This window comes from Streptomyces oceani (assembly GCF_001751245.1).
Lineage (GTDB): Bacteria > Actinomycetota > Actinomycetes > Streptomycetales > Streptomycetaceae > Streptomyces > Streptomyces oceani.
The window spans coordinates 1-57,671 of the sequence record NZ_LJGU01000095.1 but is presented as its reverse complement, the minus strand read 5'-3'; the positions used below and the strand labels follow the sequence as shown (position 1 = coordinate 57,671).

The following is a 57,671-nucleotide window of genomic DNA, read 5'->3' as shown; positions in this document are numbered from 1 at the left end:
GGTGGAGGGAAGGAGGGCGGTCACGGGCCTCCCGGCGGCCTGCAGGTCTCCGAGGACGGCTACACCCTCGCGCTGGAGACCGAGCGGCTGGAGGCCGGGAAGAAGGAGGAGCTGCGCTTCGAGGTACTGGACGAGGCGGGGAAGCCCGTCACGGAGTACAAGCGCGAGCACGGCAAGGACCTGCACCTGATCGTCGCCTCTCGCGGGCTCACCGAATACCGTCACCTGCACCCGTCGCTGGCCGAGGGCGGCACCTGGAGCACCGACGTCGAACTGCCCGAGGCGGGCGACTACCGGGTCTTCACGGATTTCATCCCCGGCGACGAGGCTGAGGGCCTCACTCTGGGCGCCGACCTCGCGGTGGGCGGTGACTACGACCCCCCGACCCTGCCCGAGGAGTCGAAGACCGCCACCGTGGGTGATTACGAGGTCACGCTCGACGGCGATCTGACCACTGGCCAGGGCACCGACATGCGCTTCACCGTGGAGAAGAACGGCAAGCCGGTTACCGACCTCGATCCGTACCTCGGCGCCTACGGACACCTGGTCGCCCTGCGCGCCGGTGACATGGGCTATCTCCACGTCCACCCCAACGGCACGCCTGGCGACGGCGAGACCAAGCCCGGCCCGGGGATCTCCTTCATGGCGACGGCGCCCACGGCTGGCGACTATCGGTTGTTCCTCGACTTCAAGCACGAGGGTGAGGTCCGGAACGTGTCCTTCACCGTGCCTGTGGCGGCTTCCGACGACGGTTCGGGGAAGGAGCAGGCACCCAGTGGGGGCGAGGAGGAGAAGTCCGGCGGCCATCAACACTGAGCGCGCCGACACGTACCGCGTGCGACCCGGGCGTCAAGCGCTCCGGTGCGCACTGTGCGCCACCTTTCACGCAGCAGGCACTGTGCCCCGGCGGTTCTCTTCCCGCCGGGGCACAGTGCCTGCTGTCGGTGTGTGATCAGTGCCCGGAAGCGGGTCGTGCGGCGCACGCGCAGCCGGCCGAGGAGCTCGCGTTCCTACTGAGATGCTCGGCGCCAGCCTGGAGCAGAGCTACGGCCGTCAGGCGGACGATCGGATGGTTCAGTGCGTGCTTGACGGTTTGGATGGTCGGCGTCATGGCGCCCCTCCGTTCGGCAGATGACAAGACTCCAATATACCGGTGGGGGGTATAATAGTCGACGGCTCAGCTCGATCGACGTGGGGAGTCGCGGGTGGGCTTCTGGGTATGGGCCGTGCGGCGGCCGGGGCGTGGGTGGGGGGTGGCTCCACTTCATCGGCTCCAGTGGACGCCTGCGGTGCGGCCGGGTGCTCTCATCGCCGCGACCCTTGTTCCCGGGATGGCGCGGCGTCTCCGCGCCTGCTTCCGCATATGCCCCTAGGGGGTACTTGTCCTTTCGTTTTCAGTGTGGGTACCATCGATGTGTCATATACCCCGGGGGGGTAAGGAGACATGATGGCGCAGCAACACATCAAAGCGGCTGAGGGCGTGTGGAGCGGGCAGGACCCGTTGCCGGAGTGGCGTTTGCGGGGTGAGTGGTTCGACGTGTGCAGTTGCTCCACTCCGTGCCCCTGCACGTTCGCGCAGGCGCCGACGCACGGGGACTGCATGTTCACCCTCGTGTGGCAGATCCACGAGGGGCACCTGGGCGACGTAAGGCTGGACGGTCTGGGCGTGGTCGCGCTCGGCGAGTTCGCCGGGAACATGTGGGTCGGTGATCCGGACGCGACGATGACGGTGATGTTCTACATCGACGCGAAGGGCGATCAACGCCAGCGTGACGCGCTGGAAGCGATCTTCCGCGGCAACATGGGCGGCTGGCCGGGCAAGTTCGGTGCGCTGATCAGCGAGGTCCGTGAAGTCCGGTACGCGCCGGTGCACTTCGAGGCTCCCGCGGACCTCTCCTACTGGCGGGCCGAAGTGCCGGGCCGGGTCGAGGTCGGGGCCACCGCCTTGACCGGTCCCACCGCAGATCCCGACCGCCGCGTACAGACCGTCAACCCGCCCGGTTCCGAGGTCGGCCCCGGACAGGTGGCCACCTGGGGCGTGGTGAGCGCTGATCACGCGGAGGGCTTCGACTTCTCGCACCCCTACCGTGGAGGCGGCAGCAAGCACATCCCGTTCGACTGGCGTCCCTGACCTGGAGCCCTCGACGCACGCGCCCGGTGGATCCCTGGCGCGTGCGTCGAGAGGCGGCAGCGGCGGACGAGGCCGTGTCTCGACGGCGAGCTTCGAAGGGGCACCATCGATGGGGCACCTTCGAACCGCCGGCAACCACCCGGCACTTCTCCGGTACTCTCAGCCGGGTCGAGAGAAGCGGAGTCACTCGTACGCGCTCACCTTGACTCTCCGGCCGTCAGCTTGCATTCGCGAACGCATTCCGGTGGGTGTGGAACACGCCCGACCAGGACAGCTCAAAGACCGGATACGACCCTCCTTCCCGGTAGTGCCTGAATCGGCAGCCGTGGGACGTGGCGAGGAGATCCACGGTGTCCACGTGCTTCCTGACCCGGGTCGTCATGGCCCCAGCCGTGAGGCGCAGCCAGTCGTGAGCGAGCTGTCCGAACTCGGAGCCCGGGACCCTCACACTCCGCCGTCTGTGACCGCGTAGCGGGAAGGGAGCGGTTGGGCTGTCTCCCGCTGATTGCCGGTTGACCGGTCAGCTCCTTCGGTGCTTGATCGTCAAGCGGCCGTAGCCCATGTTTCCGGTGATCCGGATGCGTGGACCGTTCGACCCGCCGTGTCGTGAGGGCCGGTGGACCGGCTGCTTCCAACGGGCCTGCAGCCCCTCGTAGTCGACCGTCGCGTCGGCCGGCAGGATGACGCGTGCCCAGCCGTACTCCAGATTGAGCTCCACGTCGAGGACCGGGTGGTCGATGTACGCGCGGGAGTAGTCCAGCTTGACCTTGGCCATCCGTGAGGCGACCTTGAAGGTCCGCGGGGCATGCCACCGCCCGCGCCGCTTGACCTGGCCACCGATGGGGTTCACCTCGACCGTACGTCCGTCCTCCTTCGACGGCAGCGAGGCCAGGGCCGAGGACAGCTCTCCGTGTGTGGTCGCTGTGAGGGCCAGGTGCAGCCGTGTGTCCATCTCTTCCTGGACAAGATGGCCTTCGGCGAACGCGTCCTGGAGGCGTTCGACGGCCGTATTGCGGTCCATGTCTGTGACGCGCGGCGGTACGTTCTCCGGCACGGAGGGCATGTTCATCACCATAGCGGTCGGCCAAGACCTGGGACCTCCCGGCGTTCGACTGGTTGCGCCACGGGAGCGTGCACTCGACGGAGGGGAACCGTCGGAAGTGCTCCCGGGCGCGCAGGGCAAGGTTCGCAGAGAGCGGGGCCGCCCTTGTCTTCTGCCCCTTCGGCAGACAGAAGTACGGCCGGGCCTTCGCGTCCCAGCGAAGCTGCCGTTGGATGTGCACGACGCTGGCCTCGAAGTCGAAGTCCTCCTCGGCGAGCCCGATGGCTTCGCCTTGACGGAGCCCGGCCCCGAGCCCGACGTCGACCGCCAGGTGATACCGCTCTTGGAGGCCGGCTCGTACGGCGTCGACGGTCGCGCGGCGCCACGCTTTGGCCTTCTTCCGAGTACGCCTCGGAGCCTTCACCGACTTGAACTGTTTGCACGGGCTCTTGAGGATGCGCTTGTCGTCGACGGCCGCGTTGAAGATGGTCGTGAGGTGAATCCAGATCACCTCGGCCGTGGAGGCTTCGACCCGAGAGAGGAGCTGCCCCTTGAAAGTCCGGAGCGCCGAGGCGTCGATGTCACACAGCGGGAGAGGGCCGAGGAGCGGAATGATGTGATTCCAGATCCTGCTGCGCATCGGGGTGGCCGTGGACGGCTCGTCGGAACAGCTGGGCCACCAGTGCTCTTCGATGTAGTCAGCGAGGAGGATCGCACCGTCGCGTGGGTCGATGAACTCACCGCGCTTGGTGTCCGTCTGGGCGGATGCGAGCCACTGCTTCGCGTCCTCGGCCGTCGCGAACGAGCGGTCCTGGATCCCAGGGATACCTTTGACACGGTAGCGCGGCCCTTTCCCGTACTGGGATGTGCGCTCGCGCTTGCCGGTCTCCTCGTTCGGCCGCTTCTTGAGCCATCGGTCTTCTATGTAGCCAGGCAAAGGTCTCGCTGCTCCCCGGTAGGCACACGCGGAAGGTCCGCCGGTCGGTCGGTGTGAACCTGTTCCGAGGCGGGTCCTTATCCCGTGTTCGCAGATGAATTTCGAGATGTTGCGAGCACTATGGGAGCGGCTACGCGTTGGGTGCGCGCACGCGCCGCTGCGGCCTCTTGACCAGCGGATTCAGGGCAGGATTCGACCGTGAATCCGCCATTTCCTGCGCCGCGACCCAGTCGTCCAGGGCCGAGATGCGGTACATCACTCGTCCGCCCATCCGGAAGCTCGGCGGGCCTTGGCGGCGGTGTCGCCAAACATAGAGCGTATTGGGGGATATGTCCAGGTATTCGGCAGCCACTGGGAGAGTCAAAGCCGCTGGAAGACAGCACGGGACTTCTGTGATGGGGGAACGACTGCCGGACGGGGAACGGCTGTGTGGGAAGGGTTCGCGGCCGCTCGACAGTCGGCGACCGAACCGAAAACCGACGAAGGGGACGGCGCGGAGATTCCGCGCCGCACACCGTGACGGCATCGAAGCATGCAGGGAACGAGCCGCACAGCAGGAGCAGATGGAAGGAGGATGCGTCACGGTGTCGGAGAAATTCAACGCGCCCTGTCTCTTCGGCGTCTGGCCCTCGCACAGTGGAGGCGAATGACCCGCTTGGGTTCGTCCTGGAATCCGAGCCCGTGCGCGATCTTGTTGGTCTGGAAACCGTTGGGCCGCTTTCTGAGTCGGGGCCCGCGTACGAACCAACAGTGATTGACTTCCCCTCGGGCACACGTTTCCGAACCCGTCACCTGAGGTCGAGAAGCATGGCAGAGGCACCCGCATCCACCGTCCACATCTGCCCGGACGGCCTCAGCCATGAGCGATACGGCGGTAGCGGCTGACGGCGAGGGGCATGAACACCGCGATGACCGCGAGCGCACACAACAGCGCGTACACGGTGGCGTGCTGAACCGGCCAGGATTCCGGCGGCGCCACGGTGGCGGGAGCCTGATTCCCGAAGAGGGAGCGCGCGGCGGTCGCTGTGGCGGAGACGGGGTTCCATTCGGCAACGACGCGGAGCGGGCCCGGCATGGAGTTGATGGACACGAAGGCTCCGGAGACGAACGTAACCGGAAACAGCCAGATGAGGCCGGCGCTCTGGGCGACTTCCACGCTGCGAGCGAGCAGACCGATGGTTGCCCCGACCCAGGACATGGCGAAGGCGAAGAGGAGCACCAGGAGGTAACCAGCGGCAGCTTCGGTGAAGGTGCCTTCCACGCGCCAACCGATCAGCAGGCCGCACAGGGAGGTGACGGTGAGAGTAACAGCGTTCATCGTCAGATCGGACAGGGTGCGCCCGAGGATGACGGATCCACGCGGCATGGGCAGGGCGCGGAAGCGGTCAACCATGCCCCGATCCATGTCGCCGGCGAGCCCTATCGCGGTGAAGGAGGCATTGAAGGTGACGGCCTGGGCGAAGATGCCACCGATCAGGAAGGTGCGGTACTCGTCTCCCCCCAGACTACCGCCGAACACGTATGCGAGAAGTAGAACGAACATCAGTGGCTGAACCAGGGCCGTGATGACGGCACCCGGCGTGCGACGGAGGTTGACGAGGTTGCGCCAGGCGATGATCAGTCCGTCGCGGACGGTGCGGACGGATCCCGAGGCCGGGTCCGGAGCGAAACTCAGGGCCGCCATGCGTGGGCTCCTTTCCTGCGGCGTCCCCGTGCTCGGACCAGCTGGCCGTTCCCCGGCTGAACGCTCCGCTCCGAGCCGTCTTCCGGCGCTGCGACGGCGGGTGGTGGTGCCGATTCCGCGGCGGGCCGCTGGGAGTTGCCGGTCAGGGCCAGGAAGACGTCGTCGAGGGTGGGTGGGGCGAGGGCGACGTCGCGCACCTCGATCCGGACCGCCGCGAGGGCTTCCAGGGCTTGGCGAAGTGCACCAGCTCCCCGATCGGTGACGACCGTGACGGTCCCGGTTCGCGAATCGATGTCCGGCTGGTGGTGACCGAGGTCGGTCAGGGCTTCGGCTACGGAGGCGCGGGCGGCCTGGTCGATGGGGGTGATGGTGATGCGTTCACCGCCCACGGCGGCCTTCAGCTCGGATGCGGTACCGTGCGCGATAACCGTGCCGTGGTCGATCACCGCGATGGAGTCCGCCAAGTGGTCGGCCTCCTCCAGGTACTGCGTGGTCAGCAACACGGTGGTGCCGTCCGCCACCAATTCCTCGACCGCGCGCCAGGTGTCGGCCCTGCCACGAGGATCGAGACCGGTGGTGGGCTCGTCCAGGAAGACGACGGTGGGGCGCGAGACCAGGGCTCCGGCAAGATCGAGGCGGCGGCGCATACCGCCGGAGAATCCTCCACTGGTCCGGTCCGCGGCCTCGGTGAGAGCGAAGCGCTCCAAGAGCTCGGTGGCGTGCCGGCGGGCCGTCTTGCGGCTCATCCCGTACAAGCGGGAGACCAGGTAGAGGTTCTCGCGCGCGGTCAACCGCTCGTCGGCGGCCGCGTACTGACCTGACAAACCGATGCGGGCGCGGACCGCCGCGGGTTCGTCGTGGACATCACGTCCGGCCACCGTGGCACGGCCTTCGTCCGCGCGCAGCAGGGTGCTGAGGATACGTACGGTGGTCGTCTTGCCGGCGCCGTTGGGTCCGAGGAGACCTAGCACGCTTCCAGTGGGGACACGCAGGTCGATCCCGCGAAGCGCGTACCGGTCGCCGAACCTGCGGGTCAGTCCCTCGGCAACGATGGCCTCGCCGTCCGCCATACGCGGGGCGGCCGGGTCCTGGTTCTTCCTGGGTCGGGAGGTGTGGCCGTCCCCGCACGGGGCCGGAGGGGCCGGCGGGGGCAGTGGCTCGTGTCGTGGTGCCGTGAGATGTGTGGCGGCGCCGTTCACTGGGAGGCCAGCGCGCTCAGCGGCGTGAGGTCGGTCCAGTGGACGTCCACGTAACTGATGCACTCCTCACGTGTCGCCGGGCCGTACACCGCGTGCCAGCCCGCCGGGATGTCCGCGAACTCGGGCCACAGTGAGTGCTGGCCCTCCTCATTGACCAGGACACGGTGCTGAACGGCAGGGTTGTCGAAGGGGTTGGTCATCGCTTGGTTCACTCTTCTCTTCGATTTGACGGTCGGTGCTTTGAATGGGGCGTGCGGTGTCACGCGTCCCGGAACTCCCTGGCGAGAACAGGGCCGATCAGAGCCCGGGGTTCGGGTCGCATCATCTGGGCGTGCGCACAGCGGATCTCGTGCACCCGCAGCTGCCCGTGGACATAGGGGGCCCACATGGCCGGGACCAAGTCAGTGGCGGGATCTTCCTCCGTGGCACGGAAGAAGAGGACGTCACCCTGGAAGGTGCGCGGGGTGTAGGAACGCATGAGGCGAGCCTGGGCGGCGAAGTTGCCGACCATCGTCTCGATTGTGTCGGGTTCCAGGCCGCCAAGTGGACTTCCCGCGTCGCGCAGGGAGTCCCGGACGGCTTCCGTGTCGAGCGGGACTTCGAGCGGATACGTGGACAGGTCGATCCCGAGGTTGCTCAGCAGCGAGCGGAATACGGTGTCGTGTTCGGCTTCTTCCAGGCCGTCGGCAGGGGGCACGGGAAAGGCGTCCAGCACGGCCAGCAGTGCGACTTCCTGGCCTGCTTCCTGGAGTTGGACAGCCACTTCCTGGACGACATTACCGCCGAATGACCAGCCCAGCAGATGGTACGGGCCTTGGGGCTGCACAGTACGCAGCTGAGCAACGTACCCGGCAGCCATGGCCTCGATACTCTCCGGAAAGGGACGTTCTCCGTCCAGATTGGGTGTCTGTAGGCCGTAGACCGGTCGGTCCTCCAGATGCTGGAGAAGCCCGGCATAGGACCAGGCCAGGCCCCCGGCGGGATGGACGCAGAACAGCGGAGTACGGCTGCCACGGGTACGCAGTGGCAGGAGAGTAGCGAGGTCACCGCTCGGTTCACCGCTGCCCTCGGCGGCTTCCTGAGCTTCCATGACCCCGGCCAGGGCCGCGGGAGTGGGTGCTTCGAAGAGGGCTCGTATGCCGAGGTCGACGCCGGTGGACGCCCGAACCCGCGCCAGGAGGCGTGCCGCTATCAGGGAGTGACCACCGAGTCCGAAGAAGTCGTCGTCGGCCCACAGGTGTTGGACCCCGAGCACCTCCGCGAACAGCGCGCACAACAAGTCCTCGCGCGGGCTGCCGGGTGGGCGCCCGTACTGCCGAACCGTGTGCTCGGCTGCCGGGTCCGGCAGTGCCGCGTGGTCGAGCTTGCCGCTGGAGGTGAGGGGCAGTTCGGTGACAGCGACGAAAGCGGCAGGCACCATGTAGCCAGGCAGGGCCGCCGACACGGCGGCGCGGAGACCGTCGCGGTCCGGCGTGTCAAGCGCCTGTTCCTCGGCAGGGACCAAGTAGGCGACCAGTTGCTCACTGCCGTGCACAGTGTCAGCGTCGCCCACGGTGCGGAGCGTAACGGCGGCCCTAGCGATCCCTGGTTGCCGCTCCAGTACGGAGACGATCTCACCGGGTTCCACTCGGAAGCCACGGACCTTCAGCTGTCCGTCGACCCGACCGTGGAACTCCAGGTGGTCGGCGCCCGTCCAGCGGGCGAGATCACCGGTACGGTACATGCGCTCGCCGGCTGGCCCGAACGGGTCGGGCAGGAACCGGGCTGCTGTCTCCGCGGGCCGGTGCAGATATCCGCGCGCGACACTCGCTCCCGCCAGGTAGAGCTCGCCGGTGACGCCGGGAGGCGCTGGGCGCAGGAAGCGGTCCAGCACGTAGGCGCGAGTTCCCGCCACGGGTTTACCGAGGACGGGTTCGGAAGTGAGGTGCAGCGGGGCGCACAGCGTGTCGACGGTGGCCTCGGTCGGGCCGTAGAGGTTCCACACCGTGAGTCCCGGTATCTCCCGGAGCCGCTGCCACAGCCGGTGCGGCACCGCCTCCCCGCCAAGGGCCAGTACGAGAGGCCGAGGCCGGGTGCCGGCGGTGCACAGTCCGGCGTCCAGAAGTGCCGCTGCGTGAGTCGGGGTGGTCTCCAGGACATCGATGCGCTTCTCGCGGACCAGCGAAACCAGAGCGGCCGGATCGCGTCGGGTGTCGGAGTCAACGACCAGCAGTTCGTTTCCCTCCAGCATCCACAGAACCGGGTCCCAGGAGGCGTCGAAGGCGACCGATGCGGTCAACGCGACCCGCAGTCGGCGCCCGTTCGCCATGGTCCGGGCAGGCAGGAACAGTTGCCGCCGCTGGTGCTCCCACAACCGCATCAGTGAGGCGTGTTCGACCACGACACCCTTGGGGCGGCCGGTAGAGCCCGAGGTGTGCAGAACGTACGCCACGTCCCGGGGCCGCGGGGCGACCTCGGCCGCTGGCTCTCCGGAGCAAGCCGTGAGAGCTGCCTTTACCCGCGGCGAGTCGAGCAGGATCTCCTCCCAGGGGCCGTCGGGTATCAGCTCCCGAGTCTGCGCTGTCGCCAGCACCACGGCGGGGCGTGCGTCCTGAAGGACGGTGCACACACTCGCGGCCGGACGCGAGTCGTCGATCGGTGCGTAGGCAGCGCCAGCGGACAGAGTACCCAGCAGCGCCGTGAGCGAGGTGACCGAACGCGGCAGCAGAACGGCAACCGTGTCTCCCCGTCCCACCCCTTTCGCCGAGAGAAGTCGAGCCAACTGGGCACACTCTCGACTGAGTTCGGCGAAGGACAGTGCCTCCTCCCCGCACCGCACCGCGATGTCGCTGCTGCGAGCGGTGGAGACGGTGTCGTGGAAGCCGGCGATCACGGTGGGATGGGTGGGAACGGCCGGACCGCCCCGCCCTCGGGCCAGCAGACGACTCCGCTCGTCCGCGCCGAGCGGTTCGAGGGCGGACAATGGAGAGTTCGGATCGGTCACGGCCAGCCGGAGCAGGGTGACAAAGGATTCCGCCAGCCGCTGTGCTGTTCCCTGATCGAACAGATCGCGGCTGAACTCCAGGATGCCGGTCAGGGAACCGTCCGGGGCTTGCTCGGAGAAGCTGAACGAGAGGTCGAACTTCGCCCCCGCCGTGTCGACGCTCTCCACCGCTGCGTGCAGGCCCGGCAGGTCGAGTTCGGGGCGGCCGGCGTTGTTCAGGGACAGCATGACCTGGAAGAGCGGGTGCCGGGAGAGGGACCGAGCGGGTGCCAGGTGCTCGACGAGCGACTCGAACGGCAGATCCTGGTGCGCGTACGCCGACAGATCCGTCTGCCGAGTTCGCTCCAGCAGTGCGCGGAAGTGCGGATCACCTCCGGTGTTCACCCGCAGCACCAAGGTGTTGACGAAGAACCCGACCAGTCCGCCGAGTGCCTCGTCGGTACGGCCGGCGACGGGGCTGCCGACGAGGACGTCCTCACCGGAGCCGAACCGGTCGAGCAGTGCGGCCAGGACAGCGTGGAGCGCCATGAACGTGCTGGCGTTCTCGCCCTTGGCGAACGCCGCCAGTCGCTGTCCGTCCTCCGCTGCCAGCGGGATGGGGACGCTGCCACCGGTGCCCGACGCGGAATCGGGGCGGGGCCGGTCCGCTGGAAGGGCCGTCTCGACCGGAATGCCCGCCAGTTCCCTTTCCCAGAAGGCGATTTGCCGGGCGTGGACGCTCTCCGGGTCCTGCGGATCTCCGAGCAGGTCCCGCTGCCAGAGCGCGTAGTCGACGTACTGCACCGGCAGCGGAGACCAGTCCGGTGCCCGATCGTCGGTGCGCGCCGCGTACGCTGCCGCCAGGTCCTGGGCGAGCGGACCCATGGACCAGCCGTCAGCCGCGATGTGGTGCACGACCAGCAGCAGAACGTATCCTTCCGCGCCGAGGTCCAGCAGTTCGGCCCGCACCGGCAATTCGTGCGCCAGGTCAAAGCCACGCTGTGCCGAACTGTGCAGCAGTTCCGCAGCCTGGTCGGGGGCGCAGTCCACGACGGTCAGCGACGGCTGGGCATCGCCGTAAGCGAGGACCTCCTGAGTGGGACTCCCCGACTCCCGGTCCGGGTCCCGGAACACGGTGCGCAGACTCTCGTGCCGGGTGAGGACATCGCTCAGCGCGTGCCGCAGTGCCCCTACGTCCAGTCGCCCCTGCAACCGGACGGCCATGGGCAGGTTGTACGAGGCGTCATCGGGACGCATTTGGTTGAGGAACCACAGCCGGCGCTGCGCGAAGGACAGCGGAGGCCGTGCGGGTCGGTCGACCCGCGCCCGCAGGGTGGGGCGGCTGCGCGCGGCGCTGTCGAGATGCTGGGCGAGCCTGGCGGGTGTGGGGTCCTCGAACAGGGCACGCACGGGGAGTTCGGCCCCGAACGCGGTCCGGATGCGGTTGACCAGCTTGGTGGCCAGGAGCGAGTGGCCGCCCAGGATGAAGAAGTCCGCGTCCCGGCCAACGGAGGGGACGCGCAGGCATTCGGCGTAGAGCGCACAGAGGATCTCCTCCTGCGGTGTGCGCGGCGGCTCCCCTGAGGCGGGCTCGGCCAGCTGCGCTTCGGGAAGGCTCGCGAAGTCCGTTTTGCCGTGCGCGGTGAGCGGGATTCGAGATACGAGAGAAAGGTGGCTGGGCGTCATGTAGCCGGGCAACCGCGAGGCGACGAACGCGTGCAGTTGCTCGCTCGACGGGGCCGCATCCGTCTGTGGGACGGCCCAGGCCACGAGCCGGCCGCCACCAGGCTCGGTCTGCACCGTCACCGCGGCGCTGTGGATTCCCGGATGTGCGGTCAGTGCCGCTTCGACCTCGCCGGTCTCGACGCGGAAACCCCGCACCTTGACCTGGGTGTCGGTGCGCCCGACGAACGACAGTGTGCCGTCGGCGAGTCGGCGCACCAAGTCGCCCGTGCGGTACATCCGGCTTCCCGGAGCCCCGAAGGGGTCGGCGAGGAACCGCTCGGCGGTCATGCCGGTCGCAGCGTCGTACCCGCGGGCGACCCCTACGCCGGCCACGTACAGTTCACCGGTGACGCCGGGTGGTGTGGGACCAAGTTGCGGGTCGAGGACCCGAGCCCGCATGCCGGCGACGGCATGGCCGATGTTGGGGGGCTGGTCGGCCGTCACCGGGGCGGTGACGCTGTCCACCGTCGTCTCGGTCGGACCGTAGAGATTCCAGAACGCCACGCCGGGGATGGCGGCAAGCTCGCGCCACAGAGCATCGTTCACTGGTTCCCCGCCCAGAGCCACCACCCTGGGCCAGGGGCGGTCGGGCGCGAACAGGCCGCAGGCACGGAGCTGTTCGATGAACGACGGGGTGGTTTCGATGACGTCGATGCGGTGCTCGTGCAGGAAGGTCACCAGCGCTTCGGGATCCCGGCGGGTCTCGTCGTCTGCCAGGTGCAGTTCGTGTCCGGCGACCATCCACAGCAGTGGATCCCACGAGGCATCGAAGGTGGCCGCTGCGGTCAGGGCCACTCGCAGTGCACGCCCGTTGTTGCCGTGCTCCGCGGGCTCGATCAGCTGACGACCATGGTTCCGCAGGAGGTTGGCAAGCGACCGGTGTTCGATGACAACGCCCTTGGGAACGCCGGTCGAACCGGAGGTGTACAGCACGTAGGCCGGATCGGTGCCGTACGGACCTTCGTTGGGCGGCTCGGGTGTCACGCGGGCCACCTCGACAGGCTGGTCGTCAAGGAAGAGCGCGGAGGTGCGGGAAGCCGGAAGCGACGGAGCGTATCCGCGCTCGGTCAGTAGCACCGAGGGCTGCGCGGATTCGAGGATCCGCGCGTTGCGCTCCGCGGGGTGGGACGGGTCCAGGGGCACGTACACGGCGCCCGCGCGCAGCACGCCGAAAATCGCGCTGATCTGCCGAGGCGAACGGGGCAACGCCACGGCCACCCGCTCGCCGCGGCGCACCCCGGCAACCGCCAAGCGCCGGGCCACCGCGTCGACCCGCGTCGCGAGACCCCCGAAAGTCACGGACCCGTCGGCGGTGACCAGAGCGGTACGGGACGGAGTGACTGCGGCCTGGGTCGCCAGGATGTCGCAGACACTCTGCATGGGCTCCTGTTCGGCCGGCTCAGGGGCTTCCCCTCGGATATGGGTGTCAAGGGCTGACCGGCGCTCGTCGTCGGTAAGCATCGTCAGAGCGCTGAGCGGCCGGTCGGGGTGCGCAAGCGCGGACCGCAGGAGACGGACGAACTGACCGGTGAACCGGCGCACGGTGGCCCCGTCGAACAGGTCGCTGCTGTACTCGACCGCGCCGGTCAGCCCGGCCGGACGGCCGGAAGTGTCGTGTTCCTCCGTCAGGTCCCAGGTCATGTCGAACTTGGCAGTCTGCCGATCCGATTCCACAACGGTCGCCCGAAGTCCGGGCAAGGCGAGCGCGGGAGCGGGAGTGTTGTTCAGAGCGAGCATCACCTGGAAGAGCGGATGCCGGGAGAGGGACCGCTGGGGTGCCAGACTCTCCACGAGCTGTTCGAACGGCAGGTCCTGGTGCGCATAGGCGGCCAGATCCGCTTCCCGTACCCTGCGCAGCAGTTCACGGAAGTCCGGGTTGCCGCTCGCATCCACGCGTAGCACCAGCGTGTTGACGAAGAAGCCCACCACGTCGTGGTACTCCTCCTCGTCGCGGCCGGCCACCGGCGTTCCGACGACGATGTCGTCACCACCTCCGAGTCGCTGCAGCAGTGCCGTCAGCGCGGCGTGCACCACCATGAACGGGCTGGTGCCCACCTCCCGGGCAAGCGCTACGAGGGACCGGTGCTCCCTCGCGTCCAGGTGCAGGGGTATCCGGTGGCCGGCGAAAGTGGCACGGGCAGGACGTACCCGGTCGTACGGCAGGGGCAGCTCCGGTGGCATTTCCGCCAGTTCCTGCTTCCAATGGCCCAGCTGGAGCGCGGCCGGCGATCCGGCGGACTCCTTCGCGCCGAGTCGCTCACGCTGCCGCAGCGCGTAGTCCGCGTACTGGGCCGGCAACGGCTGCCACTCGGGGCGTCGGCCAGCGCCACGCGCCGTGTAGGCCTCGGAAAGGTCGCGTACCAGAGGCCCCATCGACCACCCGTCCGCCACGACGTGGTGCAGCGTCAGCATCAGCAGATGCGAGTGCGTTTCACCCGAGGTCCTGTCGAACGCTCTCGCGTCCGGTACGAGAAGCGCTCGTACCGGCGGGCGCTGGGCAAGGTCGAACTCGGGAACAGAGAAGTCGTCCGGTGCCGGGTCCGGCTGCTCCGGAACCGTCTCCAAGGCGATACCGCAGGTTGCCGCGGGCAGTACGACCTGGTGAGGTCCTTGATCATCCTCCCGGTAGACGGTGCGCAGACTCTCGTGCCGGGCGAGCAGATCACTGAAAGCTGACCGCAGAGCCTGTGTGTCCAGGGGGCCGTCGAGTCGGACGACGACGGGGATGTGGTACGGCTCGCCCCCTTGTCCCATGCTTTCCAGCAACCACAACCGGTGTTGCTCAGCGGACAGCGGCAACCTACCCGGTCGTGCGCCCACGGCGGCACCGTCCGTGTCACCCCGCACAGTGGGTCTCTGCGCGTCCAGCACCGCCGCGAGCCCTTCTGCGGTCGGTGCCTGGAAGAGCGCACGCACTGGCAACCGGACTCCGGTCGTTTCAGACAGTCGGGTCAACAGCCGGGTCGCCAGGAGCGAGTGGCCGCCGAGTGAGAAGAAGTCGGCGTCGCGTCCGACCTCGTCCAGTTCCAGGATGTCCGCCATGGCTGCGCACACCGCCGCCTCCGCGTTGGTGTGCGGCTTCGCGCGTGGTCCGGCAGCGGAGACGCGCGCCTCGGGCAGGGCGGAAGTGTCCAGCTTTCCGTTGGGTGTCAGCGGCAGACGGTCCGTTGTGGCATAGGCCGCGGGGACCATGTGCACGGGAAGGACCGCCGACAGTGCCTCTCGGACGACGCCTTGGTCCCGCCGCAGGGCCGCGCCCTCGTCGTCGTTCGCCGGTACGAGATAGGCGGCCAGCGATTCGTCCCGGTACCCCCCGCTACGGACCACGACGGCAGCCTGGACAATCCCGGGCAGAGCCACGAGTGCAGACTCGATCTCACCGGTCTCCACCCGATGCCCTCGGACCTTGACCTGATCGTCACTGCGGCCGAAGAACTCCAACGAGCCGTTCTCGCGCCACTGCACCAAGTCCCCGGTGCGGTACATCCGCTCACCAGGCTCCCCGAAAGGGTCCGGGAGGAATCGGTCGGCGGTCAGTCCGTGCTGCCCGGTATAGCCACGGGCCACACCCTCACCCGCCAGGTACAGCTCCCCCACCACGCCGCACGGAAGCAGGTGCAGGGCGGCGTCCAGCACGTAGGCGCGAGCCCCTCGAACCGGACGGCCAATGACCGGTTTGTCGCCGGCCACCCTGGCGGTAACCGCGTCCACGGCTGTCTCCGTCGGTCCGTAGAAGTTGTAGGCGAGGATGTCCCGCTCGTCCGAGAGACGCTTCCACAACTCGTCGTTGACCGGCTCACCGCCCAGTGCGATGACCTTGGGTCGGTGAACCGTGGCCCCCTCACCAATAGGGGAGTTGTCTGTCAACCCAGCGGCGAGTAGTTGTCGCAGGAAGCTGGGGGTGGTCTCGATGACGTCGATCCGCCGCGAGTGCAGGAACTCGACCAGGGCCTGCGGGTCCCTCCGCGTCGTGTCATCGACCACGTGCAGCTCGTGTCCGCCCAGCATCCACAGCAGTGGATCCCACGCGGCGTCGAAGGATGTCGCCGCTGTCAGGGCCACACGCAGTCGATGCCCCTCGGTCAGCATCGCGCTGGCGTGCGACTCCTTACGATGGTGTACCAGTAGATTGCTGAGTGACCGGTGTTCGACGAGCACGCCCTTGGGACGCCCCGTAGATCCGGAGGTGTAGAGGAGGTAGGCGGCGTCGTCGGTGGCAGGCCCCACGTGCGCGCCTTCGCCGGCACCAGGGTCGGTGGTCGCGACGTGGCGAACCGCGGTCCCAGCGGGTGCCATGCAGGCCACCGGACCGTCCAGCTCGCACAGCAAGATCACGGGAGCCGCGTCATCCAGCAGGTACGCGATCCGCTCAGCCGGGTAGGCGATGTCGATCGGCATATAGACCGCGCCCGAACGCAGCACTGCCAACAGTGCCACGACGGTGTCCACGGACCGGGGCAGCGCGACAGCGACCGTCGCTCCGTTGGTGGCGCCGTCGGCGCGCAGGTTGGTTGCCGCGGTATCGACCGCCCGGTCCAGCTCCGCGAACGACAGGCTCCGTAGGCTGTCGCAGACTGCGGTTGCTTCGGGGGTCTCCCGTGCCAGGCGGAACAGTTCCGCCGACAGAGTCGACGGCGCGCCGTCTGACGGATCGCCGCTTCCGGGGCTCTGCGCACCGCTTCCCAGGGACAGCATGCGCCGGGACTCGTCCGGACTGGTGAGCCTCAAGCCACTGACCGGAACGGTCGGGTCCTCGGCCATCGACTCGGTCAGTCGCAGGATCCGCTGCAGGTGGCCCGCTGCGGCAGCGTCATCGTACAGCTCGGCGTTGGCGAGTAGGTCGACGCGCGCTCCCGTACCTCCGGCAGTCGGATGAACAGCGAGAGTCAAGTCCTCCACCGGACCGATGGACAGGTTGTGCAGAGTCCCGGACGCCGGACCGAACCTCAAGTACTCGTCGAAGGCCAACACGTTGACCGAAGGTCCCGTCAGCGGGTCTCCAGGCAACAGTCCTCGCAAGCGACGCAACCGCTCGGCCGGAAACCGTTGATGCCGCAGCACACCCCGCATGCTCCCTGTGACCCGGTGTAGCAAGTCATTGGTTGAATCCGCCACGGAGAGCCGGATTCGGAGCGGCAGCACCTGCGACATCATGCCGGGCGTTTCGCGGGCCGTAGGCCCTTTGCGCCCGGTCACGGGCATACCCAGCAGCAAATCCTCGGCCGCCCGCAGCCGGTGCGCGTACACGGCCGTACCGGCGACGAACAACGCGGGCCACGCGACCCGGGCCCGCCGGGCCCCATCGCGCAGCCGTTGCCAGTGCGTCCCCGACATCTGGGATGTGTGCCGTAGTACTCCGGCCGACAGTCCGCCAGTGTCCTCGGTGAGGCGCGTCGCGGGTGGAGCTCCCGCAAGCTGGTCACGCCAGTACTCCTCGTCGGCGGCGCTCTCCGGCGACACGGCGTAGCGCGCCGCCTCTTCGGTCAATGGGGCCAGCGGCTGCGGGCGGGATGGTGCGACGGAACCGGTGGCGAGCAGGCTGTACGTCTCGGCGATCCGGTTGAGGAGCAGCGCGGCGCCGTAGCCGTCCAACACCAAGTGGTGCGTCCGCAAGTAGAGCAGGTGGCGGAGCGGGGAGAGCCGGAAGAGAGCCATCGAGGTCACCGGCCCACGGCCGGGGTCGACAGGCGTGGCCAGGTCTTCCCGCATAATGGTGAGCGCCGTCGTGAACGCTTCGGCCTGCCCGGACAGGTCGGTGACGCACACCTCGACGGAGAGCCGGGGATGCACGAACTGACGTCCTGTGGAGACCTCACCCTCGGCCCCGGCCTCGGAGACCGTGGTCCGTATGGCCTCGGCATCCGCAGTGACCTGTAGGACTGCCTGTTGCAGCAGCTCCGGATCGAACTCTCCGCCTATGTCGAGATATTCGGCGATATTATAGGCGGAGCTCACCGGGTCGAGGTGGTGTGCGAACCACAGCGCCTCTTGCGCCGACGTCAAGGGCAACTGTGCGGCGTCTGCCTCACGCATGTATCTGGCCTCGTGAGAATGCGGTGAGTCCCAACAACTGCGACACCTCTCCGTGTTGTGTACCGGATGTGCCCGCGTCGTCAACACGCCCTCACACCCTTCCGTCACCGTCTATTCGGGACAGACGAGGCGGTGTATTGGCGTGTGAGGCAAGAACCGATTTGTTACCAGTGCGTAAGCGGCTTGCCTCTGCGGACTCACTCCGCTCACCCGCTGTGGAGCTGCCACTGGCCGCCGGTTCACCGTCCGTCATGCACGGACCCATCCGCATCGGTTCGGGTACCGAATCCCGCAAGGTCAGGAACATTGAAGACGTACTCAACGCGAGGGAGATCACAGATGCACCGTGCAGCGTTCGCGAGGTCATTCCGCGGCATAGCCGTGGTCGGCAGCGTGACAGTGATGTGCTTGGCCGGTGGTGCGGCCGGTGCATCAGCTGTTGAAAGGCCGGACAGCGAGAAGCCGGCTTCCCCCTCGGTGTGGGACGCGGGCACGCCGCGCGACTCTCACGCGAACAGTGGCTACCGCGGCACTCAGGGGTTCAACCTGTGCCTGCTCTCGCACTGTGCGACTGGGCCCGGTGGCCACAGCGACGGTGGCGTTCGCCAGGTCCAAGGCGGCAACCTGTGCCTGCTCGCACGCTGCGAGGTGAGTGCCTGACAGGGTGCCCGGGCGCCCAGGTCGCTGTGAGTGGGTCAGCTTCCTGGGTGTGCGGTGATGACGAGGTTGGAGCGGTAGGTCTGTGCTTCGGGGTCCCAGTCGGCACAGGTGATCAGGGTGAGCCGGGGTGCGCTGGTGGGGCCGTAGACCTTTTCGGAGGGGAAGCGGTCCGCGGGCCACACCTTTATGCGCTCGACGGTGAAGTGGGCGGTGCGCCCGTCTCGGCGGTCGACGCTCAGGGAGTCACCGGGGCGGAGGGCACCCAGTCCGTAGAACGCGGCGGGCCCGCTCCTCGAATCGACGTGCCCGACCACGACGGCGTTGCCCGTAGCGCCCGGAGTGGGCGAGCCGTGGTACCAGGCGGCGTGATCGGGGTCGTCGGGCATGTCGACGGAACCGTTGGGGGCGGTGGCGACGGTCTCTACCCTGGTCTTTAGGTGGATCTTCGGAACACTGATGCTGACGGGTCTCGACTTCGGCAGAGCCGAGGACTGCGGTTGGAGTGACTGCTGGGGATGACTCGCTGGACTTCGGGCTGAGTCGGGGGGAGCGGGTGGTGGCTCTTGGCCGGGGGCGAGGGCCAGTGCCAACATCGCTGTCCCTGTGGTGGCGCCAGAAACGCGGCATGTGCGGGGGCCTTCAGCTCTGACGGCTGGTGCGCCGACGCAGGTACATCGCGACGGCGGCGACGGACAGAAGTCCTCCGGCTCCCGCGAGCGTCGTCGTGGACGGGTTGTTGCTCTGGGTGCTGCCCTCACCACCGGCGACGGCTCCCTTGGCGCCCATCTTCAGCGAACCGCACAGGGCCGGGTTGGTCGCCTCCGAGGGCAGGTTGGGGTCGAGATCACTGGGGCCCAGGACGTTGTCGTACTCTCCGTTGCCGTTGACGTCGACACCGTGCACGACGACGACGCCGGTTCCCTCACGCAGGCTCTTCGCGGCGGCGTCACTCACCTCGATGCTGCGCTCGTAGGTGAAGTCGGGCCCTGTGGGGAAGCGGTCCACGGCCAGCGCGGAGTCAGGGCTGGTGTCGCCGGAGGTGGTGAGCGAGGTACCGATGTCGCCGTAGAACGGCTGGCCGTCCGTGGTGTTGATGCTCTTGATGTCGTTACGCTTCTTCGCCGCCGAAGCCGGCGGGCACACGCCCTTGGCCGCGATGTGGAAGTGCTGCGCGTGTGGTGCGTCCTTCAGCAGACCGTTGGCCTTCACCTTGACGCTGGCGGTGTTCCCCTTGAGTGACACGTGCGCGGTACCCGTACCAGTCATCTTGCTGAACGGCACCGGTTCCAGGTTCGCGTTCAGCTGCGCGTCTTCACCGCCTTCAGTTGGCATACCGTCGGCCGACGCGATCGGCGCCAACGTCATCAGAGGAGCGATAACGGTTACCGCGGCCAGCGATATCGCCGAGGTCTTGTTCACGGTCTCTCCTACGGGCAAGAAAGGGGACGGAGTGCGCCCGGCTCGGTGAAAGAGGGCGCTCAGCGCTGTTGATCGGGCGGTCAGCCTGCTCCCCGCGCATGCGGGGATGGACCCACCGTCAGGCTCGGCCGGTTGTCGAAGGGTGGCTGCTCCCCGCGCATGCGGGGATGGACCCAAGACGAATGAGGCGGGAGAGTCCCGGGGAGTAACTGTTCAAGAGGGCTGACCGGAACGACTGTTTGTGCATCTCTGACAAGGCTGGCAACTGACTCCCGCGTGGGGCGCAGTCTGGGCTACACGGGCGATTCTCTGCTCATAGGGGAGCGCAAGGGGAGCGCGGACGCCTTTGGACGGTGCAACACGGAGTATGAAAGCGGGACCGCGGTATGTGTTCTGATCTGCGAAAACGGCACCATGGAGCATCGCTCAACATGGTGGGGCATGAACGCTAGCGTCCTCGTAATGCGTAGGTTGGTCTGGCTGAGAGGAAACGGGCAGGAACCCGGTGCAGGGTTCGGCGGACGACCGGTACCGAGAGGGAACGGAGGCCGGGCGGTACCTTACTGGCGGCTCAGAGGTCAGTTCGGCGGGGACATCCCAGGGACTTTTCAGGGACTTTCAGCTCTGTCACAGGGACTTCCCGGGGACATTCCGCCGTGCAGACGGGGAAGCCTGTGACAGAGCTGAAAGACGTGAATCACCTGGTCAGAGGTTCTGCGCTCAGCACTCGATGACGTTGACCGCGAGGCCGCCGCGGGCGGTCTCCTTGTACTTCACCTTCATGTCCGCGCCGGTGTCCTTCATCGTCTTGATGGCCTTGTCCAGCGAGACATGGTGCCGGCCGTCGCCGCGCAGCGACATACGTGCCGCGGTGACCGCCTTGACGGAGGCCATGCCGTTCCGCTCGATGCACGGGATCTGTACCAGGCCGCCGATGGGGTCACAGGTCAGTCCGAGATTGTGCTCGATGCCGATCTCCGCGGCGTTCTCCACCTTCTCCGGCGAACCGCCCAGCACCTCGGTCAGCCCGCCCGCCGCCATCGAGCAGGCGGACCCCACCTCGCCCTGGCAGCCGACCTCGGCGCCGGAGATGGAGGCGTTCTCCTTGAAGAGCATGCCGATCGCCCCGGCGGCGAGCAGGAAGCGTACGACGCCGTCCTCGTCGGCGCCCGGCACGAAGTTGACGTAGTAGTGCAGCACGGCCGGGATGATGCCCGCCGCCCCGTTCGTCGGTGCGGTCACCACGCGGCCGCCGGCGGCGTTCTCCTCGTTCACGGCCATGGCGTACAGCGTGATCCACTCCATGGCGTGCGCCTCGAAGTCCCGCTCGGCCCGCAACTGCCGTGCCGAAGCGGCGGCTCGGCGCCGCACCTTGAGGCCGCCGGGCAGGTTGCCCTCCTGGGTGAGGCCACGGGCGACGCATTCCCGCATCACCCGCCAGATCTCCAGCAGTTCCGTGCGGATCTGTTCCTCGGTACGCCAGGACTTCTCGTTCTCCAGCATCAGTCCGGAGATGGACAGCCCTGTCTCCCGGGTGAGGCGCAGGAGTTCGTCACCGGTACGGAACGGATGGGGCAGTGAGGTGTCGTCCAGCTTGATGCGATCCTCGCCCACCGCGTCCTCGTCGACGACGAAACCGCCGCCCACGGAGTAGTAGGTCTTCTCCAGCAGCGGGCTGCCGGCGGCGTCGTAGGCGAAGAGCGTCATGCCGTTCGCGTGGTACGGCAGCGAACGGCGCCGGTGTAGGACCAGCTCCCGGGAGGCGTCGAAGTCGATCTCCTGGCTGTCCCCTATATCGGCGGCCAGCAGCCGCAGCCGCTTGGTCTCCCGGATGCGCTGGACCCACGTGTCCGCCTCCACGATGTCCACGGTCGCCGGGCCGTGCCCCTCCAGTCCGAGGAGTACGGCCTTCGGGGTGCCATGGCCGTGTCCGGTGGCGCCGAGCGAGCCGTACAACTCGGCCCGTACGGCGGTGGTGTGGGCGAGCACGCCCTCGTTCTTGAGGCGCCGCGCGAACATGCGGGCAGCTCGCATGGGCCCCACCGTGTGCGAACTGGAGGGGCCGATCCCGATGGTGAAGAGGTCGAAGACGGAGAGGGCCATGCTGGCTCCCTGGGCAGGGGGGGAGGGGCGCCCCGGGTGGGGCGCCCCGGTGGACGTTACTTTGAGAGGTCCGGGTACAGCGGGTGCTTCGCGACCAGCGCCGCGACCCGGGCGGCCAGGCCCTTCGAGACGGTCTCGTCGAAGTCCGGCTTCAGGGCCTCCGCGATGATGTCGGCGACCTCCGTGAAGTCCTCGGCGGTGAAACCCCGGGTGGCCAGCGCCGGGGTGCCGATCCGCAGCCCGGAAGTGACCATCGGCGGTCGTGGGTCGTTCGGCACGGCGTTCCGGTTGACCGTGATACCGACCTCGTGCAGCCGGTCCTCGGCCTGCTGCCCGTCGAGTTGACTGTGCCGCAGGTCAACCAGGACGAGGTGTACGTCCGTACCGCCGGAGAGCACCGAGACGCCGGCGTCCACCGCGTCCGGCTGGGTGAGCCGCTCGGCGAGGAGCCGCGCGCCCTCCTTCGTACGCCGCTGACGCTCCTGGAACTCGTCACTCGCCGCGATCTTGAACGACACGGCCTTGGCCGCGATCACATGCTCCAGGGGCCCGCCCTGCTGGCCCGGGAAGACCGCGGAGTTGATCTTCTTGGCGTGCTCCTTGGTGGACAGGATGACCCCGCCTCGCGGGCCGCCGAGGGTCTTGTGCGTGGTGGTGGTGACCACGTCCGCGTACGGCACCGGGTTGGGGTGGAGTCCCGCCGCCACCAGGCCGGCGAAGTGCGCCATGTCGACCATGAGCAGCGCGCCCACCTCGTCCGCGACCTGCCGGAAGGCGGCGAAGTCCAACTGCCGCGGGTACGCCGACCAACCGGCGATGATCATCCGCGGGCGGTGTTCCCTGGCCAGCCGCGCGACCTCGTCCATGTCGACGAGGCTGGTCTGCTCGTCGACGCGGTAGGCGACGACGTTGTACAGCTTGCCGGAGAAGTTGAGTTTCATGCCGTGGGTGAGGTGCCCGCCGTGCGCGAGATCCAGACCCATGATCGTGTCACCCGGGCTGAGCAGCGCGAACATCGCGGCGGCGTTGGCGGAGGCACCGGAGTGCGGCTGTACGTTGGCCGCCTCGGCGCCGAACAGCGCCTTGATCCGGTCCCGCGCGATGCGCTCGACGACGTCGACGTGCTCGCAGCCGCCGTAGTAGCGACGGCCCGGGTATCCCTCGGCGTACTTGTTGGTCAGCACCGAGCCCTGGGCCTCGAGCGCGGCGACCGGCGCGAAGTTCTCCGAGGCGATCATCTCGAGGGTGGACTGCTGACGGTGGAGTTCGGCGTCGACGGCGGCGGCGACGTCCGGGTCAACCTCGTGCAGGGAGCTGTTGAGAAGTGTCATGGCACATCTTCCTGTGAGGAGGGATTCCGCCGAGGGTGGTTCCGCGGCGCGGACTGGATTACGCGGTCGGGCGCCCGTTCGGCTGCGCTGGCGAACGGAACACGCTGGCCACGGGCCTAGCTACCCGAGGCGAAGGCGGCGTACTCGTCGGCGGTCAGCAAGCCGGCCGGCTCGCCTTCCAGGCGTACCCTGAACAGCCAGCCGCCCTCGAAGGGAGCGGAGTTCACCAGCGACGGGTCGTTCACCACGTCCTCGTTGATCTCGGTGATCTCACCCGTCACGGGCGAGTAGAGGTCACTGACCGACTTCGTGGACTCCAGCTCGCCACAGGTGTCGTCGGCGGTGACCTGGTCTCCCACCTCGGGGAGCTGCACGAAGACGACATCGCCGAGCGCGTCGGCGGCGTGCGCCGTGATGCCGACCGTCGAGACGCCGTCCTCGGCGGCTGACAGCCACTCGTGCTCCTTGCTGTAACGCAGGTTTTCCGGGTTGCTCATGGTGCGATTCTCCTGGATGGGTGCCGGGTGTGAACGGGCGGGAGTGCGGTCGGTGCGTCGGTTTGGGGCCGGGACTACCTCTGGCGCTTGTAGAACGGCAGCGCGACGACCTCGTACGGCTCGTGGTTGCCACGGATGTCCACCGCCACGCCCTCGGTGCCGGGTGCGGCGTACGCGGCGTCCACGTAGGCCATGGCGACGGGCTTGCCGAGGGTGGGTGTCGGGGCGCCGGAGGTGACCTCCCCGATCACCGTGCCGTCGGCGGCGGCGACCACGGGATAGCCGGCACGCGGCACCCGGCGACCGGTGGCGATCAGCCCGACCAGCGTGCGTCCGGGCGTCGCCTCCGCCCGCGCGGCGGCGGCCTCCAGCGCGTCCCGGCCGACGAACCGGCCGTCGTTCGTCGTCTTCTCGAACTTGACGAGGCGCCCCAATCCGGCGTCGAACGGGGTGGTCGCGGTGCTCAGCTCATGCCCGTACAACGGCATCCCGGCTTCCAGCCGCAACGTGTCCCGGCAGCTCAGTCCGCAGGGCACGAGGCCGACGGACTCGCCCGCGGCGGTCACCGCCTGCCATACGGCGGGCGCGTCCTCGGGGGCGACGAAGAGCTCGAAGCCGTCCTCGCCGGTGTAGCCCGTGCGGGCGATGAGTGTCCGTACGCCGGCCACCGTGCCGGGTAGACCTGCGTAGTAGCGCAGCCCGTCCAACTCCGCGTCCGTCAGCGACTTGAGGATGCCGGCCGCCTCCGGCCCCTGCACGGCGAGCAGGGCGTACGTCTCCCGGTCGTCCCGTACGGCCGCGTCGAAGCCGCTCTGCCGCTCTGTGAGGGCGTCCAGTACCACCTGGGCGTTGGCGGCGTTGGCCACGACCAGATAGTCCGGATAGCCCTCGGAGCCCAGTCGGTAGACGATCAGGTCGTCCAGGATGCCGCCCCGCTCGTCACAGATCATGGTGTAGCGGGCGCGACCCGGCTTGAGCGTGGAGAGGTTGCCGACGAGCGCGTAGTCCAGCAGTGCGCCGGCCTGCCGTCCGGTGACCGAGATCTCGCCCATGTGGGAGAGGTCGAAGAGGCCGGCGCGGTCGCGTACGGCCTGGTGCTCCTCGCGCTCGCTGCCGTAGCGCAGCGGCATGTCCCAGCCCGCGAAGTCGGTGAGCGTGGCACCCAGCGCGCGATGTGTCGCGTCGAGCGCGGTGGTGCGTGGCTGGTGGCTGGACGTGCTCGTCATGTCAGGCTCCCGGGACTGGTGACACGGATGTCCTCCCCATCTGTCATCGGAACCTGAGAGGTTCGCCACAAGCCCGGATACCCGGACGGGTGGCTTGCACCTTCGGTGGGGCCGCGCTCGCGGCCCGCTTTTCAGATCTGCCTCGTCCGCACGGTATCGGGGCCTGAGAGATTCAAGGGAGGATCTTGCTCCTTCGGCGCCCCGGCGGCGTGCACCCGGGGACTCTCCCGCGCGGATTCAAGCGGCCAGTATGTAGTTGGCGCCCCCATCATGGCACGGCGCACCCGGTGCTGTGCAGGTCGCGTCCACGCACCCGGCCGTCAACGGGGCTTTATCGGCTGGCAATCGCCTTGTCCGGCATTACCTTTTCTTGACACTCTCATGCGAAAGCCGCCCCGCTTCCGGGGCGTTACACAGGGAGGTTCGGTGGAAAGCCCGCGCACTGTTCACCCGTCCTCGCCCGCCAGCCTGCGAGGACTACCCAGCTGCGTGGCGCTGCCACTCGCCGTACGGGATCTGCGGGGCACGGCGCTGACGCGTTCGCTGCGTTTCCCGACGGGAGACCGGGTGGTGGTCTCCGGTCTGCCCGGCAGCGGCAAGTCCACCCTGATCCGTCGTGGTGCGGATGCGCCGGCGACGGTACGCCGCGTCGACTCGCAGGACATGCGGGAGCACTGGGCGGGACGGTTGCCGCGGTGGTTGCCGTACGCCCTCTACCGGCCCCTGGTCCGCGTCGCACACTACGCCGCGCTCGCCGCCGCGCTCGCCTCGCCGCTGAGCGTGGTCGTGCACGACTGCGGGACGCAGGGCTGGGTCCGCCGCTGGCTGGCCGCCGACGCCCGACGGCGCGGGCGGGGGCTGCACCTGGTGCTGCTGGACGTACCACCGGACCGTGCCCGGGAGGGGCAGGCCGTCCGGGGGAGACGTGTCTCGCGGTACGCCTTCGCCCGGCACCGCCGTGCCGTACGCCGACTGGTGCGGGAGGCGGAGACGGGACGTCTGCCCGCGGGGTGCGCGTCCGTGGTGCTGCTGGACCGGCGAGCCGCCGAGGCGGTGCGGCGGCTGGTGTTCGAGGAGCGCGGATAACGCGTACGGCGGTCCGGCCGGTCGGACAACCGCCCGCGGAAGTGGGGGAGTCGGCCTCCGTGGCCGACTCCCCGAAGGAAAGGTCAGCCCGGGGTCAGCCCTTCGGACCGTCCCCGGGCTGATGGGGAAGGTCTGGCAGCCCGCGCATGTCCGCGGGCGGCAGCGTGTCGCCGAGCATCACCGAGGTCATGAGGTTCACCGTCGCGGTGACGGTGGCCCTCAACTCGGAGTTGACCTTGGCGGGCTCACCGGAAGTGGACGCCGTCAGCAGCGCGTCCACCTGGTGACGCAGCTGTTCCACCGCCCTGAGCGTCGTCTCGCCCGGCGCCGCGGCTGCTTCGGCGGCCGGTTCTCCGGCGGAGCCGGTCTCCGCGTCCTGCGGGAGGTCCTGCTCGCCGGCCCGGTTGGCCTGTTGGCGGATCTTCGTGAGCGCCCGCTCCACGGCGCCGGCGTGCTTCTGCGCCGCCTCCGGTGAGAGGTTGCCGTCGGTGGTACGGAGCACGTCCTGGATGAGTTCGCTGACCGGCCGGATCGCTCCGCTGGTGTTGCTCAGGACGCGGTTCTGTTCGGCGACCTTCTCGGCCCCGGGGAGCGCGGGTGCCGGGGCCTGCACGGACTGGACGGACTGGACGGTGGACTCGTGGTCGACGGCGAACGCCGTGGCCGCGCCGACACCGCCCAGAGCGAGGCTCGCGGCGACGGCGAGAGAGGTCGTCTTGGGAAGACGCATGGGGACGGATCCTTCTATGAGGCTTTTGGGACACTGTCACCTTTCGAGACGCCGCCGCCCTGTGCAACCGCTCGGTCGCAGTCAGTGGCTGATCGGGTGAGGGTGGGTGGCACGTCGCCCCCGCCGCCGCCCGCTTCCGCGCGCTCTCCGACCCCGTGCCCGACCGGGCACCGTGACCCGGTCGGACCGATAGCCTTGCGGCCATGACCATTCCGCAGCAGTACGGACCCGGGCATGGCGGCGGCTGGCCCGGCAACGAGCTGGAGGAGACCCTCGCCGCCTCGCTCGCCGCCCCGCACGCCGGGGGCAGACTTCTGGAGGTGCTCGGGCGCAGCAACGTGTGGGTGCCCCTTCCGGAGGGCGGCGGTCCGGACAGCCCGCACCTCGACCTGCCGACCGTGGAACTCGAAGGGGCGCCGTACGTCCCGGTGTTCAGCTCCGAGCAGCAGTTCCTGGAGGTCGTCGGCGGGCACATGTCGTTCACCGTCGCTCCGGTCGTGGAGTTCGCGCGAGGCCTGCCGCCGCGCATCGGCATGGCGGTGAACCCGGAGGGCACCGTGGGAGTGCCTCTCCCCCCGGCCGCCGTGGCGGAGTTGTGCCGGGCGGCCCCGGGCGCCCGGGTGCCGGGCGTGGCCAGCGGAGCCCGCGTCCGGCTGTTCGAACCGGACTGGCAGGACGAGCCTGTCGACTTCCAGGGCGCCGCCGCTGGGGAGTTCGCGGAGTTGGGGTGCGTACGAACCGCTCGTCGGGCCTTGGCGAGCACCGAGGGAGAGGCCCCGGCGCTGTTCGTGGGGGTGGAGCTGGACCTGCTCGACCCCGACGCGCGCCAGCGGGCGCATGACGCGCTGGCCCGTGCCCTGGCCCAGGAGCCGGTGCGGTGGCCCGTGCAACTGGTCTTCCTGGACGCGGCGCAGGACCCTGTCGTGGAGTGGCTGCGGCAGTGCGTCCGGCCGTTCTACACACGGGGATAGCGGCGTCCGACGCTGGAGACGCGGACGGGATGACCGAGGTGCCGGACGGGGCGCGCCGCGGGACGAACGGGCGGGACGCACCCGTGCGTCCCCGGGTGCTGTCTGGCGGGCCTCGTAAGCTGGTTGGATGCCAGCGGACACGTTGTGCTGACAGCGACCGACCAACTGAAGGGGAGGCCAGGTGAGCCCTGGTGGGAGCGTCGAGCAGCTTGTGCGACAGGTGACACCCGGCCGGTACGACATCTACGAGTCGCTGCTCGACACGCTGGCCGACGCACGGCTGTGGATGCTGCTGTGGAGGGGCACGGCCGGCTCCCCGGACGCCCAGTACGGCAACATGGAGGTCAGCGGCCATGGTTACGCCCCGTGCGTCACCTCCGAGCAGGAACTGACCGCGTCCGGCTGGACCCGGGCACACGAGGTGGTCACCGGCCGGGAGATCGCCGCCGCCCTCTTCCCGGACCGATGGGGCGTCTGGCTCAACCCGCACGCGCCGGGCGGGGGGGTCGGGGTGCCCTGGCTGGATCTGCGTCGTGTCGTCTCCGGGCTGGACCGGTTGCCCGCCGGTCCCCTGCGGATCTCCGAACCCACCCTGGAGATCCCACAGTTCTACGCCCTGCTCACCCAGTACGCCCACCGCACCCCGGCGGTGCGCTCGCTGCGCCGCGCCTGGGTGCGCCCGGTGCTCGGTTCGCCGTACCTGGCCATCGGGCTGGATCTCTACGACACGGGAGAACCGTCCGTCGAGTCGGTGCGGCAGATGATGCGGCAGTCGGTGGCGGCGTTGCCGGACGGCCTGCCGGTCTCGAGCGTGGCGATGTCCGACGACCACGACCCGGTGACGATGTGGTTGCGGGCGAATTCCCGGCCGTTCTTCGACCGGGACGTACAGGTGGGCGCCGCTCCCGGGGTCGCGCCGGCACACGGATACGGCTACCCGCGGGCGTACTGACCGCCGGGGAGATTCGGCTGCCGCCGGGGGCGAACGCTCCGCCGCCGGCGGCGTGGTGACCAGGTGTCAGCGGCGCCGCGTAAGCCGATACATGCCTCCTTACCGCACCGCTCAGTCGCACGATCCGTCCGGATAACGGCATGCGATGGGTCACATCACAGTTGCGCATCCTTTCCCAGGGAACCCTGGCGACTGATCGCGGGCTGCGTGAAGACTCCCGACTCACAGGCCGTCGGCCTTTTGTACGAACAGCTGTCAACCAGCCGCTACCAACGGCAGGGCGTGAGCTGGCTACCGCCGGCCGAGAGGGGTCCGCACCACGATGACGGCACCAACGCACGACACGGTCAAGGCTGACGAGGCCGAAGCCGATGCCGCAGCTGACGTCGCGAAGAAACATGTGGAAGGTCGCTCGCTGGGTCGTATCGCCTGGGCCCGGCTGAAGCGGGACAAACTCGCCCTGGCGGGCGGTGTCACCGTGGCGGTGCTGATCCTGGTCGCGGTCTTCGCGCCGGTGCTCACCGCGCTCATCGGACAGGACCCCAACGAGTACCACCAGGACCTGATCGACCCGCTGTTCGGCACCCCGACCGGTTCGTTCGGTGGGATGAGCGCCGACCACCTGCTGGGCGTGGAACCAGTCAACGGACGTGACGTGCTCGCCCGCATCATCTACGGCGCTCGGGTCTCGCTCCTGGTGGGTTTCCTCTCCGCGCTGGTCGCGGTCGTGCTGGGCACCGTACTGGGCATCCTCGCCGGCTACTTCGGCGGCTGGCTGGACGCGCTGATCAGCCGAGTCATGGACATGCTGCTGGCCTTCCCCCAGCTGCTGTTCATCATCTCGCTGATCGCCGTGGTGCCGAACTCCATGCTGGGACTGGAGGGCACCGGAGTCCGGTTGTTTGTCATGGTCCTGGTGATCGGTTTCTTCGGCTGGCCGTACATCGGTCGGATCGTCCGGGGGCAGACCCTGTCGCTACGCGAGCGCGAGTACGTGGAGGCCGCGCGCAGCCTGGGTGCCGGCAAGCGGTACATCCTCTTCAAGGAGCTGCTGCCCAACCTGATCGCGCCGATCACCGTCTACACCACGCTGATGATCCCGACGAACATCCTCACCGAGGCGGCGCTCAGCTTCCTCGGAGCCGGCGTCAAGCCGCCGACGGCCTCGTGGGGACAGATGTTGAACACCGCGGTCCGCTACTACGACCAGGACCCGATGTTCATGCTCGTTCCCGGCATCGCGATCTTCGTCACCGTGCTCGCCTTCAACCTCTTCGGAGACGGCGTACGGGACGCGCTCGACCCCAAGGGGACCCGTTGACCCCTGCCCGAACCCCCCCTGGCTCGTCGCCATGTGCGGGCCGTGACAACCACGGAGGATGCGACATCGTGAGATTCCTAGGAACATCGAGGCGCCGCAGCGCCGCGGCATCTGCCCTCGTGGTCGGGGCCCTGCTGACGACGGCGGCCTGCGGTGGCGGCAACAGCGACACCAACGGTGACGCCGCCGGCTACAACGCGGCGATCAGCAAGGTGGCCAACGAGTCCGACAAGAAGGGCGGCACGCTGAAGTTCATCGGCGTGCAGGACGCGGACTCATGGGACCCGACCCGCGGTTACTACGGCTTCGCCTGGAACTTCATGCGGTTCTACACGCGTCAGCTGGTGACCTACGCGCCCGAGCCGGGCAAGGCCGGCAACGAACTGGTGGGTGACCTTGCCAAGAGCAAGGCCAAGATCAGCAACGACGGCAAGACGTACACCTACGAGCTCAAGGACGACGTCACCTGGCAGGACGGCAAGCCCGTCACCTCCAAGGACATCAAGTACGGGATCGAGCGGCAGTGGGCGCAGGACGTGCTGTCCGGCGGTCCGGTGTACCTCAAGAACGTGCTGGACCCGGATGACGAGTACGAGGGTCCGTACAAGGACAAGTCCAAGGACAAGCTCGGCCTGGACGCCATCAAGACGCCGGACGACAAGACCATCGTCTTCAACCTGCCCAAGGCGAACTCGGACTTCGAGTCCATGCTGGCGATGGCCGCCGCCTCACCGGTGCGCCAGGACAAGGACACCAAGTCGAAGTACACTCTCAAGCCGTTCTCGAACGGTCCGTACAAGTTCAAGGACTACTCGCCGAACAAGAAGCTGGTGCTGGTCCGGAACGACGAGTGGAAGCGCTCCTCGGACAAGGTGCGCGCCGCTCTGCCGGACAAGGTCACCGTCACGCTGATCACCAACCCGGACGAGCTGGACAAGCGCCTGATCAACGGCGACTACGACGTGGATCTGAACGCCACCGGGCTCAGCCCGGCCGGCCGTGCCGCCGCGCTCAAGCAGCACAAGGGCAACGTCGACAACCCGGAGACCGGCTTCATCCGCTACGGCGTCTTCCCGCAGTCGGTCAAGCCGTTCGACAACATCCACTGCCGTAAGGCCGTCATCTACGGCTCCGACCACAAGTCGATCCAGACCGCACGCGGCGGCCCCAAGGCCGGCGGCGACATCGGCACCAACATGCTGCCGCCCGTGGTGCCGGGTTCGGACCCCTCCTGGGACCCCTACGGTCTGCGCTCGAACGACGGCGCGGCCAACAAGAAGAAGGCCAAGGAGGAGCTCAAGAAGTGCGGTAAGCCGAACGGCTTCACCACCACCATCGCCGTCCGGAACAACAAGGACGTCGAGGTCGACTCGGCCGAGGCGATGCAGGCCTCCCTCAAGAAGGTCGGCATCAAGGCGAAGATCGACGAGTACGACGGAGCCCAGATCGCCGGGATCGTCGGCAACCCCGACGTCGTCAAGAAGAAGAACTACGGCATCATCATCATGGGCTGGGGCCCGGACTTCAACTCGGCCCAGGGATACGGCAAGCCGCTGTGGCACAGCGACTACATCCTGGACAACGGCAACAACAACTTCGCCGAGATCGACGATCCCAAGATCGACGACGCCTTCGCCAAGTTCCAGTCCGAACTGGACGAGAAGAAGAAGGCGAAGATCGCCGGAGAACTCAACAAGATGGTGATGGAGGGTGCCTACTACCTGCCCTTCACCTTCGAGAAGATGCTGACCTGGCGCTCGAGCCGACTGACGAACGTGTACTCCACCGCCGCCTACAGCGGGCAGTACGACTACGTCTCGCTCGGCGTGAAGTAACCGACCGCCGGCACACCCGCCAAAGAGGCACGAAGGGCAGGTGAGGGCCGCAGTGGTGGCCCGGATCCACCGGAGGCGACCCCTCCGTGGACCGGGCCACCGCAGGGCCGAGAGCAGTGCTCACATACCTGATCAGGCGGCTGTTCGCCGCCGCCGTGATGCTGGTCGTCATCGTACTGGCGGTCTTCAGCATCTTCTTTCTGATCCCCAAGTGGACCGGAGTCGACCCGGCCACGATGTATGTCGGCAAGCAGTCCGACGCACAGGCGCTGGAGGGCATCCGAGAGAAACTCAGCCTGGACGAACCGGTGTTGGTCCAGCTCTTCGAGTTCTTCAAGGGGATCTTCTTCGGCCGCGACTACGTCGGCGGTGGCACGTCCCTGCACTGCGACGCACCCTGTTTCGGATACTCCTTCAAGACGGAACAGCTCATCTGGCCGGTGCTGACGGACCGGCTCCCGGTGACCTTCGGTCTGGCCGTCGGCGCGGCGGTGATCTGGCTGATCATCGGCCTGTCTGCGGGTGTGGTCTCGGCGCTGCGCCGTGGCTCGCTGTGGGACCGCGCGTCGATGACCCTCGCGCTGGGCGGCGTCTCGCTGCCGATCTACTTCACCGGCCTGATCTCGCTCGCGGTGTTCTCCTATCAACTCGGCTGGGTCAGCAACGAGTACACCCCGATGGAGGAGAGTTTCACCGACTGGTTCAGCGGGATGATCCTGCCGTGGGTGACGCTGGCCTTCCTCTTCGGCGCGATGTACGCCCGACTCACCAGGGCGACCATGCTGGAGGTCATGGGGGAGGACTACATCCGTACGGCGCGGGCCAAGGGCGTACGCGAGCCCGTGGTCATCCGGAAGCACGCGATGCGCTCGACCATGACGCCGATCATCACGCTGCTCGGGGTGGACCTGGGCATGCTGATGGGTAACGCGATCCTCACCGAGACGACGTTCAGTCTGCCCGGTCTCGGGCAGGCGGTGTTGGACGCGATCGGCGAGCGGGACCTGCCGCTGATCCTGGGTGTCACCCTGATCACCGCGACCGCTGTGGTGCTGGCGAACCTCGTCGTGGACATCCTGTACAGCGTGATCGACCCCCGAGTGAGGCTCGCATGACAGACCTCAGCAAGACCGGCACGGCCCCGGGCGAGCCGACCGACGAGCGGTCCCCGGCCGGGGAGCACTACCTCGACGTACGCGACCTGGTCATCCACTTCCCGACCGACGACGGGATCGTCAAGTCGGTCGACGGACTGTCGTTCCAGCTGGAGAAGGGCAAGACGCTCGGCATCGTCGGGGAGTCCGGTTCCGGCAAGTCCGTGACCTCGCTGGGCATCATGGGCCTGCACACGGTTGGACAGTACGGACGCCAACGGGCGCGGATATCCGGGGAGATCTGGCTGGACGGCAGGGAACTGCTGCACGCGGACCCGGGCGAGGTGCGCAAGCTGCGTGGCCGCGAGATGTCGATGATCTTCCAGGACCCGCTGTCGGCCCTGCACCCGTACTTCACGATCGGCAAGCAGATCGTGGAGGCGTACCGCATCCACAACGACGTCGACAAGAAGGTCGCCCGCAGGCGGGCGATCGAGATGCTGGACCGGGTCGGCATCCCGCAGCCGGACCAGCGGGTGGACAGCTATCCTCACGAGTTCTCGGGCGGCATGCGGCAACGCGCGATGATCGCCATGTCGCTGGTCAACAATCCGGAGCTGTTGATCGCGGACGAGCCGACCACCGCCCTGGACGTCACCGTGCAGGCGCAGATCCTGGACCTGATCCGGGACCTGCAGAAGGAGTTCGGCTCCGCGGTCATCGTGATCACCCACGACCTCGGTGTCGTCGCCGAGCTGGCGGACGACATCCTCGTGATGTACGGCGGCCGGTGCGTCGAACGCGGCAGCGCGGACAAGGTCTTCTACGAGCCACAACACCCCTACACCTGGGGGCTGCTCGGCTCGATGCCGCGAATCGACCGGGACCGCACGGACCGCCTCAACCCGGTCCAGGGCTCGCCGCCCAGCCTGATCAACATCCCGGACGGCTGCGCCTTCCACCCGCGCTGCCCGTACGCGGACGTGCCCAAGGGCGATGTCACCCGCACCGAACGTCCCGAGCTGCGGGAGGTGGGCAGCGGGCACTTCTCCGCGTGCCACCTCCCGCGCGAGGACCGGGAGCGGATCTGGAACGAAGAGATCAAGCCGAAGCTGTGAGCGAGGACGAGCAGATGACCAACCCGGAAGGGGCGGACGCGGCCGAGCCGGCAGCCGACAGCACGGCGGATTCGGCTGCTCAGGAGGACGCGGTCGCCAGCGAGGCCAATGCGGAGAGCGCCGCGGCCGTCACCATGACCAGCGAGGACGCCGCGCCCGGCGAGATCCTGCTGCGGGTCACTGACCTGAAGAAGCACTTCCCGGTGACCAAGGGCGTGCTCAAGCGCCAGGTAGCCGCCGTCAAGGCGGTCGACGGCCTCGACTTCGACGTCCGTGCCGGGGAGACCCTGGGCGTCGTCGGTGAGTCCGGCTGCGGCAAGTCGACCATGGGGCGCCTGATCACCCGGCTGCTCGAGCCGACCCACGGCACGATCGAGTTCGAGGGCCGGGACATCTCACACCTGGGCACCGCGGGCATGCGACCGCTGCGGCGCGACGTCCAGATGATCTTCCAGGACCCGTACTCCTCGCTGAACCCCCGGCACCCGGTCGGGGCGATCGTCAGTGCCCCCTTCAAGCTTCAGGGCGTACGTCCCGAGGGCGGCGTGAAGAAGGAGGTGCAGCGGCTGCTCGAGGTGGTTGGGCTCAACCCCGAGCACTACAACCGCTATCCGCACGAGTTCTCCGGCGGTCAGCGCCAGCGGATCGGGATCGCACGGGCACTGGCCCTCAAGCCGAAGCTGGTGGTGGCGGACGAGCCGGTCTCCGCGCTCGACGTCTCCATCCAGGCGCAGGTGGTGAACCTGCTGGACGATCTCCAGGGCGAACTGGGCCTGACGTACGTCATCATCGCGCACGACCTGTCGGTCATCCGGCACGTCTCGGACCGGATCGCGGTGATGTACCTCGGGAAGCTCGTGGAGTTGACCGACCGCCAGTCGTTGTACGACGGCGCCATGCACCCGTACAGCAAGGCGCTGCTCTCGGCGGTGCCGGTGCCTGACCCGCGGGGCAAGGCACAGCGCGGCGAGGACCGCATCCTGCTGCAGGGCGACGTGCCCTCGCCGCTGAACCCGCCGAGTGGCTGCCGGTTCCACACCCGCTGCTGGAAGGCGACGCGGGTCTGTAAGAACGAGGAACCACCGCTGCTGCAACTGCGTACCGGGCACCAGGTGGCCTGTCACCACCCGGAAAACCACGAGGACCAGCGACCCGAGGACACCGAGTTGCTGAGCGTGGCGGAGAAGACCGCCGACGAACTCGACAGCGAGCGCAGCGCGATCGAGCAGCGGGACCGGGAGGCCGTGGGCAAGCCGTGACGATCGGCGGCTAGCCGATATCCGGTAGCCCGGGGTCCCGGCGCCGGTCGACCGCCGCCGGGGCCGTGCGGCGCGGCCCCGGTGACGGACGCCCGTGCGTACGGGCGCGTGCGTACGGGCGCGGGGCGGCCGAGTGACGGAGGCCGCCTACCGGCGAGTAACAAATTCGGTGTACGGTGCATCCCATGTCCGACGCCAAGATCAGTGAGTTCGACCGTGCCACGGCCCTGCGGCGCCGCCAACCCGGCGTCCACGACGCGCTTCTCGACGAGGGCTGGGCTGTCGGCCACGCGGTCAACGGCGGCTACCTGCTGAGCATCCTCGCCAGGGCACTCGGTGCGGACCTGCCGCACCCCGATCCGTTCACCATCAGCGCCCACTACCTGACCGCGAGCCTCCCCGGACCAGCGACCGTACGCACCGAACTCGCCCGTGCCGGTCGTACCCTCGCCACCGGCTCGGCGTCCCTGTGGCAGACCGACGACACGGGCACGGAGGTCGAGCGCGTCCGGGTGCTGGCGACCTACGGCGAGCTGGACCAACTGACCGAGGATGTCCGTACCAGCGCCAAGCCGCCGCACTTCCCGCCCCCGCAGGAGTGCTTCAGCCCGCGTGACAATCCCGCGGGCAGCGCCGCGAACCCCGCGATGACCGACCGACTGGACCTGCGGCTTGACTCCGCCACGGTGGGTTGGGCGCTCGGCGAGCCGTCCGGGTCCGGCGAGATGCGTGCCTGGTTCTCGTTCGCCGACGGACGGGACGCGGACGCGCTCTCGCTGCTGACGACGGTGGACGCGTTGCCGCCGGCAGCCTTCGAACTGGGCGTCACCGGCTGGCTTCCCACGGTGGAACTCACCGCGCACGTCCGTGCCCGGCCGGCGCCCGGTCCACTTCGGGTGGCGCTGAGTACCCGCAACATGGCCGGTGGATTCCTCGAGGAGGACTGCGAGGTCTGGGACTCCGAGGACCGACTGGTGGCGCAGGCCCGGCAGTTGGCCCGTCCCCGGTAGCGGCGGCCGGCGCGGGGGCGTACGGGACGGCCGGGCGCGGTGTGCTCGATCGGCCCCGGCACCGTCCCGGGGAGTCCAGCCCGGGGCTCAGCCCTGCTCGGCACCGGCGGACGAGGCCGTGGCCCGTTCCGTCGCGGCGATCGTCGCGGAGCCGACCACCCGAGTCCCGTCGTACAGGACGATCGCCTGTCCGGGAGCGACGCCCCGCACCGGGGTCCCGAACCGCACCAGCAGTTCCCCGTCCGCGTACTGAGCCGTGACCTCCGTCTCGCCGCCGTGCGCGCGCAGTTGCGCGGTGTACGTCCCGGAACCGACCGGTGCGGTACCACACCAGCGGGGGCGTACGGCGCGCAGCGCGCCGATGTCGAGCGACTCCGCGGGGCCGACCGTCACGGTGTTGTCGACCGGTGAGATGTCCAGGACGTAGCGCGGCCGGCCGTCCGCCGCCGGGCGGCCGATGCGCAGACCCTTCCGCTGCCCGATGGTGAAGCCGTGCGCGCCTTCGTGCGTGCCCAGGGTGGCCCCGGACTCGTCGACGATGTCGCCCTCCGCACGACCGAGCCGGTCGGCGAGGAAGCCCTGGGTGTCACCGTCCGCGATGAAGCAGATGTCGTGACTGTCCGGCTTCCGGGCCACCGCCAGGCCGCGCCGCTCGGCTTCGGCCCGGATCTCGTCCTTGCTGGTGACCGTGTCGCCGAGCGGGAACATCGCGTGCGCGAGCTGGGTGTCGTCGAGCACTCCGAGGACGTAGCTCTGGTCCTTGGCCAGGTCGCTGGCCCGGTGCAGCTCGCGGGCGCCGTCCGCGGTGCGGAGCACGGTGGCGTAGTGCCCCGTGCAGACCGCGTCGAAGCCCAGTGCCAGCGCCTTGTCCAGCAGCGCGGCGAACTTGATCTTCTCGTTGCAGCGCAGACAGGGATTGGGCGTACGCCCGGCCTCGTACTCGGCGACGAAGTCCTCGACGACCTCCTCGCGGAAGCGTTCCGCGAGGTCCCAGACGTAGAACGGGATGCCGATGACGTCGGCCGCGCGGCGGGCGTCGTGTGAGTCCTCGACGGTGCAGCAGCCACGCGCGCCCGTACGGAAAGACTTCGGGTTGGCGGACAGGGCGAGGTGCACCCCGGTGACGTCATGACCCGCCTCCACGGCGCGGGCCGCGGCCACGGCGGAGTCGACACCTCCGGACATCGCGGCCAGGACGCGGAGTGGGCCGTCCGGGCTGCTGGGCGTGCTGACCGAGCGGTCGCTGACCCGCTCGGCGCCGGCCGGGTCGTTACGGACCGGGCGGTCGGTGTGGGGAAGGGCATCCATAACGCCCTCCAGGGTACGGGGAACCGACCGATGCCCCGTGCGCGTTGTTCTGGTCGGTCAGTCGGCTCGGCACGGTTGTTGGGTGTGTCAGACCGGTTCGTCGCTTCCGTCGGTCACTCGGGCGGAGCGGGGGAGGTCATCGCCGGCGTGTGGGGCATCGGAGAGGCGGTTCAGTGGCAGCGGAGCGGGGACAGGCGGAACACCCGTCCGGAAGCGGGCCGGCGGGCGAGGGCGGTGGTGGTGCCGGCCCGGACGGCCGGCGGCGGCCCCGCCGGCGGTCGTTGCTGATCGGTGGTGGCACCGCGGTGGGACTGGGCGCCGTGGGCCTGGCCGCGCGGGACGAGCTGAGCCGCTGGTGGTGGCGGATTCCGGGGAACGAGAAGCCGCGTACCCCGGGCGCCGTCGACCACCGGGGGGCCGAGTGGATCGCGGCGAGCGACGCGAATCTCCGCCGTGCGGACCGTCCGGCGGACCACGTCATCGACCGGGTGGTCATTCATGTCGTGCAGGGTAGTTACGCGGTCGCGCTCAAGGTCTTCCAGGACCCGGCACACGGCGCCGCGGCGCACTACGTCGTGCGCGCGAAGGACGGGCACGTCGCACAGATGATCCGGGAGCTGGACATAGGCCACCACGCGGGCGACCTGTCGTACAACCAGCGGAGTGTCGGCATCGAGCACGAGGGATTCGTGGACCGGCCGGAGGACTTCACGGACGCGATGTACGCGTCCTCGGCGAAGCTCACGGCCGGCATCTGCGGGCGGTACGGCATACCGATCGACCGGGAGCACATCGTCGGACACCACGAGGTGCCCGGCGCGGACCACACCGACCCCGGGCCGCACTGGGACTGGGAGCGTTATCTGCGCCTCGTGCGGGCCGCGACCTCCTGACATCACGCGACGCCCGGAGCAAGAGCGCTGTCATTGTCCGTCAGAAGCGGACGAGCGCCCTCGCACGCCATCCAGGAGGTACGAGGTGCGGCGGTCGTAGTCCTCCCGGGGAGGCCGCCTGCCGTGCTTGAGGGCGAGGGCGTTGTCGACGACGAGTGCGTGGAGATCGCCCGCCGTGAACTCCGGCCGCAGCGCAACGGAGGTACGCGCCGCTGTGATGAGCTCTTCGTTGGCCTCGCTTCCGGCTCGGCAGATCTCCATGAGCTGCTGTGAGTGCGGATACGTCTGCAACAGGACGTCGTTGAAGGCGGGCTGGCGGTACTGGAGGTCGCGGATCGCGGTGAGGTAGTACGTCACCCGCTCGTCGACGTCGTCGATGGTCCGCGTGTGGTCGATGATGGCGAGTAGCTCACTCGCCACGAGCTCTTCGATGACGGCTTCGATGAGGCCGATCCGCCCACCGAACCGGTTGAAGATCGTGGCCTTGCTCACTCCTGCCGTCTTGGCGACCTCCTCCAGCGGCACCGTCAGGCCCTGTCCTCGGAAGGCGCCGACCGCGGCAGAGCGGATCTGTTCGGAATTGCGCCGGGCGTCGGCGCGCAACCGGGATTTCGAAGGCACCGTTCCGGCCACGGCCCTCACCGCCTCTTCCTCTCGCGCACGGTCGTAACTTGACTCCACTGGTCAGCTTACCTACGGTCGTGCACGGAGATAAATTGACTCGCATGGTCAATTTATGCTCGCCCCAAGAGGGGTCGTGGTCGTAGGCGTTTCAGAGGAGGCCATGAACATGATCGTAATCACCGGCGCGACCGGCGGGCTGGGCGGCGCCACCGTCGAGCATCTCCTCAAGCGCGTACCCGCCGATCAGATCGGTGTCAGCGTCCGAGACGCCGCCCCCGCGCAGCGCTTCGCCGACCGCGGCGTGCGCGTGCGGCAGGGCTCCTACGAGGACCCGGCCGCGCTACGTTACTCCTTCGCCGGTGCCGAGCAGGTCCTCCTCGTGTCCGGCAATGATCCGTCCGCCGACATGGTCAGCCTGCACCGAAACGCCATCGAAGCCGCGGTCGCGGTCGGCGCTCGGCGGGTCCTCTACACGAGTCAGCAGGGTGCCGTCCCCGGTAACCCGTACCGACCGTCGGACATCCACATCGCCACCGAGGCGATCCTCGGCGACTCCGGGGTCGCCTGGACCGCACTGCGCAACGGCGCGTACGGCCAACTCGATCAGGTTCTCGGCCCGTGGCGGCGGACCGGTGTGATCGCGCAGCCGGAAGACGGCCCCGTACCGTATACGGACCGTGCCGACGTAGCCGAGGCCACGGCGGTCATCCTCGCCGGTGACCGCTCGTTCGACGGCCCGCTCACCCTCACCGCGCCGACCGCCGTCACGTTCGACGATCTCGCCAGGATCGCCTCTGATCTCACCGGTCGCGCCATCAAGCACGTCGTCACGGACGACGAACAGTGGGTCGCCGATCGCGTCACGGCCGGTGTGCCGGAGCGGATGGCCCGACTCATGCTCACCTGGTATCAGGCAGCCCGCGCGGGCTACTTCGCCGAAGCAGACCCGGTGCTGGCCGAACTCCTCGGCCGTGAGCCCCGCACTGCCGCTGACCGGCTCGCAGCCCGGACTGTCGCCTGAGCGGTCGGGGACCTCGGAGAGGGGCTCAGAGCGGGAAACCACCCGAGCACGCCATCGGCCGCTCCCGCGTCGCCTCGCCGCCGGACAGGCTGGCGACGCACCCGAGTTCGCCATGTCACGGCCGCCCGTCCGTTCCCCGAAGTCCTCGGCCGTCCGCGCACCAAGCCGGACGTTGTGCTGGCGGATAAGACATACTTCCCCGGGCACGATCCGATGGCCCGTGAGCTGATCCGAACGACGCGGCCTAGATCAGGCCCGCGGACCGCGCGCGCCGCACGGCGGGACCGATCGCCGTGGCCAGCGCGTCGACGTCGGCCTTGGTCGAGGTGTGGCCGAGGGAGAACCGCAGCGTGCCCCGCGCCAATTCCGGTTCGACACCGGCGGCCAGCAGCACATGGCTCGGCTGTGCCACGCCGGCCGTGCAGGCGCTGCCGGTGGAGCACTCGATGCCCTGGGCGTCCAGCAGCAGGAGCAGCGAGTCGCCCTCACAACCGGGGAACGAGAAGTGCGCGTTGGCGGGCAGCCGCCCCGCCGTGTCGGGATCGCCGTTCAGCACCGCGTCGGGAACCGCCGCCCGTACGGCCTCGACGAGAGCGTCGCGCAGCGCCCCGATGTCCCGGGCGAAGTCGGGGGCCGTCTCCACGGCCTGCGAGGCGGCGGTCGCGAAGGCGGCGATGGCGGGCACGTCGAGGGTGCCCGAGCGCACTTCGCGCTCCTGCCCGCCGCCGTGCAGCAGCGGTTCCGGGGCGTACTCCCGGCCGAGCAGCAGGGCGCCGACGCCGTACGGACCGCCGATCTTGTGACCGGTGAGGGTGAGGGCGGCCAGTCCGGAGCGGTCGAAGTCGACCGGGGCCTGTCCCACGGCCTGCACCGTGTCCGCATGCATCGGGACATCGAACTCTGCCGCGACGGAAGCGAGTTCGTGAGCCGGAAGGATGGTGCCGATCTCGTTGTTCGCCCACATCACGGTGACGAGCGCGACGTTCGAGGGGTCCCGCTCGAGCGCCGCGCGCAGGGTGTCCGGGTGCACCCGACCGTACGGATCCACTGGGAGCCACTCCACTTCGGCGCCCTCGTGATCCGCGAGCCAGTGCACGGCGTCCAGCACCGCGTGGTGTTCCACCGGACTGGCCAGCACCCGCCGGCGGTGCGGGTCGGCGGCGCGGCGAGCCCAGTACAGGCCCTTGACGGCGAGGTTGTCGGACTCGGTTCCACCGGAGGTGAACACCACCTCGCTGGGCCGGGCTCCGAGCGCCGCGGCGAGTTCCTCCCGTGCCTCCTCGACGGTCCTGCGGGCGCGTCGGCCGGCACCGTGCAGTGAGGAGGCGTTCCCGGTCGTGGTCAACTGGCTGGTCAGCGCACGCACCGCGGCCGGCAGCATCGGGGTGGTGGCGGCGTGATCGAGGTAGGCGGAGTGGGCCATGATGCGTCGATTCTACGAGCTTCCGTCGGGGTGCGTACGGGGTGCCCGACCGGCACGGCACCCACGGCACGACTGACACGGCACTGGGACCGGAACGTGGAGCCGGCACGTGCAGCCGGCACGGAAAGGAGGACCCTCGGAACGAGGGCCCTCCTGGGTGGGTATCTTGGGCCGCCCTCGGGAGAGGGTCGGCGTGATCTGTCCCTTTCTCGACAACGGGCTTCTCCCGTCACCGCAATTCGGCAACACGCCACCCGAGCGGTTCGAATTCCGTTCGCGGCACGCCGTGCCCACAGGATGGGGAGCATCGGGTACCGCGCGGAGCTAGAGGTCGTCGCGGCTTTTGGCTCAGCGGCCGTTCTCCGCCTGGAACATCCAGTGCTGCTTTTCCAGATCGCCGGTGACCTGAATGAAGATGTCCTCCGTCACCGGGTCCACCTTGCCGACGGCCGCCATGCGTTCCCGAGCCTTTCCGATGGTGGCGGACAGTGCGGCGACCATCGTCCCCACCGCGTCGACATCCTGCAGCCAACCCTCCTTGACGGTGCCGATCGCACTGCCGGAACTGACCGTTCCGGCCCGCCCGTCAGGGGCGATACCCAGAGCGGAGGCCCGTTCGGCGACCTTGTCGGCGTAGTCCCGGGCGAGGCTCACGACCTCGTCCAGTTGGAGGTGGATGGAACGAAAACGCGGACCGACGATGTTCCAGTGGATCTGCTTCGCCACCAGCGAGAGGTCGAGGAGATCCAGCAGCGTTCCCTGTAGTGCCTCGCCGACGACCCGCAGGTCCTGCTCGGGAAGCGTGCTCTTCGGGGCGTATGACACGGAAGATTCACCTCTCTCGAGGTACGTACCAGTTCGCCCTCCACCGTAACGCTGATCCCGGCATGTGGCCCTGTCGGAATCATCCTGGTTCGGGGGCTTCGGCTGCTGGCACTGAGTGCCTTCGAGGGTGGGTGAGGCTTGTCGCGTTCGCCAGGAGGTAAGCCAAAATGTCGCAGTTTCACAAAGGAATTTTTTGGATTGCAAAAGTGCTGGTCGAGCGCATATTTTGCACCTCGGGGCCGCAACATCCGAGGATTGCAGGCATAACTTCGGCGGTTGCTGGATAGTGATGCGGTGGGGCCCGTGCGTGGTTCCACGCAGGCCTCCGTGGCGAGGGTGTGACCGCGCATGCGGAAAATCCACCGTCCCTACAACCGGAGGTTTCGTCATTTCAGCGCGAGCTGTGCAGGAATTTGGAGACAACCCGGTAGAGGTCCGGGAAACAGGGCACTACACCGAGGAATACGTCCCAAGTTTCGTCGACAAATGGGATTCGCTCATAGACTGGGCGAAACGAAGCACGAGCGAAGGCAACTTCTTCATCGACCTGCTGCGTAAACGGGGCGTACGCAGCGTGCTCGACGTGGCGACCGGCACCGGATATCACTCGGTGCAACTCATCGAGGGTGGCTTCGACACCGTAAGCGCCGACGGCAGCGCCGAGATGCTGGCGCAGGCATTCGACAACGGCGTGCGGTACGGCGGTCACATCCTGCGCGTGGTGCAGGCGGACTGGCGTTGGCTCAACCGTGACGTGCACGGCGAGTACGACGCGATCGTCTGTCTCGGAAACTCCTTCACGCACCTTTTCGAGGAGCGCGACCGAAGGAAGGCACTCGCGGAGTTCTACGCCATGCTGAAGCATGACGGTGTGCTGATCCTTGATCAGCGGAACTACGACACAATGCTGGACCGTGGTTTCTCCAGCAAACACACGTACTACTACGGCGGCGAGGATGTCGCGGTCGAACCGGAACACCTGGACGAGGGCCTGTGCCGCATGCGGTACACCTTCCCGGATGATTCCGTGTACCACCTCAACATGTTTCCGCTGCGCAAGGACTACACGCGTCGACTCATGTCCGAGGTCGGATTCCAGCAGATCGACACGTACGGCGACTTCCAGCACACCTACCGTGACACGGAGCCGGACTTCTTCGTGCACGTCGCGGAGAAGGCGTATGTCGCCAATGACGAGGAGAAAGGTTACTCCGCAGCCGTCACCACCGCGCGGAGCTACTACAACTCCTCGGACGCCGACACCTTCTACGCTTCCGTGTGGGGCGGCGAGGACATCCACGTCGGTCTCTACGAGCGCCCGGACGAGCCGATCCCCGAGGCGAGCCGGCGTACGGTCGAGCGGATGGCCGGCAAGCTCCAACTGTCGCGCGGCTCCACGGTGCTGGACCTCGGTTCCGGCTACGGCGGCTCGGCCCGCTACCTGGCCGAGACGTACGGCTGCCGGATGCTGGCGCTGAACCTCAGCGAGGTGGAGAACGAGCGTAACCGCGCCCTCAACGCCGAGCGTGGGCTGACCGGGGCAATCGAGGTGGTGGACGGTTCCTTCGAGAACATTCCGTACCCGGACAACAGCGTGGACGTCGTGTGGTCCCAGGACGCGTTCCTGCACAGCGGTAACCGGGAGAAGGTCCTGGACGAGGTCGCCCGGGTGCTCCGTCCCGGCGGCCAGCTCATCTTCACGGACCCGATGGCGACGGACGGCACGCCGAAGGCCAAGCTGCAGCCGATCCTCGAGCGCATCCACCTGGACACCATGGGCTCCCCGGGCTTCTACCACGACCAGTTGACCCGGCTGGGCTTCAACGAGGGGCCCGACGGCGGCTTCGAGGAGCACCGTGAGCAACTCCCCGCGCACTACGGGCGGGTGCTCGAGGAGACGAAGCGCCAGGAGACGAACGGGCTGGCGGAGAAGGTCAGCTCGGACTACCTCGACCGGATGAAGACCGGCCTGGGCAACTGGGTGCACGGTGGTAAGGAGGGCCACCTGACCTGGGGCATCTTCCACTACGTGCGGTAGCGCCCGAAAGCGCGCCGAGCCCGCGCCCGTGTCCGCGTGCGCCCCGCCGCCGCCACCCGTTCTCCGGGGGCGGCGGCGGTGCCGGTCCCGGAGGGTTCAGCTCGGCGGTGCCGGTCCCGGAGGGTTCAGCGGCGGCAGGCCGTGGTCGGGACCGGCGGCCAGCAGGGTGCCCAGGCCACGCCGGGTTGCGGCGACCACCACCCGGTCCCGTGGCCGTAGGACATAACCCGGGTGCAACTCCCACTCCAGTTCGCTGGCGTCCGCCGAGGCCATCCAGGACAGGTCGGTACGCCGCTCGCCCGGCCGTGCGACGTCCAGGGCCAGTACCCGCCAGGTGCCCTCCCTGAACGTCTCGGCGACCGTACGACCCTCCAGCAGGCTGTTCGCCCGTACGTTCACCACCGCGAAGACCAGCACTCGCCTGCCGACCTGGATCGCGCCCAGCACTTGGCGGCCCATCATCGCTCCCGCGAAAGCCGGGGCGGCCAGCGCGGACACCGAGCGGCTGCGGGTCTGGGCATGCGGATAGGTGTCTCGCAGCGTGCGGTACACGGTGTTGGCGAACTCGTCGTCGAACAGTCGCATGGCCACGCGGAGTTCCGGTTTCACCTGCCGGGCGTACAGCACCGCTTCCAGGTTCGTCCCGTCGTCGCTGGTGAGCGCGAGCAGCGCGCGGCTGCGTTTGATCTTCGCGGCCTCCAGCACACCGCTGTCCGTGACGTCCGCGATCAGCGTCGGCACCCGCCGGGCCCGAGCGTGCGCCATGCCGCGCGCCTCCGGGTCCCGGTCCACGCACACCACCGGGATGCCCATCTCCAGCAGCCGGTCCAGCACCCTGGTGCCGACCTTTCCCAGACCCAGCAGCACGACATGGCCGGACAGCCCGCGTGGGGGGTCGGGGAGCGCGGCGGCCTCGCGGAAGGCGCCGTAGCTCTCCAACACCACGGCCAGCAGCAGCGGCAGCATCATCAGGCCCGCCATGCCAGCGAGCAGTTGCAGGACCTGCTGGTCGTAGGGCTCGTCGAGCTTGGGATCATTGATCGCGAAGAAGTCCAGCAGCACGATGTACGACGCGTGCACCGGACTGCCGCCGGTCATCCACCAGTTTACGGCGGCCAGGCTGGTGACCACCGCGCCCATGGCCGCGAGGGAGTAACGCAGTCGCCGTGAGAAGAGTTCCTTCAGCGGCTGGAACGGCAGCCGCCGGGCCCGGCCGGCACCGGGCCGCGGTCTGGGCCGGGTGATCGCCTCCAGCACCACCGCGCCACGGCTCGGGGGCAGTTCGCGCAGCGCGGCGTCGGGCGGCAGGAGCACGGGCCCCTGGTCGTCCTCCTCCTCCTCGTCCGCCTCGCCCTCGTCGGCGTCCGAGGTGTCCGGCAGCAGCGCGAGCGTACACAGCGGCCTGCGCTGGTCCATCGTTCCGAGGGTGCGTTCCTTGGCGCGCAACAGCAGACCGTCGGCGGAGAGGATCTTGTCGCTGCCCACGATCGCGGCGGCCACCAGGGAGGGCGCCGCGGTGTCGGCGTCGGAGAGCACGGTGGTGGAGGCGTCGAGCGCGGCCGGGTCCACATCCGGATGGTTGACCTCCACCGCCCGGTCGAGGAGATCCTCCAGATACCGGCCCAGGGTCCGATTGAACATCCGGATGACCAGTCGGATGCGCGGGTTGATCCGCCGGGCGCGCAGCGCGATGTGGATGTTCAACTGATCGTCGCCCGAGGTCAGTGCGAGCGCCGCGGCGTCCTCCACTCCGGCCGCGCGCAGCGCGCCGTCATCCGGGACGTGCGTTTCCACCGCCCGTACGGAAAGACTCTCCGCGCCCACCAGCGCGGCGATCTGCGGCCCGTGGTCGCCACCCCGCAACGAGGGCAGCACGACGCAGAGCCGCTGACCGTAGACGGTGGCGAGTTCCTTCGTGAGTCGCTGGGCGAGCGCGTTGTCACCGCAGACGATCATGTGGGGCCGGGTCGCCGCGCCGTGACCCCCTAAGCTGCCGTTCATGTCATCCACCGGCAGTTCCTCCCCCCTGAACATCTGTGTCTTCTGCTCCGCCGCGGACCTGGACGAGGTCTACACGGCCGCGGCTCACGAGTTCGCCGAACTCCTCGGCGAACGCGGTCACGCCCTGGTGTGGGGCGGCTCGGACGTCGGGCTGATGAAGGTGGTCGCGGACGGGGTACGGGCCGGCGGCGGTCGACTGGTGGGCGTCTCGGTGGAGTTCCTGCGGACGAAGGCACGGCAAGACGCCGACGAGATGATCATCACGGCCAGTCTGGCCGAGCGCAAGGCCCTGCTGCTCGAGCACGCGGACGCCTTCGTGGTGATGGCCGGCGGGACCGGCACCCTGGACGAGGCGACCGACATCCTGGAGCTCAAGAAGCACGGGATGCACGGCAAGCCGGTTGTCGTGCTCAACACCGCCGGCTTCTACGATGGCCTGCGGCAGCAGCTGCGGCGGATGGAGGACGAGCGCTTCCTTCCCGTGCCGCTGTCCGAACTGGTCTCCTTCGCCGAGACCGCGGACCGGGCGATGGCCCGACTCGAAGAGTGAGCGACACCGAGCAGACACTGAGCAGACACCGAGCAATACGCGGCAACACCGAGCGACAACTGAGAGACGGACACGCGCACATGACGGAACCCGAACCCGCAGTCCACCTGATCACCGGCGGCGGATCGGGGATCGGCGCCTCGCTCGCCGGCCGCCTGCTGGAGCGCGGTGACGAGGTCTGGCTGCTCGCCCGGCACGCCGCCCGGGCCCGCGAACTCGCCGAGCGCTTCCCGGGCGTCCGTACGCTGGTCGGTGATCTGGCCGAACCGGAGCGGCTGTCCTGGGCGTTGAGCCACCAGGAGTTGCCGGAGCGGCTGGACTCGCTGCAGCATCTCGCCGGCGTCGTGGACCTCGGACGGGTCGGCGAGCTCACCCCGAAGCTCTGGCAGAGCACCCTGGCGGCCAATCTCGTCGCCCCGGCCGAGCTGACCCGGCTGCTGTTGCCCCAGCTGCGCTCCGCGCGCGGGCACGTGCTCTTCGTCAACTCCGGAGCCGGGCTGCGGGCCAACCCGGAGTGGAGCGCGTACGCGGCCAGCAAGCACGGCCTCCGGGCGCTGGCCGACGCCCTGCGCGGGGAGGAGCACCAGCACGGCGTGCGGGTCACCTCGGTCTACCCCGGCCGTACCGCCACGCCCATGCAGGAGAAGGTGCACCGGCAGGAGGGCAGGGAGTACGACCCCAGCCGCTTCATCAGCCCGGAGTCGGTGGCCACCACCCTGCTCGCCGCGCTGGACCTGCCCCGGGACGCCGAGGTGACCGACCTGAGCGTGCGGCCGGGCGGCTGAACCGGTGAACCGGCACGCGCCGTACCGCCCGTACGCTTGCCCGTGTGACACAGAAGCACAGTTGGGGCATGGCCCAGGCCACCGGAGTGGGCTCGATGCCCGGGGACGACGCGCGGGAGGCCGCGAGGACCGTCACCGGCTCGCTGGAGACCTTCCCGTATCTTCCGGAGCTCCCCGCCCGGGGGCCCGGCGCGGACCTGATCGGCCGGACGGTCGGGCTGCTCGCCGAGATGTACGGACAGTTGGAGCCCAGCGGTTGGCGACTCAGCGACCGCCCAGGCCGGGACACCCGGCGGGCTCGGGCGTGGCTGGGTGAGGACCTGGACGCGCTGGAGGAGTTCACCCAGGGATACGCGGGCCCGCTGAAGGTCTCGGTGGTCGGCCCGTGGACCCTGGCCGCCGCGCTGCAGCGGCGCGGAGGGGAGGCCGTGCTGGGTGACCCCGGGGCGTGCCGGGACCTGACGACGTCGCTGGCCGAGGGGGTGCGGGAACACCTCACCGAGCTGCGGCGCCGGGTGCCGGGCGCCCGACCGGTGCTGCAGCTCGACGAACCCTCGCTGGCCGCCGTGCTCCGCGGAGCCGTACGGACGGCGAGCGGATACCGCACGCACGGCGCGGTGGACCGCGCGGTAGTGGAGGGGGCCCTGCGTGAGCTGGCGGCGGTGCACGACGGCCCGCTGGTCGTGCACTCTTGCGCCTCCGAGGTGCCGTTCGCCCTGCTGCGCCGCGCCGGGGTCAGCGGCGTCTCGTTTGACGCGCGGCTGCTCACCGAGCGTGTGGACGAGCTGATCGGGGAGGCCGTGGAGGCGGGCGTCGCGCTCTTCGCCGGTGTTCTGCCCGGTGACGGTCAGGATGCGGGGGCGTTGTCAGACCCGGCCGGTAGCGTCATGGGTGTCAGGTCGTTGTGGCGCAGGATCGGGCTGAGCCCGGCGCTCCTCACGGAGTCCGTCGTGGTCACCCCGGCGTGCGGGCTGGCGGGCGCCTCGCCTGCGTACGCCCGCGCGGCTCTCGCCCACTGCGTCCGGGCTGCGAGATCCCTCGCTGACAACCCTGAGTGACGGGAGGACGAGACGGTGGCTGGCGTGCGAAACACCCCGGTGCCCGCGGAGGAGCGGGAGCGGCACCAGCAGCTCGCGGAGCGGATCGAGGAGCACCGCTTCCGGTACTACGTCCGGGACGCACCGGTTGTCAGTGACGCCGAGTTCGACCGGCTGCTGCGCGAGCTGGAGGGTCTGGAGGCGACGTATCCGGCGCTGTGCACCCCTGACTCGCCCACCCAGAAGGTGGCGGGGCAGTACGCCACCGACTTCGCGGAGGTGGCCCACCGGGAGCGGATGCTGTCGCTGGACAACGCCTTCGACGCCGAGGAGCTGTCGGCCTGGGCGGACCGGCTCGCGCGGGAGCTGACGGGTGTGGAGTACCACTTCCTGTGCGAGCTGAAGGTGGACGGCCTGGCGGTCAACCTCACGTACGAGCACGGCCGGCTCACCCGGGCGGCGACCCGCGGCGACGGGCGTACGGGCGAGGACATCACTCCGAACGTCCGTACGATCTCCGGTATCCCGGAGCGACTGCGGGGGGAGCGGGTGCCGGAGCTGGTGGAGGTCCGCGGGGAGGTCTTCTTCCCGATGGAGCGGTTCCAGGAGCTGAACGCCTCGCTGGTGGCCGCCGGGGACAAGCCGTTCGCCAACCCGCGGAACGCCGCGGCGGGTTCGCTGCGGCAGAAGGACCCGAGAGTGACCGCGACCCGTCCGCTGCACCTGGTGGTGCACGGAATCGGCGCGCGCACCGGCTTCGACATCGACCGGCTCTCCCAGGCGTACGACCTGCTCCGGGAGTGGGGCCTGCCCACCTCCCCGCACGCCTCGGTGGTGGACGGGCTCGCGGGAGCCGAGGACTTCATCGCGTACTACGGCGGCCATCGGCACTCCGTGGAGCACGAGATCGACGGGGTCGTCGTCAAGCTCGACGAGGTGCCCCTGCAGGGCAGACTCGGCTCCACCTCCCGGGCGCCACGCTGGGCCATCGCCTGGAAATACGCCCCGGAGGAGGTCAACACGAAGCTCACCGAGATTCGGGTGGGCGTCGGCCGCACGGGACGCGTCACTCCGTACGCCGTGGTGGAGCCGGTGACGGTCGCTGGTTCCGAGGTGGAGTTCGCGACCCTGCACAATCAGGAGGTCGTGCGTTCCAAGGGCGTGCTCGTCGGGGACACCGTGGTCCTGCGCAAGGCCGGCGACGTCATTCCCGAGATCCTGGGGCCGGTGGCGGACCTGCGGGACGGCACCGAGCGGGAGTTCGTGATGCCGGAGCACTGCCCGGACTGTGGCACGGCGCTCCGCCCGATGAAGGAGGGGGACATCGACCTGCGGTGTCCCAACGCCCGCTTCTGCCCAGCCCAGTTGCGCGAGCGGCTGTTCTACCTCGCGGGGCGCAAGTGTCTGGACATCGAGCACTTCGGCTATGTCGTGGCCACCGCGCTGACCCAGCCCCTGGAGCCGGCCGAGCCGCCGCTGCGGGACGAGAGCGGGTTGTTCGATCTGACCCTGGAGGAACTGCTGCCCATCCGCTCGTACGTCCTGGACCAGGACACCGGCCTGCCCAAGCGGGACCCGGACACGGGCGAGGAGAAGGTCGTCACCTTCTTCGCCAACCAGAAGGGCGAGCCCAAGAAGAACGCGGTGGCGTTGCTGGACAACATCGAGGCGGCCAAGGAGCGTCCGCTCGCCCGCGTCATCACCGGACTGTCGATCCGTCATGTCGGGCCCGTCGCCGCCGAGGCGCTGGCACGGGAGTTCCGCTCACTGGACCGGATCGCGGAGGCGGACGAGGCCGAACTGGCGGCGACGGAAGGCGTGGGGCCGACCATCGCGGCGTCCGTGAAGGCGTGGTTCGCCGAGGAATGGCACCGCGGGATCGTCGAGCGGTGGCGGGCGGCAGGCGTCCGGATGACCGTGGAGGAGGCGGCGGACGAGGCAGGCGCGCGCCCACTGGCCGGGATCACGGTCGTGGTCACCGGCACCCTGCGGTCGTACACGCGGGACGCGGCCAAGGAGGCGCTGCAGGGTCTGGGCGCGAAGGTGACCGGCTCGGTTTCCAAGAAGACCGGGTTCGTCGTGGCCGGCGACAATCCCGGGTCGAAGTACGACAAGGCAGTTCAAGCCAAGGTGCCGATTCTGGATGACGCCGGCCTGGACGTGCTGTTGGCCGATGGCCCGGAGGCCGCGCGCGAGGCGGCCACCGCGAACTAGGGCGTGTCGTCGCCGGCGTTGTTCCACGGCGTCCGCGGCACCGTTCGGCAGCACGCGAACTGAGGCCGTATCAGCCTGTGGGCGCGTGGTCCGAAGGCCCGCGTGACCGAATCGCATTCCCCCGACCCGGGCAGATCGGTGCCCCTAACAGCGATCCGCGGCCTACTGTTGACATGTCAGCCGCTGTTGCGGCGTCATGTGCGGATGTCGTGAGAGGGACGGGCATGCAGGAATCCCGCGGTGCCGAGGCGATGCCATGGCTGCATCGGCTGGTCTCGGCCCGAGTTCCCGGGACCAGGGCGGCGATCGTCCTCGCTGCCGGGGTCGCCCTGCTGGTGGGCGCGTACGAACTGGTGGAGGAGCAGCGGGCGTTGTTCCCCGAGGGGATCACCGGCTGGTCGTTCGCGTTGTTGACCGGGATCATCGCCGGACATCTGGTGGCCCTGGGGCAGAGCCGATGGTGGGGCGGCACGGGATCGGGGGCGGCGCTCACGCTCGCGATCCTGCTGCTCTACGGCTGGCTCGCCGCCGCGCTGGTGTCCCTTGCCGTGGTGCTGCTGGTGGCCGTGGCCCGGCGGACGCACTGGAAGCAGGCGATGGTGCACGGCGCGGTCGACATCCTCGGCATCGGCGCCGCCTCGCTCGCCGTGCTCGCTTTCGGCACCCGTCCGTCCGTGGAGAGCCCCTGGCATCCGGCGAGTTGGAGCTGGAGCGCGCTCCCCGAGATCGTCGCCGCGTCCTGCGCGTACCTCCTGGTGACCCGCGGCCTGGTGTGGTACGCGTACGCCGCCCGGCGGACCGCGTTGAGCAGTGTGGCCCGCACGGCTCTGGCACGGCAGGCGCTGGTCGCGGTGGCGCTGCTCGGCATCGCCCCGCTGATCGACGTGGTGGCGGTACACCGGCCCGTGCTGCTGCCGCTGTTCGCGGTGCCGCTGATCGCACTGGACTCCACACTGTGGATCGCCCGGGCGCGGGCGGAGGAACAGCTGCGCGACCCGCTGACCGGATTGCCCAACCGTCTCTGGTTGATGGAGCGGGCCTGGTCGGCGCTTGACGAGGCCGATCGCGCTGACAACCGCGCCGCGCTGGTGCTGATCGACTTCGACCGGTTCCGGTCGGTGAACGACACACTCGGTCATCTGGCCGGCGACCGGCTGCTGTTGCAGATCGCCGACCGGCTGCGGACCGTGCTGCCCCGCGGCGCGGACGCGGTACGGCTCGGTGGCGACGAGTTCGCCGTGCTGCTGCCCGCCATCGGCTCCACCACCAGCGCGCAGCGTGTCGCGCGCTCGCTGGTGGCCGCCCTCGGTTCACCACTGGACCTGGACGGGCTGACCCTGGTGCTGGAGGCGAGCGCCGGCGTCGCGGTGTTCCCCGACCACGCCCAGGAGGGCGAGGGGCTGCTGCGCCGGGCGGACGTGGCGATGTACGAGGCCAAGCGGGACCGTACCGGGGTGGAGGTGTACGACGCGACGCGGGACAGCAACACCCCGGACCGGCTGGGGCTGCTGGCCGATCTGCGCCGTGCCCTCGACGCCGGTGAGGTCGAGTTGCACTACCAGCCCAAGGTGGGCTTCGACAGCCGCGTGGCCGGGTTGGAGGCGCTCGTACGCTGGACACACCCCGAGCGGGGCAGAGTGCCGCCGGACGAGTTCATAGCGATGGCGGAGACCTCCGGCCTGATGCCGCAGCTGACGGAGTACGTCCTGGAGACGGCGCTGGGCCAGGTCGGACGGTGGTGGTCGGACGGACTGACCGTGCCGGTCGCGGTGAACGTCTCGCCGCGTGACGTGCACAGTCCGGGATTCGCCGGAGCCGTCGCCGCCCGGTTGGCGCGACACGGAGTACCGCCCGGAGCCCTTCAGTTGGAGATCACCGAGCACGTCCTGCTGGAGGAGCCGCAGCGGGCCGCGGACACCTTGGCGGCCCTGACCGGGCACGGCGTGAAGATGTCCCTGGACGACTTCGGCACCGGCTACTCCTCGCTGGTGCATCTTCGCCGGCTGCCCGTCAGCGAGCTGAAGATCGACCGCTCGTTCGTGGCCCGTCTTTCGGTGGACGCGGAGGACGCGGAGATCGTGCGGTGCACCGTCGACCTGGCGCACTCCCTGGGCCTGCTGGTCGTGGCCGAGGGAGTGGAGGACGACGAGAGCTGGGAGCGGCTGCGCGATCTCGGTTGTGACGCGGTGCAGGGTTGGCTCGTCGCCGCCGCGATGCCGCCGCCCGAGGCCACCGCCTGGCTGCGGGCGCGTACGCAGCGGCGTCGTCCGCCGGGACAGCCGGATCGGGCGGCTGCTCCGGAGTCGTCCGCCGGAGCGGTCGCCTCGTCCGACCGTGGACAGCCGCCCGCGCAGACGGACGAGGACGCCGACCAGCCGGTGACCTGAGGGGCGATCCGCTGGGCAAACCGTTTCGCGCCCTTGGACGCGAGGCCCATAGGATTGTCGTTGGCGACCGGGGCGGGACGGAGCACGACCGGCTTCCGTGTCGCCGACAGGACGAGCAGCACCACCCGCAGTACGTACCAGCACCACCCGCAATACCGAACAGAACCGCCCGCACTCACCCACGAGGACCGCATGCCTGGCATCACGCGCGAGGAGGTCGCCCACCTCGCCCGGCTGGCACGTCTCGACCTGAACGCCGAAGAGCTGGAACACTTCGCCGGTCAGCTGGACGACATCATCGGCGCCGTAGCCGCCGTGTCCGATGTCGCCGACGAGGACGTGCCACCGACCTCTCACCCGCTGCCGCTGACCAACGTCATGCGCCCGGACGAGGTCCGTCCGAGCCTGACCCCCGAGCAGGCGCTGTCCGGCGCCCCGGCCCAGGAGCAGCAGCGATTCAAGGTGCCGCAGATCCTGGGGGAGGAGTGACCGCCATGAGCGACCTGACGAGACTGACGGCCGCCGAGGCCGCGGAGCGGATCGCCTCCGGTGAGGTCTCCGCCGCCGAGATCACCGGTGCCCACCTGGACCGTATCGACGCGGTCGACAAGAAGGTGCACGCCTTCCTGCACCTCGACCGTGAGGGCGCGCTCGCCGCCGCCCGCGCGGTGGACTCCGCCCGTGCCCGGGGCGAGCGGCTCGGCCCGCTGGCGGGGGTGCCACTCGCGCTGAAGGACATCTTCACGACGCGGGACATGCCCACGACCGTCGGTTCGAAGATCCTGGAGGGCTGGGTCCCGCCGTACGACGCGACGGTGACCCGGCGGCTCAAGGAGGCGGACGTCGTCATCCTGGGCAAGACCAACATGGACGAGTTCGCGATGGGCTCCTCCACGGAGAACAGCGCCTACGGCCCCACCGGTAACCCGTGGGACCTCACCCGCGTCCCGGGCGGCTCCGGCGGCGGGTCCTCGGCCTCTCTCGCGGCGTACGAGGCGCCGCTGGCGATCGGCACCGACACCGGCGGGTCGGTGCGCCAGCCGGCGGCCGTCACCGGCACGGTGGGCGTCAAGCCGACCTACGGCGCCGTCTCGCGGTACGGCATGGTCGCCTTCTCCTCGTCCCTGGACCAGGCCGGGCCCTGCGCGCGTACGGTGCTGGACACCGCGCTGCTGCACTCGGTGTTGGCCGGCCACGACGAGATGGACTCGACCTCCATCGACCAGCCGGTGCCGGACGTGGTCGGCGCGGCACGGCACGGCGACGTCCGCGGACTGCGGGTGGGCGTCGTCAGGGAGTTCCGTGGCGAGGGCTATCAGGCCGGGGTCATGCAGCGGTTCGACGAGTCCGTGGAGCTGCTGCGGGAGTTGGGCGCCGAGGTCGTCGAGGTCTCCTGTCCGTCCTTCACCAAGGCGCTCGCGGCGTACTACCTCATCGCGCCGAGCGAGTGCTCCTCGAACCTCGCCCGGTTCGACGCCCTGCGCTACGGCATGCGGATCGGCGACGACGGCACGCGCTCGGCGGAGGAGGTCACCTCGCTCACCCGCGAGGCCGGCTTCGGCGACGAGGTCAAGCGGCGCGTGATGCTCGGCACCTACGCCCTGAGTTCGGGTTATTACGACGCGTACTACGGCTCGGCGCAGAAGGTACGCACCCTCATCACCCGTGACTTCCAGCGGGCCTTCGAGGCGGTGGACGTGCTCGTCTCGCCCACGACACCCACCACCGCCTTCCCGATCGGCGAGCGTGCCGACGACCCGATGGCGATGTATCTCGCCGACCTGTGCACCATCCCGTCCAACCTGGCTGGTAACGCCGCCATGTCGCTTCCCTGCGGACTGGCTCCGGAGGACGGGCTCCCGGTGGGGCTGCAGATCATCGCCCCCGCCATGGCTGATGACCGGCTCTACCGTGTCGGTGCGGCGGTCGAGACCGCCCTGCAGGCACGTTGGGGCCACCCGTTGATCGAGGAGGCACCGTCGCTGTGAGTGGAAAGCTGGAGCAGGCCAAGGGCTTCAAGAAGTCGAGGACCGGGCTGTACGTGTCCATCGCCGGATCGTTGTTCGGCGTGGTCGGTACGGTCAAGCGGGGCCGGCAGGCACGTAAGGAGGGCGACCTGCTCAAGATGCTGGACGTGACGGTGTCCGCCGTCAGCATCGCCACCACGGTCGCCCTGCTCGTACGGGACATCCGGCAGTTGGACGACGTCCTCGCGGACGACTGAGATCCGCACGGACGACTGAGAGGCAAGAATTCCGTGACCGTCACTGAACTGGTGTCGTACGAGGACGCGCTGGACTCGTACGACCCCGTGCTGGGGCTCGAGGTGCACGTCGAGCTCGGCACCAGGACCAAGATGTTCTGCGGCTGCTCGACCGGCCTCGGCGCCGACGCGAACACCCAGACCTGTCCCACCTGCCTCGGCCTGCCCGGCGCGCTGCCCGTGGTCAACGCGGCCGGTGTGGAGTCGGCCGTGCGCATCGGGCTCGCGCTGAACTGCCAGATCGCCGAATGGTGCCGCTTCGCCCGGAAGAACTACTTCTATCCGGACATGCCGAAGAACTTCCAGACCTCGCAGTACGACGAACCCATCGCCTACGACGGCTACCTGGACGTCCAGCTCGAGGACGGCGAGGTCTTCCGGGTCGAGATCGAGCGCGCGCACATGGAGGAGGACACCGGCAAGTCCACGCACATCGGCGGCGCGACGGGCCGTATCCACGGCGCCTCGCACTCCCTGTTGGACTACAACCGGGCCGGCATCCCGCTGATCGAGATCGTCACCAAGCCGATCGAGGGCGTGGGGGAGCGGGCGCCCGAGGTGGCGAAGGCGTACGTCGCCGAACTGCGCGAACTCATCAAGGCGCTGGGAGTGTCCGACGCCCGGATGGAGATGGGGCAGTTGCGCTGCGACGTGAACCTGTCCCTACGGCCGGACGGCGGCAGCCCCTTCGGTACCCGCTCCGAGACCAAGAACGTCAACTCGCTGCGCTCGGTCGAGCGTGCCGTCCGCTTCGAGGTCCAGCGGCATGCCGCGGTGCTCGACGCCGGTGACGCCGTGGTGCAGGAGACCCGGCACTTCCACGAGGAGGACGGCTCCACCACCTCCGGGCGGATCAAGGAGGAGGCGGAGGACTACCGCTACTTCCCCGAGCCCGACCTGGTGCCGGTCGCGCCCTCCCGGGAGTGGGTCGAGGAGCTGCGTGCCGGCCTTCCCGAACTGCCGCGGGTGCGGCGTAACCGGCTGCGAGCGGAGTGGGGCATCTCCCAGCACGAGATGCAGTCGGTGCTCAACGCCGGCGCCGTCGGGCTGATCGTCGCCACCGAGGAGGCGGGAGCCCCCGCCGACCAGGCACGCAAGTGGTGGATGGGCGAACTCGCCCGCCGGGCCAACGAGGACGGCGTCGAACTGGCCGATCTGCCCATCACGAGCGAGCAGGTCGCCAGGGTCTGCGCCTTGGTGGCCGAGGGCTCCCTCAACGACAAGCTGGCCCGTCAGGCCATCGAGGGAGTGCTGGCCGGCGAGGGCACCCCCGACGAGGTCGTGGAGCGGCGCGGACTGAAGGTCGTCTCGGACGAGGGCGCTCTCGCCGCGGCCGTCGACGAGGCCATCGCTGAGAATGCCGCTGTCGCCGACAAGATCCGCGGCGGCAAGGTCGCGGCGGCGGGCGCGCTGGTCGGGGCGGTGATGAAGGCCACCCGCGGTCAGGCGGACGCGGCCCGGGTGCGCGAGCTGATCCTGGAGAAGCTCGACGTGGCGGGCTGATCCCGTGGGCCGGCTGAGGCGAGCGGTTCAACCAGTCCCAGCGGTCCCGGCTGACCCGGGTGACCCGGCTGACCCGGGTGCCGCGAGTGACCGGTGACTCGAATCGTGTGGCCGGTCCCGCGAACGACAGGCGGACGGGCGGCACCGGCGTACGGCGGGTGCCGCCCCTGGCCGGCGCCGGCCGGTCCCGAGCGCGCCGTGGGCGCGTACCGGCACATCGGTGGAGGCGTGGAGGGCGTCAGGCAGACTACTGTGCTTCTGGCGTCCGTCTGCCGAGCACAAGGGGAGCGAAGAAATGATCACCCGTATCGAAATCGACGGATACAAGTCCTTTCTGGACTTCGAGTTGGACGTGCGGCCGTGCACGATCCTGGTCGGCGGGAACGGCTCCGGGAAGTCCAACCTGCTGGGCGCCCTCGACCTCGTCCGGCAGACAGTGACGAGTGGTTTCCCCGCCTCGCCGGGCGCGGACAC

43 protein-coding genes and 1 riboswitch (1 of these 44 running past the window's edge) are annotated in these 57,671 nt (G+C 69.0%); of the genes, 25 read left to right on the top strand and 18 right to left on the bottom strand.

Going from position 1 to position 57,671, the window contains the following annotated elements:
• Both AN216_RS02610 and AN216_RS02605 read left to right on the top strand, forming a co-directional pair.
• On the top strand, nucleotides 1-816 hold the 3' portion of the coding sequence (locus AN216_RS02610) for a hypothetical protein (RefSeq protein ID WP_070194927.1). 159 nt of this gene lie to the left of the window's left edge; 816 of the gene's 975 nt are visible here — the last part of the coding sequence; its start codon lies beyond the left edge, outside the window; its stop codon occupies nucleotides 814-816.
• A gap of 628 nt (nucleotides 817-1,444) precedes the next feature.
• Nucleotides 1,445-2,131 (top strand): DUF1326 domain-containing protein, encoded by a 687-nt coding sequence (locus tag AN216_RS02605; protein ID WP_244502288.1) that lies wholly within the window; start codon nucleotides 1,445-1,447, stop codon nucleotides 2,129-2,131.
• Between the two features lie 520 nt (nucleotides 2,132-2,651).
• Here AN216_RS02605 and AN216_RS02595 read toward each other — a convergent pair.
• Nucleotides 2,652-3,194: a DUF1707 SHOCT-like domain-containing protein gene (locus AN216_RS02595; protein ID WP_070194975.1), complete on the bottom strand. Its 543-nt coding sequence runs from the start codon at nucleotides 3,192-3,194 to the stop codon at nucleotides 2,652-2,654.
• 208 nt (nucleotides 3,195-3,402) lie between these two features.
• Here AN216_RS02595 and AN216_RS29005 point away from each other — a divergent pair, with 208 nt between their 5' ends.
• On the top strand, nucleotides 3,403-4,167 hold the full coding sequence (locus tag AN216_RS29005) for a hypothetical protein (RefSeq protein WP_170843006.1): 765 nt from the start codon (nucleotides 3,403-3,405) through the stop codon (nucleotides 4,165-4,167).
• Nucleotides 4,168-4,240: 73 nt separating this feature from the next.
• Here the strand turns inward: AN216_RS29005 and AN216_RS29915 are convergent, their stop codons facing one another.
• The 11 genes from AN216_RS29915 to gcvT form a co-directional block, all read right to left on the bottom strand.
• Nucleotides 4,241-4,462, bottom strand: a complete 222-nt coding sequence (locus AN216_RS29915; protein ID WP_244502287.1) for a helix-turn-helix domain-containing protein — start codon at nucleotides 4,460-4,462, stop codon at nucleotides 4,241-4,243.
• Nucleotides 4,463-4,963: 501 nt separating this feature from the next.
• Complete coding sequence (locus AN216_RS02585; RefSeq protein WP_070194925.1) at nucleotides 4,964-5,794, bottom strand: ABC transporter permease; 831 nt, start codon at nucleotides 5,792-5,794, stop codon at nucleotides 4,964-4,966.
• Nucleotides 5,782-6,864 (bottom strand): ATP-binding cassette domain-containing protein, encoded by a 1,083-nt coding sequence (locus tag AN216_RS02580; RefSeq protein ID WP_079166173.1) that lies wholly within the window; start codon nucleotides 6,862-6,864, stop codon nucleotides 5,782-5,784. The genes AN216_RS02585 and AN216_RS02580 overlap by 13 nt, the downstream gene beginning before the upstream one ends.
• A 125-nt stretch (nucleotides 6,865-6,989) precedes the next feature.
• Nucleotides 6,990-7,193, bottom strand: a complete 204-nt coding sequence (locus tag AN216_RS02575; protein WP_070194923.1) for an MbtH family protein — start codon at nucleotides 7,191-7,193, stop codon at nucleotides 6,990-6,992.
• A 59-nt stretch (nucleotides 7,194-7,252) separates the two neighbouring features.
• Nucleotides 7,253-17,713, bottom strand: coding sequence for a non-ribosomal peptide synthetase (locus tag AN216_RS02570; protein ID WP_070194922.1), 10,461 nt, complete (start codon nucleotides 17,711-17,713; stop codon nucleotides 7,253-7,255).
• A gap of 695 nt (nucleotides 17,714-18,408) precedes the next feature.
• Entirely contained in the window at nucleotides 18,409-18,966 is a 558-nt protein-coding gene (locus AN216_RS02565; RefSeq protein ID WP_070194921.1) for a class F sortase, read from the bottom strand.
• A gap of 46 nt (nucleotides 18,967-19,012) precedes the next feature.
• Nucleotides 19,013-19,792 (bottom strand): hypothetical protein, encoded by a 780-nt coding sequence (locus AN216_RS02560; protein WP_139140840.1) that lies wholly within the window; start codon nucleotides 19,790-19,792, stop codon nucleotides 19,013-19,015.
• Between the two features lie 720 nt (nucleotides 19,793-20,512).
• Nucleotides 20,513-21,895 carry an L-serine ammonia-lyase gene (locus tag AN216_RS02555; RefSeq protein WP_070194919.1) on the bottom strand — a complete coding sequence of 461 codons (1,383 nt, stop codon included), beginning with the start codon at nucleotides 21,893-21,895 and terminating at the stop codon, nucleotides 20,513-20,515.
• Nucleotides 21,896-21,951: 56 nt separating this feature from the next.
• Nucleotides 21,952-23,226, bottom strand: a complete 1,275-nt coding sequence (glyA, locus tag AN216_RS02550) for a serine hydroxymethyltransferase (RefSeq protein WP_070194918.1) — start codon at nucleotides 23,224-23,226, stop codon at nucleotides 21,952-21,954.
• 116 nt (nucleotides 23,227-23,342) lie between these two features.
• On the bottom strand, nucleotides 23,343-23,723 hold the full coding sequence (gene gcvH, locus AN216_RS02545; RefSeq protein ID WP_070194917.1) for a glycine cleavage system protein GcvH: 381 nt from the start codon (nucleotides 23,721-23,723) through the stop codon (nucleotides 23,343-23,345).
• A gap of 74 nt (nucleotides 23,724-23,797) precedes the next feature.
• Nucleotides 23,798-24,949, bottom strand: coding sequence for a glycine cleavage system aminomethyltransferase GcvT (gcvT, locus tag AN216_RS02540; RefSeq protein WP_070194916.1), 1,152 nt, complete (start codon nucleotides 24,947-24,949; stop codon nucleotides 23,798-23,800).
• Between the two features lie 141 nt (nucleotides 24,950-25,090).
• Nucleotides 25,091-25,189, bottom strand: a riboswitch (glycine riboswitch).
• 141 nt (nucleotides 25,190-25,330) lie between these two features.
• Here gcvT and AN216_RS02535 point away from each other — a divergent pair.
• Nucleotides 25,331-26,035 (top strand): AAA family ATPase, encoded by a 705-nt coding sequence (locus AN216_RS02535; RefSeq protein WP_070194915.1) that lies wholly within the window; start codon nucleotides 25,331-25,333, stop codon nucleotides 26,033-26,035.
• Nucleotides 26,036-26,129: 94 nt separating this feature from the next.
• Here AN216_RS02535 and AN216_RS02530 read toward each other — a convergent pair whose 3' ends face one another.
• Nucleotides 26,130-26,765 carry a hypothetical protein gene (locus AN216_RS02530; protein ID WP_070194914.1) on the bottom strand — a complete coding sequence of 212 codons (636 nt, stop codon included), beginning with the start codon at nucleotides 26,763-26,765 and terminating at the stop codon, nucleotides 26,130-26,132.
• A 203-nt stretch (nucleotides 26,766-26,968) separates the two neighbouring features.
• On the opposite strand from AN216_RS02530, the gene AN216_RS02525 reads away from it, so the two are divergent.
• The 8 genes from AN216_RS02525 (at nucleotide 26,969) to AN216_RS02490 (ending at nucleotide 36,325) form a co-directional block, all read left to right on the top strand.
• A complete protein-coding gene (locus tag AN216_RS02525) occupies nucleotides 26,969-27,736 on the top strand; it encodes an enhanced serine sensitivity protein SseB (RefSeq protein ID WP_070194913.1) in 768 nt (255 codons plus the stop codon).
• Between the two features lie 181 nt (nucleotides 27,737-27,917).
• On the top strand, nucleotides 27,918-28,688 hold the full coding sequence (locus AN216_RS02520) for an enhanced serine sensitivity protein SseB C-terminal domain-containing protein (RefSeq protein ID WP_070194912.1): 771 nt from the start codon (nucleotides 27,918-27,920) through the stop codon (nucleotides 28,686-28,688).
• A gap of 322 nt (nucleotides 28,689-29,010) precedes the next feature.
• Nucleotides 29,011-30,009 (top strand): ABC transporter permease, encoded by a 999-nt coding sequence (locus AN216_RS02515; protein WP_070194911.1) that lies wholly within the window; start codon nucleotides 29,011-29,013, stop codon nucleotides 30,007-30,009.
• A gap of 68 nt (nucleotides 30,010-30,077) precedes the next feature.
• A complete protein-coding gene (locus AN216_RS02510) occupies nucleotides 30,078-31,844 on the top strand; it encodes an ABC transporter substrate-binding protein (RefSeq protein ID WP_070194910.1) in 1,767 nt (588 codons plus the stop codon).
• 116 nt (nucleotides 31,845-31,960) lie between these two features.
• A complete protein-coding gene (locus AN216_RS02505) occupies nucleotides 31,961-32,959 on the top strand; it encodes an ABC transporter permease (RefSeq protein ID WP_070194909.1) in 999 nt (332 codons plus the stop codon).
• On the top strand, nucleotides 32,956-34,056 hold the full coding sequence (locus AN216_RS02500; RefSeq protein ID WP_070194908.1) for an ABC transporter ATP-binding protein: 1,101 nt from the start codon (nucleotides 32,956-32,958) through the stop codon (nucleotides 34,054-34,056). The genes AN216_RS02505 and AN216_RS02500 overlap by 4 nt, the downstream gene beginning before the upstream one ends.
• Before the next feature lie 134 nt (nucleotides 34,057-34,190).
• The gene (locus AN216_RS02495; RefSeq protein ID WP_170843009.1) at nucleotides 34,191-35,315 is read left to right on the top strand and encodes an ABC transporter ATP-binding protein; all 1,125 of its coding nucleotides are present in this window, start codon (nucleotides 34,191-34,193) and stop codon (nucleotides 35,313-35,315) included.
• Between the two features lie 185 nt (nucleotides 35,316-35,500).
• Nucleotides 35,501-36,325, top strand: a complete 825-nt coding sequence (locus tag AN216_RS02490) for a thioesterase family protein (RefSeq protein WP_070194907.1) — start codon at nucleotides 35,501-35,503, stop codon at nucleotides 36,323-36,325.
• 87 nt (nucleotides 36,326-36,412) lie between these two features.
• Here AN216_RS02490 and mnmA read toward each other — a convergent pair whose 3' ends face one another.
• Nucleotides 36,413-37,510, bottom strand: a complete 1,098-nt coding sequence (gene mnmA / locus AN216_RS02485; RefSeq protein ID WP_070194973.1) for a tRNA 2-thiouridine(34) synthase MnmA — start codon at nucleotides 37,508-37,510, stop codon at nucleotides 36,413-36,415.
• 296 nt (nucleotides 37,511-37,806) lie between these two features.
• On the opposite strand from mnmA, the gene AN216_RS02480 reads away from it, so the two are divergent.
• Nucleotides 37,807-38,526 (top strand): N-acetylmuramoyl-L-alanine amidase, encoded by a 720-nt coding sequence (locus tag AN216_RS02480; protein ID WP_070194906.1) that lies wholly within the window; start codon nucleotides 37,807-37,809, stop codon nucleotides 38,524-38,526.
• Between the two features lie 30 nt (nucleotides 38,527-38,556).
• Here the strand turns inward: AN216_RS02480 and AN216_RS02475 are convergent, their stop codons facing one another.
• Nucleotides 38,557-39,168 (bottom strand): TetR/AcrR family transcriptional regulator, encoded by a 612-nt coding sequence (locus tag AN216_RS02475; protein ID WP_476755921.1) that lies wholly within the window; start codon nucleotides 39,166-39,168, stop codon nucleotides 38,557-38,559.
• A 148-nt stretch (nucleotides 39,169-39,316) separates the two neighbouring features.
• On the opposite strand from AN216_RS02475, the gene AN216_RS02470 reads away from it, so the two are divergent.
• Nucleotides 39,317-40,171 (top strand): NAD(P)H-binding protein, encoded by an 855-nt coding sequence (locus tag AN216_RS02470; protein ID WP_070194971.1) that lies wholly within the window; start codon nucleotides 39,317-39,319, stop codon nucleotides 40,169-40,171.
• A 244-nt stretch (nucleotides 40,172-40,415) separates the two neighbouring features.
• Here the strand turns inward: AN216_RS02470 and AN216_RS02465 are convergent, their stop codons facing one another.
• Both AN216_RS02465 and AN216_RS29910 read right to left on the bottom strand, forming a co-directional pair.
• The gene (locus tag AN216_RS02465) at nucleotides 40,416-41,594 is read right to left on the bottom strand and encodes a cysteine desulfurase family protein (RefSeq protein ID WP_070194905.1); all 1,179 of its coding nucleotides are present in this window, start codon (nucleotides 41,592-41,594) and stop codon (nucleotides 40,416-40,418) included.
• 348 nt (nucleotides 41,595-41,942) lie between these two features.
• Nucleotides 41,943-42,419, bottom strand: coding sequence for a Dps family protein (locus tag AN216_RS29910; protein ID WP_070194904.1), 477 nt, complete (start codon nucleotides 42,417-42,419; stop codon nucleotides 41,943-41,945).
• Between the two features lie 403 nt (nucleotides 42,420-42,822).
• On the opposite strand from AN216_RS29910, the gene AN216_RS02455 reads away from it, so the two are divergent.
• Nucleotides 42,823-44,457 (top strand): glycine/sarcosine N-methyltransferase, encoded by a 1,635-nt coding sequence (locus AN216_RS02455; RefSeq protein ID WP_476755920.1) that lies wholly within the window; start codon nucleotides 42,823-42,825, stop codon nucleotides 44,455-44,457.
• Between the two features lie 96 nt (nucleotides 44,458-44,553).
• On the opposite strand, the gene AN216_RS02450 is transcribed toward AN216_RS02455, so the two are convergent.
• Entirely contained in the window at nucleotides 44,554-46,413 is a 1,860-nt protein-coding gene (locus AN216_RS02450) for an NAD-binding protein (RefSeq protein ID WP_070194903.1), read from the bottom strand.
• A gap of 70 nt (nucleotides 46,414-46,483) precedes the next feature.
• Here AN216_RS02450 and AN216_RS02445 point away from each other — a divergent pair, with 70 nt between their 5' ends.
• The 10 genes from AN216_RS02445 to AN216_RS26360 all read left to right on the top strand — a co-directional run.
• Nucleotides 46,484-47,008, top strand: a complete 525-nt coding sequence (locus AN216_RS02445; RefSeq protein WP_070194969.1) for an LOG family protein — start codon at nucleotides 46,484-46,486, stop codon at nucleotides 47,006-47,008.
• Nucleotides 47,009-47,088: 80 nt separating this feature from the next.
• On the top strand, nucleotides 47,089-47,793 hold the full coding sequence (locus tag AN216_RS02440) for an SDR family oxidoreductase (protein WP_070194902.1): 705 nt from the start codon (nucleotides 47,089-47,091) through the stop codon (nucleotides 47,791-47,793).
• A gap of 68 nt (nucleotides 47,794-47,861) precedes the next feature.
• Complete coding sequence (locus AN216_RS02435; protein ID WP_070194901.1) at nucleotides 47,862-48,851, top strand: methionine synthase; 990 nt, start codon at nucleotides 47,862-47,864, stop codon at nucleotides 48,849-48,851.
• A 15-nt stretch (nucleotides 48,852-48,866) separates the two neighbouring features.
• On the top strand, nucleotides 48,867-51,044 hold the full coding sequence (gene ligA / locus AN216_RS02430; protein ID WP_070194900.1) for an NAD-dependent DNA ligase LigA: 2,178 nt from the start codon (nucleotides 48,867-48,869) through the stop codon (nucleotides 51,042-51,044).
• Nucleotides 51,045-51,295: 251 nt separating this feature from the next.
• Nucleotides 51,296-53,431 carry a putative bifunctional diguanylate cyclase/phosphodiesterase gene (locus tag AN216_RS02425; protein ID WP_070194968.1) on the top strand — a complete coding sequence of 712 codons (2,136 nt, stop codon included), beginning with the start codon at nucleotides 51,296-51,298 and terminating at the stop codon, nucleotides 53,429-53,431.
• Nucleotides 53,432-53,623: 192 nt separating this feature from the next.
• Nucleotides 53,624-53,920: an Asp-tRNA(Asn)/Glu-tRNA(Gln) amidotransferase subunit GatC gene (gene gatC / locus AN216_RS02420; RefSeq protein ID WP_070194967.1), complete on the top strand. Its 297-nt coding sequence runs from the start codon at nucleotides 53,624-53,626 to the stop codon at nucleotides 53,918-53,920.
• A 5-nt stretch (nucleotides 53,921-53,925) separates the two neighbouring features.
• Nucleotides 53,926-55,419, top strand: a complete 1,494-nt coding sequence (gatA, locus tag AN216_RS02415) for an Asp-tRNA(Asn)/Glu-tRNA(Gln) amidotransferase subunit GatA (RefSeq protein ID WP_070194899.1) — start codon at nucleotides 53,926-53,928, stop codon at nucleotides 55,417-55,419.
• Nucleotides 55,416-55,655 (top strand): hypothetical protein, encoded by a 240-nt coding sequence (locus AN216_RS02410; protein ID WP_070194898.1) that lies wholly within the window; start codon nucleotides 55,416-55,418, stop codon nucleotides 55,653-55,655. The genes gatA and AN216_RS02410 overlap by 4 nt, the downstream gene beginning before the upstream one ends.
• 33 nt (nucleotides 55,656-55,688) lie before the next feature.
• The gene (gatB, locus tag AN216_RS02405; RefSeq protein ID WP_070194897.1) at nucleotides 55,689-57,197 is read left to right on the top strand and encodes an Asp-tRNA(Asn)/Glu-tRNA(Gln) amidotransferase subunit GatB; all 1,509 of its coding nucleotides are present in this window, start codon (nucleotides 55,689-55,691) and stop codon (nucleotides 57,195-57,197) included.
• Between the two features lie 295 nt (nucleotides 57,198-57,492).
• Nucleotides 57,493-57,671, top strand: a 179-nt coding sequence (locus AN216_RS26360; RefSeq protein WP_139140839.1) for an AAA family ATPase, incomplete at its 3' end; no start/stop codon positions are given.

Coding starts and splice junctions, on each gene's coding strand:
- AN216_RS02450 (WP_070194903.1), bottom strand. CDS start 46,413: ATGATCGTCTGCGGTGACAACGCGCTCGCCCAGCGACTCACGAAGGAA.
- AN216_RS02605 (WP_244502288.1), top strand. CDS start 1,445: ATGATGGCGCAGCAACACATCAAAGCGGCTGAGGGCGTGTGGAGCGGG.
- AN216_RS02580 (WP_079166173.1), bottom strand. CDS start 6,864: ATGGCGGACGGCGAGGCCATCGTTGCCGAGGGACTGACCCGCAGGTTC.
- AN216_RS02575 (WP_070194923.1), bottom strand. CDS start 7,193: ATGACCAACCCCTTCGACAACCCTGCCGTTCAGCACCGTGTCCTGGTC.
- gcvT (WP_070194916.1), bottom strand. CDS start 24,949: ATGACGAGCACGTCCAGCCACCAGCCACGCACCACCGCGCTCGACGCG.
- AN216_RS02585 (WP_070194925.1), bottom strand. CDS start 5,794: ATGGCGGCCCTGAGTTTCGCTCCGGACCCGGCCTCGGGATCCGTCCGC.
- AN216_RS02555 (WP_070194919.1), bottom strand. CDS start 21,895: ATGGCCCTCTCCGTCTTCGACCTCTTCACCATCGGGATCGGCCCCTCC.
- AN216_RS02495 (WP_170843009.1), top strand. CDS start 34,191: ATGACCAGCGAGGACGCCGCGCCCGGCGAGATCCTGCTGCGGGTCACT.
- AN216_RS02565 (WP_070194921.1), bottom strand. CDS start 18,966: ATGTTGGCACTGGCCCTCGCCCCCGGCCAAGAGCCACCACCCGCTCCC.
- glyA (WP_070194918.1), bottom strand. CDS start 23,226: ATGACACTTCTCAACAGCTCCCTGCACGAGGTTGACCCGGACGTCGCC.
- AN216_RS02570 (WP_070194922.1), bottom strand. CDS start 17,713: ATGCGTGAGGCAGACGCCGCACAGTTGCCCTTGACGTCGGCGCAAGAG.
- gcvH (WP_070194917.1), bottom strand. CDS start 23,723: ATGAGCAACCCGGAAAACCTGCGTTACAGCAAGGAGCACGAGTGGCTG.
- AN216_RS02440 (WP_070194902.1), top strand. CDS start 47,089: ATGACGGAACCCGAACCCGCAGTCCACCTGATCACCGGCGGCGGATCG.
- AN216_RS02465 (WP_070194905.1), bottom strand. CDS start 41,594: ATGGCCCACTCCGCCTACCTCGATCACGCCGCCACCACCCCGATGCTG.
- AN216_RS02490 (WP_070194907.1), top strand. CDS start 35,501: ATGTCCGACGCCAAGATCAGTGAGTTCGACCGTGCCACGGCCCTGCGG.
- AN216_RS02595 (WP_070194975.1), bottom strand. CDS start 3,194: ATGCCCTCCGTGCCGGAGAACGTACCGCCGCGCGTCACAGACATGGAC.
- AN216_RS02535 (WP_070194915.1), top strand. CDS start 25,331: ATGCGAAAGCCGCCCCGCTTCCGGGGCGTTACACAGGGAGGTTCGGTG.
- gatC (WP_070194967.1), top strand. CDS start 53,624: ATGCCTGGCATCACGCGCGAGGAGGTCGCCCACCTCGCCCGGCTGGCA.
- AN216_RS02515 (WP_070194911.1), top strand. CDS start 29,011: ATGACGGCACCAACGCACGACACGGTCAAGGCTGACGAGGCCGAAGCC.
- AN216_RS02435 (WP_070194901.1), top strand. CDS start 47,862: ATGGCCCAGGCCACCGGAGTGGGCTCGATGCCCGGGGACGACGCGCGG.
- mnmA (WP_070194973.1), bottom strand. CDS start 37,510: ATGTCCGGAGGTGTCGACTCCGCCGTGGCCGCGGCCCGCGCCGTGGAG.
- AN216_RS02525 (WP_070194913.1), top strand. CDS start 26,969: ATGACCATTCCGCAGCAGTACGGACCCGGGCATGGCGGCGGCTGGCCC.
- gatA (WP_070194899.1), top strand. CDS start 53,926: ATGAGCGACCTGACGAGACTGACGGCCGCCGAGGCCGCGGAGCGGATC.
- AN216_RS02530 (WP_070194914.1), bottom strand. CDS start 26,765: ATGCGTCTTCCCAAGACGACCTCTCTCGCCGTCGCCGCGAGCCTCGCT.
- AN216_RS02500 (WP_070194908.1), top strand. CDS start 32,956: ATGACAGACCTCAGCAAGACCGGCACGGCCCCGGGCGAGCCGACCGAC.
- AN216_RS02425 (WP_070194968.1), top strand. CDS start 51,296: ATGCCATGGCTGCATCGGCTGGTCTCGGCCCGAGTTCCCGGGACCAGG.
- AN216_RS02470 (WP_070194971.1), top strand. CDS start 39,317: ATGATCGTAATCACCGGCGCGACCGGCGGGCTGGGCGGCGCCACCGTC.